This window comes from Prevotella sp. oral taxon 376, assembly GCF_003043945.1.
In the GTDB taxonomy this organism is placed as follows: Bacteria; Bacteroidota; Bacteroidia; order Bacteroidales; family Bacteroidaceae; genus Prevotella.
Genome location: NZ_PYXG01000002.1, coordinates 585,172 through 634,577, shown reverse-complemented (window position 1 = coordinate 634,577; position 49,406 = coordinate 585,172). Strand labels below are relative to the sequence as shown.

Annotated in this window: 41 protein-coding genes and 7 pseudogenes (1 of these 48 running past the window's edge); 23 read left to right on the top strand and 25 right to left on the bottom strand. The window is 49.1% G+C overall.

Annotated elements, in window-relative coordinates:
• From C7120_RS12300 to C7120_RS12280, 5 genes and pseudogenes are all read right to left on the bottom strand, one after another.
• Positions 1-922 (bottom strand): annotated as a pseudogene (locus C7120_RS12300) (relaxase/mobilization nuclease domain-containing protein); the annotation flags it as partial.
• Positions 906-1,338: pseudogene (locus tag C7120_RS12295) on the bottom strand (hypothetical protein). The pseudogenes C7120_RS12295 and C7120_RS12300, both read right to left, overlap by 17 nt.
• 351 nt (positions 1,339-1,689) lie before the next feature.
• Positions 1,690-2,151 (bottom strand): DUF3408 domain-containing protein, encoded by a 462-nt coding sequence (locus tag C7120_RS12290; protein ID WP_107620280.1) that lies wholly within the window; start codon positions 2,149-2,151, stop codon positions 1,690-1,692.
• Between the two features lie 9 nt (positions 2,152-2,160).
• Positions 2,161-3,116 (bottom strand): annotated as a pseudogene (locus tag C7120_RS12285) (toprim domain-containing protein).
• Between the two features lie 194 nt (positions 3,117-3,310).
• Positions 3,311-4,725, bottom strand: a pseudogene (locus C7120_RS12280) (VapE domain-containing protein).
• A gap of 473 nt (positions 4,726-5,198) precedes the next feature.
• On the opposite strand from C7120_RS12280, the pseudogene C7120_RS12270 reads away from it, so the two are divergent.
• The 6 genes and pseudogenes from C7120_RS12270 (at position 5,199) to C7120_RS13825 (ending at position 8,852) form a co-directional block, all read left to right on the top strand.
• A pseudogene (locus C7120_RS12270) lies at positions 5,199-5,482 on the top strand (helix-turn-helix domain-containing protein).
• Position 5,483: 1 nt separating this feature from the next.
• Positions 5,484-5,775: pseudogene (locus C7120_RS12265) on the top strand (helix-turn-helix domain-containing protein).
• 88 nt (positions 5,776-5,863) lie between these two features.
• Positions 5,864-6,283 (top strand): VOC family protein, encoded by a 420-nt coding sequence (locus C7120_RS12260; protein ID WP_107621916.1) that lies wholly within the window; start codon positions 5,864-5,866, stop codon positions 6,281-6,283.
• Between the two features lie 114 nt (positions 6,284-6,397).
• Positions 6,398-6,565, top strand: coding sequence for a helix-hairpin-helix domain-containing protein (locus tag C7120_RS14235; RefSeq protein WP_233247106.1), 168 nt, complete (start codon positions 6,398-6,400; stop codon positions 6,563-6,565).
• 344 nt (positions 6,566-6,909) lie between these two features.
• Positions 6,910-7,304 (top strand): annotated as a pseudogene (locus tag C7120_RS14380) (HU family DNA-binding protein).
• A 1,155-nt stretch (positions 7,305-8,459) separates the two neighbouring features.
• Entirely contained in the window at positions 8,460-8,852 is a 393-nt protein-coding gene (locus C7120_RS13825) for a hypothetical protein (protein ID WP_146154268.1), read from the top strand.
• Positions 8,853-9,094: 242 nt separating this feature from the next.
• On the opposite strand, the gene C7120_RS12225 is transcribed toward C7120_RS13825, so the two are convergent.
• The 6 genes from C7120_RS12225 to C7120_RS12200 all read right to left on the bottom strand — a co-directional run bounded on the left by C7120_RS12225 (position 9,095) and on the right by C7120_RS12200 (position 14,881).
• Entirely contained in the window at positions 9,095-9,712 is a 618-nt protein-coding gene (locus C7120_RS12225; protein ID WP_233247004.1) for a GNAT family N-acetyltransferase, read from the bottom strand.
• Positions 9,713-9,771: 59 nt separating this feature from the next.
• Positions 9,772-10,176, bottom strand: coding sequence for a hypothetical protein (locus C7120_RS14225; protein WP_107620287.1), 405 nt, complete (start codon positions 10,174-10,176; stop codon positions 9,772-9,774).
• Positions 10,173-11,417, bottom strand: coding sequence for a site-specific integrase (locus C7120_RS12215; protein ID WP_107620288.1), 1,245 nt, complete (start codon positions 11,415-11,417; stop codon positions 10,173-10,175). The genes C7120_RS14225 and C7120_RS12215 overlap by 4 nt, the downstream gene beginning before the upstream one ends.
• 56 nt (positions 11,418-11,473) lie before the next feature.
• Entirely contained in the window at positions 11,474-12,703 is a 1,230-nt protein-coding gene (locus C7120_RS12210; protein WP_107620289.1) for a site-specific integrase, read from the bottom strand.
• A gap of 449 nt (positions 12,704-13,152) precedes the next feature.
• Positions 13,153-13,782 carry a nitroreductase family protein gene (locus C7120_RS12205; RefSeq protein WP_107621913.1) on the bottom strand — a complete coding sequence of 210 codons (630 nt, stop codon included), beginning with the start codon at positions 13,780-13,782 and terminating at the stop codon, positions 13,153-13,155.
• Positions 13,783-13,795: 13 nt separating this feature from the next.
• Positions 13,796-14,881 carry a 4Fe-4S binding protein gene (locus tag C7120_RS12200; RefSeq protein ID WP_107621912.1) on the bottom strand — a complete coding sequence of 362 codons (1,086 nt, stop codon included), beginning with the start codon at positions 14,879-14,881 and terminating at the stop codon, positions 13,796-13,798.
• Between the two features lie 204 nt (positions 14,882-15,085).
• Here C7120_RS12200 and C7120_RS12195 point away from each other — a divergent pair, with 204 nt between their 5' ends.
• The 4 genes from C7120_RS12195 to C7120_RS12180 all read left to right on the top strand — a co-directional run bounded on the left by C7120_RS12195 (position 15,086) and on the right by C7120_RS12180 (position 19,620).
• Positions 15,086-15,571: a ferritin gene (locus tag C7120_RS12195; protein ID WP_107621911.1), complete on the top strand. Its 486-nt coding sequence runs from the start codon at positions 15,086-15,088 to the stop codon at positions 15,569-15,571.
• A gap of 89 nt (positions 15,572-15,660) precedes the next feature.
• Positions 15,661-16,161: a hypothetical protein gene (locus C7120_RS12190; RefSeq protein ID WP_233247104.1), complete on the top strand. Its 501-nt coding sequence runs from the start codon at positions 15,661-15,663 to the stop codon at positions 16,159-16,161.
• A 35-nt stretch (positions 16,162-16,196) separates the two neighbouring features.
• Positions 16,197-18,689 (top strand): DUF3160 domain-containing protein, encoded by a 2,493-nt coding sequence (locus C7120_RS12185; protein ID WP_107621909.1) that lies wholly within the window; start codon positions 16,197-16,199, stop codon positions 18,687-18,689.
• Positions 18,652-19,620: a CapA family protein gene (locus C7120_RS12180; protein ID WP_107621908.1), complete on the top strand. Its 969-nt coding sequence runs from the start codon at positions 18,652-18,654 to the stop codon at positions 19,618-19,620. The genes C7120_RS12185 and C7120_RS12180 overlap by 38 nt, the downstream gene beginning before the upstream one ends.
• A gap of 118 nt (positions 19,621-19,738) precedes the next feature.
• Here the strand turns inward: C7120_RS12180 and leuB are convergent, their stop codons facing one another.
• The 11 genes from leuB to C7120_RS12125 form a co-directional block, all read right to left on the bottom strand.
• A complete protein-coding gene (leuB, locus tag C7120_RS12175; RefSeq protein WP_107621907.1) occupies positions 19,739-20,803 on the bottom strand; it encodes a 3-isopropylmalate dehydrogenase in 1,065 nt (354 codons plus the stop codon).
• Positions 20,804-20,853: 50 nt separating this feature from the next.
• On the bottom strand, positions 20,854-22,428 hold the full coding sequence (locus C7120_RS12170) for an alpha-isopropylmalate synthase regulatory domain-containing protein (RefSeq protein WP_107621906.1): 1,575 nt from the start codon (positions 22,426-22,428) through the stop codon (positions 20,854-20,856).
• Positions 22,407-22,997: a 3-isopropylmalate dehydratase small subunit gene (gene leuD, locus C7120_RS12165; RefSeq protein ID WP_107621905.1), complete on the bottom strand. Its 591-nt coding sequence runs from the start codon at positions 22,995-22,997 to the stop codon at positions 22,407-22,409. Before leuD ends, C7120_RS12170 begins: the two co-directional genes overlap by 22 nt.
• Positions 22,994-24,385, bottom strand: a complete 1,392-nt coding sequence (gene leuC, locus C7120_RS12160; protein ID WP_107621904.1) for a 3-isopropylmalate dehydratase large subunit — start codon at positions 24,383-24,385, stop codon at positions 22,994-22,996. Before leuC ends, leuD begins: the two co-directional genes overlap by 4 nt.
• Positions 24,386-25,109: 724 nt before the next feature.
• Positions 25,110-27,356, bottom strand: coding sequence for a cytochrome c biogenesis protein CcsA (gene ccsA / locus C7120_RS12155; protein ID WP_107621903.1), 2,247 nt, complete (start codon positions 27,354-27,356; stop codon positions 25,110-25,112).
• Positions 27,357-27,425: 69 nt separating this feature from the next.
• Positions 27,426-29,174, bottom strand: coding sequence for a di-heme oxidoredictase family protein (locus C7120_RS12150; RefSeq protein WP_107621902.1), 1,749 nt, complete (start codon positions 29,172-29,174; stop codon positions 27,426-27,428).
• A gap of 109 nt (positions 29,175-29,283) precedes the next feature.
• Entirely contained in the window at positions 29,284-30,624 is a 1,341-nt protein-coding gene (locus C7120_RS12145) for an imelysin family protein (protein ID WP_107621901.1), read from the bottom strand.
• Between the two features lie 79 nt (positions 30,625-30,703).
• Positions 30,704-32,092 (bottom strand): OprO/OprP family phosphate-selective porin, encoded by a 1,389-nt coding sequence (locus tag C7120_RS12140; protein WP_233247108.1) that lies wholly within the window; start codon positions 32,090-32,092, stop codon positions 30,704-30,706.
• 526 nt (positions 32,093-32,618) lie between these two features.
• Positions 32,619-34,397, bottom strand: coding sequence for an SGNH/GDSL hydrolase family protein (locus tag C7120_RS12135; protein ID WP_107621900.1), 1,779 nt, complete (start codon positions 34,395-34,397; stop codon positions 32,619-32,621).
• 65 nt (positions 34,398-34,462) lie between these two features.
• A complete protein-coding gene (locus C7120_RS12130) occupies positions 34,463-35,209 on the bottom strand; it encodes a porin family protein (RefSeq protein ID WP_107621962.1) in 747 nt (248 codons plus the stop codon).
• A gap of 173 nt (positions 35,210-35,382) precedes the next feature.
• Positions 35,383-35,553 carry a DUF362 domain-containing protein gene (locus C7120_RS12125; protein WP_107621899.1) on the bottom strand — a complete coding sequence of 57 codons (171 nt, stop codon included), beginning with the start codon at positions 35,551-35,553 and terminating at the stop codon, positions 35,383-35,385.
• Positions 35,554-35,896: 343 nt separating this feature from the next.
• Here C7120_RS12125 and C7120_RS12120 point away from each other — a divergent pair, with 343 nt between their 5' ends.
• The 5 genes from C7120_RS12120 (at position 35,897) to C7120_RS12100 (ending at position 38,844) form a co-directional block, all read left to right on the top strand.
• Positions 35,897-36,739: a MotA/TolQ/ExbB proton channel family protein gene (locus C7120_RS12120; protein WP_369916883.1), complete on the top strand. Its 843-nt coding sequence runs from the start codon at positions 35,897-35,899 to the stop codon at positions 36,737-36,739.
• 2 nt (positions 36,740-36,741) lie between these two features.
• Positions 36,742-37,245 (top strand): hypothetical protein, encoded by a 504-nt coding sequence (locus C7120_RS12115; protein ID WP_233247103.1) that lies wholly within the window; start codon positions 36,742-36,744, stop codon positions 37,243-37,245.
• Positions 37,242-37,772: a biopolymer transporter ExbD gene (locus C7120_RS12110; protein WP_107621897.1), complete on the top strand. Its 531-nt coding sequence runs from the start codon at positions 37,242-37,244 to the stop codon at positions 37,770-37,772. Before C7120_RS12115 ends, C7120_RS12110 begins: the two co-directional genes overlap by 4 nt.
• Positions 37,769-38,224 (top strand): biopolymer transporter ExbD, encoded by a 456-nt coding sequence (locus tag C7120_RS12105; RefSeq protein ID WP_107621896.1) that lies wholly within the window; start codon positions 37,769-37,771, stop codon positions 38,222-38,224. The genes C7120_RS12110 and C7120_RS12105 overlap by 4 nt, the downstream gene beginning before the upstream one ends.
• Before the next feature lie 125 nt (positions 38,225-38,349).
• Positions 38,350-38,844 (top strand): Lrp/AsnC family transcriptional regulator, encoded by a 495-nt coding sequence (locus C7120_RS12100; RefSeq protein WP_107621895.1) that lies wholly within the window; start codon positions 38,350-38,352, stop codon positions 38,842-38,844.
• Positions 38,845-39,036: 192 nt separating this feature from the next.
• Here the strand turns inward: C7120_RS12100 and C7120_RS12095 are convergent, their stop codons facing one another.
• The 3 genes from C7120_RS12095 to C7120_RS12085 are packed head-to-tail and all read right to left on the bottom strand — an operon-like array spanning position 39,037 to position 41,602.
• On the bottom strand, positions 39,037-39,519 hold the full coding sequence (locus C7120_RS12095) for a dihydrofolate reductase (RefSeq protein ID WP_107621894.1): 483 nt from the start codon (positions 39,517-39,519) through the stop codon (positions 39,037-39,039).
• An 11-nt stretch (positions 39,520-39,530) separates the two neighbouring features.
• Positions 39,531-40,325: a thymidylate synthase gene (locus C7120_RS12090; protein WP_107621893.1), complete on the bottom strand. Its 795-nt coding sequence runs from the start codon at positions 40,323-40,325 to the stop codon at positions 39,531-39,533.
• Entirely contained in the window at positions 40,322-41,602 is a 1,281-nt protein-coding gene (locus tag C7120_RS12085; protein ID WP_107621892.1) for a hypothetical protein, read from the bottom strand. Before C7120_RS12085 ends, C7120_RS12090 begins: the two co-directional genes overlap by 4 nt.
• Before the next feature lie 108 nt (positions 41,603-41,710).
• On the opposite strand from C7120_RS12085, the gene C7120_RS12080 reads away from it, so the two are divergent.
• The 8 genes from C7120_RS12080 to C7120_RS12045 form a co-directional block, all read left to right on the top strand.
• Positions 41,711-42,370 carry a DUF6249 domain-containing protein gene (locus tag C7120_RS12080; RefSeq protein ID WP_146154267.1) on the top strand — a complete coding sequence of 220 codons (660 nt, stop codon included), beginning with the start codon at positions 41,711-41,713 and terminating at the stop codon, positions 42,368-42,370.
• Between the two features lie 9 nt (positions 42,371-42,379).
• Entirely contained in the window at positions 42,380-42,922 is a 543-nt protein-coding gene (locus tag C7120_RS12075) for an RNA polymerase sigma factor (protein ID WP_107621890.1), read from the top strand.
• A complete protein-coding gene (locus C7120_RS12070) occupies positions 42,909-43,250 on the top strand; it encodes a DUF5056 domain-containing protein (RefSeq protein WP_107621889.1) in 342 nt (113 codons plus the stop codon). The genes C7120_RS12075 and C7120_RS12070 overlap by 14 nt, the downstream gene beginning before the upstream one ends.
• A gap of 189 nt (positions 43,251-43,439) precedes the next feature.
• Complete coding sequence (locus C7120_RS12065; RefSeq protein WP_107621888.1) at positions 43,440-44,732, top strand: site-specific integrase; 1,293 nt, start codon at positions 43,440-43,442, stop codon at positions 44,730-44,732.
• A 12-nt stretch (positions 44,733-44,744) separates the two neighbouring features.
• Complete coding sequence (locus tag C7120_RS12060; RefSeq protein WP_107621887.1) at positions 44,745-46,025, top strand: YhcG family protein; 1,281 nt, start codon at positions 44,745-44,747, stop codon at positions 46,023-46,025.
• 78 nt (positions 46,026-46,103) lie between these two features.
• Positions 46,104-47,612, top strand: coding sequence for a DUF262 domain-containing protein (locus C7120_RS12055; protein WP_107621886.1), 1,509 nt, complete (start codon positions 46,104-46,106; stop codon positions 47,610-47,612).
• Positions 47,613-47,617: 5 nt separating this feature from the next.
• A complete protein-coding gene (locus tag C7120_RS12050; RefSeq protein ID WP_369916882.1) occupies positions 47,618-48,031 on the top strand; it encodes a DUF262 domain-containing protein in 414 nt (137 codons plus the stop codon).
• Positions 48,032-48,309: 278 nt separating this feature from the next.
• Positions 48,310-49,406, top strand: partial view of a site-specific integrase gene (locus tag C7120_RS12045; protein WP_004368363.1) — the 5' portion only. Its footprint extends 133 nt past the window's final position; the window shows 1,097 of its 1,230 coding nt (coding positions 1-1,097); its start codon is at positions 48,310-48,312; its stop codon lies off the right edge, out of view.

Sequence of the window (49,406 nt, the reverse complement as noted above, 5' to 3'; positions counted from 1 at the left end):
CTACATTTCCTACGGCTTGTGCAATAGGTGAAGTTTCGTTTGCTTTTGTAGGCGGTGTGTACGAACGGCTGGGAGGAACAAGTTGATAGGCTGTATCCGGTTGGGGTTTGCTCTTTTCCTGCTTGTGCGCCATTATTTGAGCTTTTGTCATATCTCCTTTGTTTCGGCTTATTGCCTGCTTCAAAGTTCTTTTGCAAAGAACGGTAGCCGAACTCCCTGCCGATTTCGGAAGCCTTGAAGCTTTGTCCATTGAAGGAGAACTTCAAACCATATACTTTGCCCTGCTTGTTCTTCATGCGCTCTATGGCGATGTCGTTCTTATTTAGGTCGTAAAGAAACATTGAATGCCCTGTGATGCCTGTTCCTTTATACTTTTCAAGCAAGGTGTAGCAAATCTTTTGTACCTGCTGCTTCGTTTGCTCTCTCGTAGGATTGGATTTTGCTTTCTGATGCATCCTTTCAGCCTTTACTTCCTTTGCAATGGTCAAGCCTTTCGAGCGACTATTTCCTCCGCCACTCTTGCTGCCCTGTTGCTTACAAAAGTGGTGTCATAGACCTCCCCATACAGGCTGATGCGGTTGGCAATGATATGGATATGCCTGTTATCGGTGTCCTTGTGCGTTACTGCTACCCATTGGTGGTTGTTAAGTCCCATTTGTTTGGCAAACAGATGGGCTATCCGCATGAGTTCAGATACGGGTAGTTTCTTCTCATCCTGAGGTGCTATACCGATTTCAATGCGGAGGAACTTGTTTCTGCAACGACTGTTATAATCGCTGACCACTTTCATTTCCTCATAGATTGCTTTCGGTTCTCTGCTGCAAAGATTGTGGAAGGCAAGCCGATTACCGAGCTTTCCCTCTCTGAAAATATAATCCAAAGCCGTGCTGCCATGCGCTATCGCCTTACATTTTCCTATCATCTCTCGACATATTTAAGACCTATATATATTTCGTCGTCCACACGAAAATGCGGGTCGTAAAATCGCTTAAATGCTTCTTTGGCACATAGCGAAAGGTTCTGTGTGATATGTACCCATCTCTCATCCTTGACTTTAATAAGGTTGGAAATCTGCCCATAGAACCTGCCCGTATGCTGGAGAATGGCAATGGCTTCTCTCTCATTGTCCGTCATCTTAGGAATGGCAACCACTTCTCCATTAAGGAGTATTTCACGGCAGTAGTCTGAGAACTTCCGTCTTGTGCTTTCCGCCTTTGACTTGATGCGCTGCTTTTCCTCTAAGGTGCATCTTACCTTGATGAACTCCGTCTTGTTCATCCTCGCTTCTTCTTTACCTCGTTGCTGCCATTTGGCAGTTCTGCTATCATATCTGTTCATATAAAAGTCCTCTTTTCTTTGTTTTCAATCTTGCTTAATTTCTGAACACTGACCGATGAGAACGGAGTGATTACGGTCTAATCTCCCCGACAATTAAACGAGGGGAGCAAGCGCAGTTTGTGGGTACAAACTGACGTCTTGCAATGTCAGCTAACGAAACGTTTACGCATAAAGCGTTTTGTCGTCCAAAAATGAATGCTATGCATTCAGAAGATTAACTGTGTTCGTGGCATTCCCACCATTCAATGTGTTCAGTAAAAATCTATTGTTGGTACTACCCTAAAACGGTCGAGGATTTTGAGTGAAAGGGACGTTCCTTTTTCTGAAAACCCTCGACCTTTTTCTTACGGCTTACAGTCTTCTCCATTTCTCTATGTCCTCATCATATTCCTCTAGATGTTGGCGGATAATGTTTTCTACGAAACTTGAAAGGTTGCTGCCCCTATCGCCTAATCTGCGTACAATGAAGTCCGCACGTTCCTGTGTCTCCCTGCTCAGATAGACCGCTTTTCTCTCACTTAGCTTTGTCGGAACAAGGAACGCTTGCTTGTATGCTTCGAATGTCTCCTTTCTCATCTTGGCACTGATGCGTCGTTGAATAGTTGCATGCTCTGTATGCAGTACAGGCTCGGATGGCGTGGCATGCTCTATGGTATGTTTTGTTTCTTGTTGTTTTTGCTCTTGAATATTTTTCATTCCCTCTGCCCGGAATTCAGCGACAGTTTGTTCACTTGAATTTTCAGCTTGGCTCATACCAAAAGTTTTTCCTATGAAACGATCTATTTCTTCCATATTTCTTCTTTCCTTTTTCATCACTCTATCTTATTTTAAGTTTGACTGTTTTATTTTGTTGCTTGTATTTGGAGTTTTCTCCAACTTTTTTGTTGCTCACGGACACGGCTGGCGTGAAAATCGTTGAGGTCTTTGAAGTCTCTATAATACACTGCCATATCTTCTACCTTAAAACCTGTGTTTACAAATTCCTGCACTGCCTTTCGCCCAGCATCGTCATTATCAAGAAAAGCACGAATGGAGGTTATACTTCTCTCGTTTAGGTAGCGAATACTTCTGGCCACATTGCTTACAGAGTTCATCACAAGGCATTGGTTGGTTACTTTCTCTTTCATTGAAAGAAAAGAGAGAAAGTCCATAAAACCCTCGAACAGACAAACGGCTGTTCCATGTCCTCAAATATCGAGTGATGCCCTTCGGGGCCGTTCCCTTGAACGTATTGTTGTCCCGAAGTTCATAGCCACCCGAAGAGTTGGCAAAGCCGATGGCTTCATATCTTCTTCCTCTTACCTCGTAACTGATACATTTGAGAAAGGTGTTGCCTTTTCCAAATTAATACAGCGTTCCTTTTTGAAATACTCCTGTAAGTGCGGCGACAAGGTGTCTGATAGGCATATCTGTCTCCTTGTACCGCTTGCCGTTACATTTTCTCTTTGATTTGGACTGATGGATATTCCTCTATTTGTAAACTGTAGCTGTGCGTTGTATTATCGGGAGCGTTTCTGTCCCAAACGGCAGATGGCTTCCCGAGAGCGTGCAGCCCTCCAAACGCATGCAAAGGTCGATGATGCTTCCACCCCTGCCTTCGGCATAGTCTATCCAAAGGTTCTTTTCCGTGTCCACCTTGAAACTCGGATGTGTTTCCTCCCTGAGCGGTGAGTGGTACATGGCATAGGTCGGTGTCTTGCGGACAGCTTGATGCCTTTACTTTCGAGATATTCCACGATGGAATATCGCTTGATAGCTGATAAATCTTCTTCTTTCATTGTTTTTGATGTTTTAATGGATTGAATGATAATTATTTATGCTTGTCTGTTTTATGGTTTTACCGTTTCCAAAGTTTTCCTCTCCAAACTTTTTCATCTTTCTTCTTACTACATACTATTTTGTGATTTAAGTGATTGATAATCAATATTATTTTGTAGTATCAGCCATACTACAAACCTACTACATGTGCCTACTACATTTGGCTACTACAACTATTGAGCAAAGGACATGGGAGTATTTTCCTTACCTTATACACATAGATAGGGCTACCGCCCTCCCGTCGCTTACTTACTTTTAAACCTGCCTTTCTTAGAGCCTCACCCATGTGCTTCAAGGATAAGGGATGGTCGTATAAAGTCCCAAGTAGGTATTATCTCGGTGGTGGTCATATAAGAGTATGAGGATTAGCCTCCGTTGGCTTTTCAAAACAACGTAACAAAAGTTCATTTCTGCAGTCTGTACTTGAAAGTCTTCACTCTCCCTATATACTCGGCTATCTCATCATCGTCAAACCAATAGCGGAAACCTGACTTTAACAGGGCTTTGGCTTCAGCATAGACATTATCCATTGAAATACGCTTGGCTTTCTCTATGTCTATGGAAAGAACTTCAAAAGGAAGAAACCGTCTGCTGCCTGTCGGGTCGGTAAGAAAGTCGTTGCCGTTCACTGATGCCACAAAGCTTGCCAAGTGGGGATGCTCCTCAACATATTTGTCATACGGCATACGGTACTTGACCATCGGACAGGTGATAAGGTTTTTCAGCTCATTCTCGTCCCGCTTATTGAGGGCTTTGAGCTGGTCATCTATATTTACGATAAGGTTCTGCCCGATTAGGTAAGTGTATCTTTCTCCTGCGGATATATCTTTCCTGTGTAACTATAACCATATAGTGCCGGGCGGACAGAGCAGGTCAAGGAACGTGGTCTTGAACTTTCCTGCTCGCCTTCAAACGAGGCAGGTATGGTTACGGCACTCGCGGTCGTCGATTGCGTTGCCGACCACCGCCACAAGCATTTGTAAGATACGGCAACCATTTGTTAGAATTACGGACAACAACACAGCTTGCCAAATCGGAATTGCTTTGGTGAAAAGAAGTAAGAACACTACTACCACTGTAACTACCACCATTGCTACAACCATCACCTATATCTATCAATGGTAACCCTTTTAAATACTCCTGCACAGGATTGATACGGGGAGAAAAGCTGCTTTCAATGATGGAATTAAAGGTTCTCGGCAGAAGTCGCTAGTTTTATCGCAATCAAGTTCCCTGCGAAGCGTATTGATTTCATAACGACCGACTTTTGTAAATATGCCGCTGTTCCTACTTCGGTATTCGGTTCTACCCAATACTGTATTGTATCTAAAATCGTAGTGTGTGGAGAGGTATTTCTATCTCTACGTTCTTGGATGAACTACCCCTTCGATGAGATTTCTCCTGCTGTCTGTATTGCCTGCATCTGTGTTCTTTTTCATTATCCCTTGAATTGGTTCCAAGAGTGAAGTTAGGGTGAGAATGTTAACTTCCAAGCATTCAGAGCCTTCTTGCATAATGTTGCGCTCGTCTGCTGCAAAATTCTTAGGGAATAGCAGGCAAGAAGAGCATTTATCGTCTCATTAAGCAAAAAACAGATGAAGGAAAGATCGGTTAGCTGAAATACGATGTCGTTGTTTGCTCTCAGATGTACTCTTTGCTTTGATTACCTTATTAGCCTCAGTTGTGCAGTGGCAAGAACATCAATCTGTCTCTTTTGTCCTTGTTATAGCGCCACAAGCTGCCACTTGAATGAAATGTGATGGAATAAGAAATATCCAATATTAATTTTGCATAAGACAAACTGCGCTCGACAAAGGATAAGTGAACTTTCCTCTGCACTCGCTTGGATTGTCTTTGCAATGAAAGAAAAAAGACGGGGCAGGAAAACGCAAATGTGAACCGATGAAACGGATTGCTCTTTTCCCGATTGTTCCCGATACTTCCCTGCTGTTCCCCACGGCTTTGAGAGCGTACGTACGCCATTACCTTTGCCAGCAGAAACAGGAAAGAACTGAAACAACAAACAATAACAAAATATGATTATGAACTATTACGTCATTACGGAAACCAATTGGGCAAAGCTTCGAGATGAAATCTTGAGCCTTGCGGAATGCTGCCACAAGGCATTCGGAGAGAAAAGCAAGCAAACGGACTGGCTGCACAACGGTGATGTGTGCCAGCTGCTGAATATCAGCAAACGCACCTTGCAGCATTATCGTGATACGGGCGTGCTGCCGTTTACGCAAATCGGACACAAGTGCTATTACAAGTGCGAGGATTGGAAGCACTGCTTCTTATGAAGTCGAACAAACCTAAAACAAAATGATATGATGGAAACAGCAAGAGACTTGAACATGGAGACGGACAGATGCAGCTGGTCGTCTCGGCCTTGAGAGGTGTAGGCAAACGGATTGTGGAAGTGGCGCAGACGCACAAGCCACTCTTTGCTGGCGAACTTTTCCTCACGGGCAAGGAAGTGTGCGAGCGTCTGTATATCAGTCCCCGCACTTTACAGACTACCGCGACAGGAGAATCATTCCCTACACGCAGTTTGCAGGGAAGATACTCTACCGACTCTCCGACATAAACCAACTATTGCAAAAGAACTATCGAAGATAAAGCCTTCGCAAGGGACGTTTCCTGCTGACTTATTCGTCTTTCTCGTTAAGAATGAGTAACTTTGTGGCAAATTCAATAATATACAACTATGAGACAGAAATTCACTTTGATTACATTGGGAGTAAAGGACTTTCAAAAGGCATTGGCTTTCTATGAGGGATTGGGCTGGAAGAAGTCGGAACAGAGCCAGGAAACTTACGCCTTGTTCCTTTTGGGTGGGATAGTCTTGGGGATATACCCACTGCAAGAATTGGAAAAAGATACGACGTTATACCATCAACAGACTGCCTTTTCGGGCATGACAATCAGTTATAACGCCATATCGGAAGAGGAAGTCAATGCCGTGATGCAGGAAGCACAAACGGCTCGGAGCAACCATTGTGAAACCTGCACAGAAAGTGTATTGGGAGGATACAGCGGCTATTTCAAGGATTTGGACGGCTTATGTGTTCGAGGTAGCCTACAACCTTTTTGGCAGATTGACAGAGACGGAAATCTTGTCTTGTAGTTTGTCAAGTGCAATGACCAAAGAGCAGACAATTAAGGAACTGACGGTGATTCCCGGAATAGGGAAATCGCTTGCAACCGATTGTGGAATATCGGGATAACCTCCGTTGCAGACTTGAAAGGCAAAGCCCCCGAAATACTCTTTGCTTTGTCCAACGACTATGCTGGAGTGGTGCAGGACCGTTGCGTACTGTATGCTTTCAGATGTGCCGTTTACTTCGCGCAGACACCGCCAGAGCATAGGGAAAAGGAAAAGCTGAACTGGTGGTTCTGGAAAGACTGAGCCGATCGTACTCCTAAGATTGACATGGTCTTGATCGTATCAAAGGATCTGTGTTTTAAATTTGTCTTGAATTGTTAAAGCACGAAGCCTATCAAGCCCGAATGTTGGCAACAACGGTATAGGGGCACGATTAACACCAGAAAATAATAATACACTTTTTTTGAAAGCGCAAGTAAGCACAGATAGAAATTAACGTGTGCAGGACAAGGATTATAAGTGAAATTAGGGAATAATCGGCATTCTCTTAGCAGAATGTTCAGATATTCTGCTGGCTTCATCGTAAAATTTAGTATCTTTGTGGCATTACTAACCCTTTAATTCTAAGCGATATGATAAAGTAGGTAATTCAAGCGAAGAAGAATCCGCTGAAGAAAGAAGAAGTGGAGTTTTATCCGCAGGCTGCACCGACCACGCCGGTAACGTTGGCGCAAATCGTAAAGCGGATAGAGAAACGCTCCACCGTGTCGAGTGCTGACGTGAAGGCTGTGTTGGACGCCTTACAATACGAAGTTATCGAGGCCTTGGAGAATGGCAACACCGTGCGACTGGGCGACATCGGTTCGTTCCGTCTCACTATCAAGGCGGAGGGCGCAGCAACGGCCGTCGAAGCCAAGGCAAAGGCGCGAAACTCATAAAGCAGGTGAACGTGCAGTTTACCAAGAGTACGGCCATGCGTGATTCTTTCGACATCCGAAGTCTCGACTTCGCCCCGCAGGAAGATATCGTAAACGCAAAATAGCATGATGGCAGCATCGTAATGCCTTAACGAAAAACGTGTTTCCGGCATACGAAAAGGATATTTTCCATATGTGTCGGGAACACCGTTTTCAAGGTTTAAAAATACAATTTTGCAACTCGCTGATAATCAATACTTAGCAAAAGGCAAAAATTGTCTTATAAGAGAATTTTGAGAATGTACTTCGTACTTCTAAGGGAATTAGGAAATTTGATATTAGCTAAGGCTATAAAGAAAAGAGTGATTATTATACAAAAAAGAAGAACATGGTAAATATAGTAAAAAAACAACGACAGAAATAATTCTTCCTGCTGAAAAAGTTGAATACTTACAAAGAGAACTAACTAATGTAAGAGAAGAACTTATAGGGAATAAATATATTGAAGAAGCAAGACTAGTTTTGAAGGCTGGTGGATTAAGAAGTGCTATTGGATGCTATTGGAATGCAGTAAGTGATGATCTAAGAAGAAAAATAATACATAGAAGTTTGGACTTGTTTAATAAGGAAATGAATAAATCTGCAAAGACTTACGAAGACTTCCAAAATAACATTACTGATTATGATTTAATAGAAGGTGCGTATAAAATAGGTGTTCTTAGTTGGGAAGCAAAAAAGTCATACATCAAGCAAGAGAAACCCGTAATATATTTGACGGACATCCAGACAGTTCGATCCAAACCTTTTTAAGGTTCTAAACATGATTGCAGATTGCAACAAATATGTGTTATCACAAGAGTTTCCGATTCCAATAATCAACGTAAACGATTATATCGTTAAAATGGATACGGATACTTATGACAAGCATGAATTAGCTGTTGAACAAGCTTTCATTGATTTACCAGAAGTTTATAAGAAAGAAATGTGTAACAAATTGTTTACATACTACATTGGGATACAATCTCAACGCGTTTTCGTTCTAACATTGAATTAAGTTTTCCTATTTTGTGGAAAGTAACGCCAAAAGAAATACGACAACAAATAGGACAACGTTTTGATAAAATGTACCTTGAAGGTGATGCAATGAAGAATAAGAAGGGGGTTGATTTATTTAGCTTAATTGACGGCTTAAGATACTTGTCTACGGCAACCAGAAAGTTAATCTATGCCCCCATATACAAAATCTAGAAAAGAACTTAGATAACTGGGCACAAGAAGCCTTGTCTGTAAGAGAACTTGAATCGTTTGGTTCTGTTATCCCAGACGAATATGTTGAAAGATTAGTAGCAGCTTTAACTCTGACATATGTAGGATATAAAGGTGCAAGTTATAGTTTCAGCAGAACTTCGTTTTATTCTGATGCGGCAGCACCAAGAATTTCAAGGATGTTTGAAAAATTTGACAACAAGTCAGCAGAAGAGTTTGTAAAAACAATAAAGACAAACTCAATCTTGAAATCAAGAATATGTCATGTCGGGCAACTTAGTAGACTTAGAACACTTGGCAATATTCTTCTAAACAAACCAGAAATCACTAGCGACACTAAAATCTTTCTTGAATTACTAGTTGATGAATCTAGAACAAAAGAATTATACAATGAAATAAATAAGTAGAAAGAACTCCTACCAATAAGAGCCTTCAATCAAATGGATTGGTGTGGGAGCATGATTTCGGTAACAGAAGCGACTTAGGTATTGGTATCAGAATCCTTCAAGACTATGGGATAAGGTAAAGGCTCTCTGATATGTGGCACTTGGACAGAGATGCCTCTCTTTCAAGTGCCATTCTTTATCGGATAAATTGATTTGCAGTTTTTTAAAACTGCTCTGTTGTATTGAGTTAGATAAACTCGGAATTACCTGTATCTCTTCATAATGTATTTCAGCCTTGGAGTCTCAATTACTTCATTGATTTCAAACCCAAGTTTCTCATAAATTCTCTTTGCTTTTTGGTTGAAATCAAAGACCGTTAGGGAAATACTTTTAATATTATCATCCTCAAGAATGAAATCTACAAATCTTTTTAGGGCCTCAGTCCCAAAGCCCAATCCTGTTTTTCGGGGATCTATTACAAATCTACCTATGTGTATGTTATCCTTACCAATTCGTACTTCTTGTATCATTCCGATAAATTCCCCTTGGTTGAATATCGAAAATACATTTCCCAAGTCCTTTATTTTATCATAGTCCAGCGGGTAAGAAATTTCGGAACCCATCCATTGCTCCTGAAACTCTTTTCCTTGTTCGTTGGACCATTCACATAAAAGCAAAGCATTGCCTTTATTGATTCCCTTTTCAATTCTAATATCCCTCATCTCGTTAAAAGTCTCGGTTGTATTTTGCAAAGATATATAAATTGCTTGAAATATAGAACAAGTACCACCTTGCTTTTCGCCGTAACTTTGCAAACTGTAGTTTGTTGTAGTAATAGCAATCTCTCCTTCCTGACTACACGCCAACCCTTTTTCTTTCACCGTATTACCTTTCCTTGTAGTTATGTAGTAAGATAATATCGGTGAAAGGGAAAAGTATATCAATTGATACTGGCATTGCCGTGTAGGTATATCTGCTCTATCACAAGTGCAGAGCGTTGCAGCTTTTGGCAAACGTATTTTCTGAACAAGTGCGCTTCCGTGCTGTCCAATTGATAAGACAAAGCGATGATGATTGAAAGCGGATAAAGCGGGGCATATCCTTTTAACAGTCCGTTCACGTAGACTTCCACCTCCCCTGCGGCCCTTTCTTCGGATTGTAGGGTATATGTTTTCAGAAGCAGTTGCAATCGATAATTGAGTTTCCTCCATGTTACACCGAAGAAATCTACCAATTCGCTCTCTGTCATTGCTATTTCGCCTTTGCCTTTGCGAATAATTTGCATACTGTCGCCCCACTCGAAATAACTGCGGTCTCTTTTTGTTTGATGGTGATTGACATTCATACGGTTTCCTCCCTCGTTTCTTTTGTCTGATGTTTCCTTATCAACCTGTCCATGTCCTCCGAAATCTTATTGTCTGTCACCTGTGCGTAGATTTGAGTGCTTGAGATAGAAGCGTGTCCCATCATCTTGGCAATGCTTTCGATAGGTATTCCTGCACTTAAACTCATCGTGCCGAACGTGTGCCTTGCCATGTGGTAGGACAACCGTTCTCTGATACCGCAAGCCTTGCCCACGATGCTCAGCTTTGCACTCATCACGCTACGGCTGCAAGCACAGTGAAAGATAAAGTCGTCACCTTTTTCTTTCACCGTCTGCATTTCTTTCGTGCTGGGTTGTTCTTCCTTACATTGATTGATGATGGCCTCCGCTATCGGGTGCAGTGGCACAATAAACTCTACCTTTGTCTTCTGCCGTTCCTTGCGGATATATTTCTGTCCGTCTGCTGCCGTTTGAATGTGTCCAAATTGCAAATGTTCCATATCAGCAATAGCCAAGCCCGTGAAACAGGCAAAGATAAACATGCGTCTTGCTTGTTCTGCTTCCTTATCAAGTACTCTCAATACCATGAGTTTGGCAACATCGCTCTTTTGCAAGAAGTGTATCTTCTGTTCCGTTTTCTCGTACTTGGCATTCTCAAAAGGATTGCAACGAATGAGCCTTTGACTGACCGCACGATACATCAGCCTACTCAACCAACAAAGGTAGCGGTTGATGGTTGCTGTTGCCAAGTCTCGTTTTTTCAGATAGAAACGGTATTCTTCAAACAAGTCTTCCGTTATAGTGGCTATGACTATATCCGTCATTCCCTTATCCTTTACAAACTCTGTAAGTAACTTGTCTGAATGGAGAAGATTCTGATAAGTCCCCTCTGCCCTTGATTTGCCCACGCACTCTTTAACGGATTGCAGTTCTGCTTTGCTAATGGCAAGAAGTGTTGTCGGCATGGTGGCTATCCCCTGCAAACGGTTCTTGAGCAGTTCCACGCTTACCACTCCGTCCTTTATCAATATCTCCTGATAGGTCTTTTCTACAAGTTCTTTGAACTCGCCAATTCTTTGATTGGTTCTCTTGTCGGTTGTCAGTCCTTTCCTGCTGTTCCACTCGGAGGATTTGCACTGCTCGCCTGTGGTAATGGCGGTACTTTTTCCGTCTATGGTGATACGGCAGAGAATGGTGGTCTTGCCGTCTGCCTTTGTTTTCTGTCTGTTGATATAGAATAGTGTCTTGAATGTACTTCTCATTGTCTTGTTGTTTTAATTTCTGAAATGAATGCATAAGAATATACAAAGTATAGAGATTAGATAGTCAAATGCATATCTTCGGTGAAAGAAAGGAAACGGTCGAATTCCTCAAAGAGTTTCTGTGGTGTTACCTTTGCATAACGTTCGGTCATACTTACGTTCGTATGTCCGAGCATCTTGCTGACTGTTTCAATAGGAACGCCCTGCTCTAAGGTGATAAGTGTGGCAAAGGTATGCCTTGCCGTGTGCGAGGTAAAGGGAAAAGAAATACCTGCCCGTAGTCGCAAGGCTTTGAGACAGGACTGATAAGTGGGATATTTGATGCAAGGCAGCAGTGTTTCCCTTTCATCGCTGTGCATTTTCTCAATTAAGCGAACTGCTTCCGGCAACAACTTGATACGACAAAGCACACCCGTCTTCTGTCGGTTGAACTTCAACCACAAACTACCTGCATCATCACGAACAAGATGCTTCTTGCTTAGCTCCATCAAATCACAATAAGCTGCACCGGTATAGCAAGCGAAGAGAAACACATCGCGAGCGGTTTCCATTTCCTCTTCCAACTCATCAAAGCAGATTGCCTTCAACTTGTCCAATGCTTCTTGGTCAAGAGCTTTAGGTGCTTTCTTGTCTCCTCGTTCTATATGTACTTTATCAAACAGAAGCGTATCAGCCAGCCTCTCACGATAAGCCAGCCTGCAGACAGTCTTCAAATCTGCTGCAGCTCTGAAAAATGTGCTTTGCTGATGCCCGAGTTCACTAAGACAGAATGCTTGCAATTCGTAGATGAAGTTTTCTGTCAACTGCGAGAATGCCAAATCCGAAACATGATACTTCTTCTGTATAAACTCCTGCAATCGTTTTCGAGTGGAATGATAGGCAGACATAGAGTCCCTCTTGATGTCTATACCGATATGGCTTTCTTTCTCCTTAATGAGCATATCCAATCTCTCGATGAGCATACATCGTGCCTGCACACAGCCTTGAAACTGTTCCTTTACATCGGTTGCATCAAATGGCTGTCCTTTGGCAATCAACGACTGATAGGCAGATTGAATGGAAAGCAGAAGATTTTCCAACCAGCCGTTAACCTCCACCGCCTCATGGCTCTTGCCGTCCATCCTGCTCTCACGTGAATTCCACAAGTCGGGGTTGCAGGAAAGTTTACAACTAAACTGGGCAATGGAACGCCCAATGGTAATACGTCCCATAATCGGAGCTTTCCCCGATTTGTCAAGCCCGCTCTTTTTAAGGTAGAGCAGCACCTTCATTTTCTCTGTTTTCATACGCTTTAATATTTGTGGGCAAAATTACCCGAATTAAAGCGTTCCTCACTTACGCAGAAAACTGCCGACCGAAGCAACAGCCACACGAACGAAAATAATTCAGTTACCGAATACTGCACCATCGTTACCTACATCAAAATAGGGTAACACTCTGGTAACTGAACTTCTGCCTAAATCTGCATATTTCTGCCCTTTACAAACAGAGCAGTATTATGCCAATTCGTGTATTTCCTCCTCATTATCAGTTAGTTTACATCAATTTCGATATTTCTTCATTTTCATTGATTAGTTACAAGCCGCTTGTAACTTGGTTACACACGGCTTGTAACTTGATTACACACGGCTTGTAACATTCCTTTTTGCCGTTTTCCGCAATGGAAGGCGTGATAAACGGCGTGCCGTCTGTCGGCAACCAAGGCGAGCGGCAGCTTCCTATGGGATGCCTTCTTTCAGTTCTCGTAGAAGTCGTAGGACACATTATCCTCGCTGAACTTCTGTTTCACGGCGGGCATCTCGTCCGGATAGCCGATGACGATAACCGATAGCGGGATGATGGTTTCCGGCAATTCCAGTACCTCGGAAAGCTTGCTCATTCGCTCTTTAATGGGGTAGACGCCTGTCCAGACGGCTCCCAGGCCGAACCCGTGGGCGGCAAGCAGGATGTTCTCGGTAGCTGCCGAGCAGTCCTGCACCCACATTTCGGCCGCCTCGCCCTCAAAAGTCTTGCTCTTGTCGCCGCATACCACGATGGCAAGCGGGGCTTGCGCGACCATGCCGCCGTTAGGGTTGGCGGCAGCCACATGGGCCAGGACCTCCTTGTCGGTGCACACCACGAAGTGCCAGGGCTGCCTGTTGCCTGCCGTGGGAGCGGCCATGCCCGCACGGAGCAGCTTCTCGAGAGTGTCCTCATCGATTTTCTTGTCCTGATACTTGCGTACGCTGACGCGTGTCAGAATGTTGGTGTAGACAGCTTCGGAGGGCTCGGCCGCCTTGGGCTCCGTGGTCTTCAGGAGCATGAGTTGTATGGCCAGGTAGACCAGTGCGGCAGCGAGAGCCAGTATCAATATCCTTGTTTTCATGTCTTGAGTCTCCTTATTTTGAACTTTGACTTAACTTGAACAATGTGCCGGTGGGGCATACGAACCGGCAGTAGGGGCGCGTTATGATGGTCGAGAGCAGCACGAAGCCTATGGCAATGGCTATGACAAGCCATGAGGCAGAAGTGAAGATGAAGGCAGAGAAAGGCTCATAGTCAATCCAGTCGAACCACACGCCTGTCCAGAGGCAGAACATCAGCCCGGCCCAGAGCAGCTGCCGGAAGGCATCGAGGCGCTTCACGGCCTGCGGGCTCATCTTGATCTTGTATCTCACGCACTTGCCCGAGAGTTCCTGCAAGGAGCCGAAGGGGCACACATGGGTGCAGTAATATGACTTCTTTCCGAACAGCGGATAGACGAAGGCGGTGATGAGCATGATGGCGGGCACCGTCAGCGTGAGGAGGTTCATGCCGTTAGACATATAGCCGATGATGGAAGAATAGTTGAGGAAGAGGCCGCACCAGAATCCCAGAACCAAGATGTTGAGCACCTGTTGGACAAGGCGGTATTTCCTGTTCTTGATGAACAGCGGCAGGATAGCTGCCATCAGGGCGACGACGAGGCCGCCTATGGCCTTGGTCGAGAGGTCGAGCTTGGCGAGCAGGGAATCCTCCTGCTCGGTCTTCAGGGCAAACTGGAGCCCCTGCCTTACATTTCCGATGATGGCCTTGGAGGAGAAGGTGGCTCCCGAGACGGCGTCCACTCTCAGGCCTTGCGCCTGCTGCAAGGTCTTGCCGTTCCACTTGCCGAGGAGTCTTCCGGCCATCTCGAAGAACTCCGGAGTCTCCTCGTTGTCCAGCGCCTTGACGCTGACGACCCTGTCGTCCTTGATCTTTATTTCCAGAGGCACCGTCCCGGCATAGCCCATGATGTCCCTTCCCAGAAGGGTGGTGTTGATGACCGTGGTGCCGTCTGCAAGTGTCCGCATCGTCTCCACCTTGCTGACCCTGGCGGTGTCGGCGGCCGCTTCCACCTTGTGGCCGAGCCACTTGCCGTCGCGCCGGATGGAGACGGCAAGAATCATCAGAACGCATGCCGCAAGGCTGAGCAACTGCCTGAATTTGTCTGATCTGTTAGTCATATTCTGACGAGTCATGGATTTTGTGCAAAAATACGAAAAAAAAGTGGATCGGCCGACTTTTTTTACTAATCTTTATGCTATCTTTGCATCTTGGGCAGGAATGGTATACTTCTTGCAGGTGTGGTGATGGATAGTCATGTGATTCACTTATAATAAAGATACTCGCAGAAGGTTTTTTCTGTAATAACAAACAATTTTCAGATTATGGATATCAACAAGAAAATGCAGGATGCGTTCAATGCGCAGATTGCCGCAGAGCTTTATTCTTCGAACCTTTATCTCCAGATGGCATTCTGGTTTCGCAAAGAGGGATGGAAAGGTTTTGCCAACTGGATGTTCAGGCAGAGCGACGAGGAGAAAGGACACGCTCTCGACATGGCAAATTTCGTGCTGAACCGTGGCGGCGAGGTTAAATTGAGGGCCATTGACGCTGTTCCAACGGAGTTCGAGGGCCCGAAACAGATCTTCGAATATACCATGGAGCACGAGAAGAAGGTTTCCGACCTGATTGCCAAACTGGCAGACTTGGCTGGCGACGAGCACGATCATGCCTCTTCTAACTTCATGGACAAGTATGTAGATGAGCAGGTTGAGGAGGAAGCCAGCGTGCGCGATATCCTGAATCTCTTCCGTCATCGCGACGGACATACGGTGGCCAACATCGACGATATTGTCGGAGGAAAAGAATAACCCCCAACTCCATGAGGAGCTTTGGCAAGATAAAATTCCCGGGAAGAGGTTTTTCTTCCCGGGAATTTTTGTATATTTGCGGTTGAATAATGTCCAAACACGCGATGAGATGTTGCCTCCTGCTCCTTTTCATGGGGCTTCCGGCTGCTGCGCAGGCGCAGGGCTTCTTCCTCCAGCGGCAGAGCGACAGTCTGTCGTGGCTCTGCCTGGAGCAGGAAGGGGTTGTCAGCCGATGGAAGCTTCCTTATCCCGTATACCGGCTGCAGGTGGGCGATGTGAATGGAGACGGCCTCGATGAGGCGATGGTGGGCGTGTTTAAGTCCACCCGCTATTATCCGCCGGGACGCCGCCTGTTCATCTTCAAGAATGTGAGGGGCAAGATCCGTCCGATGTGGATGGGGTCTAAGTTGGGCGGCATACTGGAAGATTTCCGCTTCGTGGGCGGTCGTGTGCGCAGCCTCGAGACCACTACCGACGGGCTCTATGTAGTCGCGGAATATGAGTGGGACGACTTCGGGCTGCACTTCGTGCGGTTTCTCGCCACGGGAATAACTCGTCCTGAGGCCGTAGAACGATTGGAAGAGCCTTAGTTCAGCTGACATTAAAACGAAAAACAAGAAATGATATGAAACTGAAACTGATGATTGTCATGATGCTGTTGCCTGCAGTAAGCATGGCTCAGGAACGCCCGGAGGCAAAACGGCAGGGCATTATGCTCCCGGGAAAAGGGCATATTCGTGTGGAGAACCTGAACAAGAAGCTCGACTTGAAGATGGATATTTCGAATCTGTCGGTCAGCGAACTGCGGGTGTTGCGCAACGCCCCTGCCGCCCGGCAGGGATATAACTTCAAGGACGCGACGCTCAATGCCCTTTTCTCCTCTACCACTTGGTATACCGATACGATGCTGAATCGTTGGAATAATGCGGAGTCTGCCTATCAAGAAGCTTTGGAAAAGATGCACAAGTCGTGGACGGACGAGCTCACGGAGCGGGAGCGCAAGACGATTGACGAGCAGGTGAGGAAGCGCTCGGAAGTCCATTATACGCCGGCCGAGCGGGCTTTCATGGAGCGCCTTCAGGCTCGGGAGGACGAACTGAGGAAACTGAACTTCAAGGCGAAGGCGGGTTGCGTGGTGAACATAGACAACCTCGTCAATCCCTATCAGCTGGACTCCATCGAGCCGCCGCTTATGGACATGCTGGGCCGTCAGGGCTTCGCCATTGTGCCGGCGCAGCATAACCAGCTATTCCATGTCTACGAGAAGAACGACTACAGCGACTTCCCCAGCTTCGTAACGACAGATCTGTTCCTGCAACTCTTCCATTTCTATTTCGATGCCAGCCTGCGCGAGGTGGAGGAACAGAGGCTGCTGGGCACGATGACGGAGCTCTGCCATGGACTCTATCACCATTTTACGGGTCGTCTGGCGGCGCTGCAAGCTCCCAGGGACAGGCAGATGAGGGATAATGCGGAATGGTGTCAGGCTTATTTCGCAATAGCCCTGCGGCTGCTGACGGGCACTCTTCCCTCCGTGAACCCGACTTATGAGGACATGGCGAAGGAAGAGGTGGCCAAGGTGCTGGCGGCGGAGAGCTGGCAGTCTCCTTTCCTCGGACCGGACTATACCGGGATGGATGGAGTGCTTTTCCCCTACAGTCTCTTCCGTCCTCGCGGCCACTATACCCGGAGCGAGCCGTCTGGCCGTTACTTCCGGGCCATGATGTGGCTGCAAAGCGTGCCTCTGGGCACGGACTATCTGGAGCAGCTGCAGCGGGCGGTGCTCATGGCCGAGGCGCTCAATCAGCCCGATTTGTATGCGAAATACCAGTCTGTGGCAGAGCCGCTGACCTATCTTATGGGGGCTCCCGACAATGTAACGATCCTGCAGGTGGGTGAGGAATGCCGTCGGATGGGCGGCAAGCTTGGCAGTAAAAAATCGTTGCGGACATTGCGCCGGAGCGTTGAGGAGATAGCGAAGAGGCAGACGCGCATCAAGCCGCTCTTTGCTCATACAAGCAAATATAAAATCAATTTCATGCCGCAACGCTACCAGCCCGACGGTGAGGCCATGCTGAAACTGGTGGACGCGAAGAACTTCCCCAGTCGCAGGGAGGCACCTATGGGTCTTGACATCATGGCTGCCATGGGCTCGGAAACTGCCAAGGAGATACAGCGGCAGTTGCCGGAAGCCACGACATGGGAGGGCTTCTCTGCCGGCATGGACACGGCGCGCATCGTCATGCAGCGCATTCATGCAGACTCGACCATAGCCAATCACTGGATGCGGGTGCTGCAGCTTTTGAGCGATTCCACGGCCGGGGCACCCTATTTCATGCGCACTCCGCAGTGGGGGAAGAAGTCTCTGAACGCCATGCTTGCCTCTTGGGCGGAACTGAAACACGACGCCATCCTCTACGCCAAGCAACCTATAGAAGCCGAATGTGGGGGCGGCGGACCTGAGCCGCCTGTCTTGAAGGGGTATGTAGAGCCGAATCTTGCGTTCTGGCAGGAGGCTATAAGGCTTGTCGATGAGACCATGGAACTCTTCGGTAAATATAACCTCGTAACGCCGAAGCTGTCTACCACCACCGAGCGCATTCGCGAGTTGGCCGAGTTCTGTCTGGCCATTACTCAGAAAGAGTTGGCAGGCAAAGAGCCTACCGACGAGGAATATAACCAGATAGAGATAATGGGCTCTACGATAGAGAACATCTCCTTGGAACTGGTTAGCAGCAAGGACGAGATGTTGCAGGGCTGGGACAATGTGTCTGGCACGGATAAAAAGGTTGCCGTGGTGGCCGATGTGTTTACCGCCAACGGCGACAATGTGCCGGAGGAGCATCATCGTGTGCTCTATGAGGGCACGGGACCTGCCTATGAAATCTATGTCGTGGTGGAGATGGGAGGGTTTCTTTACCTCTCGCGAGGTGCCGTGCTTTCGTATCGAGAATTCTGCAGGGGTGTCGACGAGCCGCGCATGACCGACGAGGAATGGCAGGAAACCCTAAAGGCTCGCCCTCATGCGGGAGAACCGGAGTGGATGCGGGAGATCATAGCCCCAGTGAAGGGAATGCCGAATGACAACGAGGAGGTGTTTTATAGTTCGGGCTGTTAGTCTGCTTTGCTTGTGGGGTGTCCATACGGGAGCCCTTGCCGGCGACACTCTTCGCATTGTCCTTACGGGTGATGTGCTGCTTGATCGCGGCGTGCGGCAGCGCATCGAGCAAAGTGGAGGCATGGATTGTCTTTTCTCAAAGGGGATAGATTCCCTTTTCGGGCGGGCGGACATCGTGGTGGGAAACTTGGAATGCCCGGCCACCCGCATACAGGCACCGGTCTTCAAGCGCTTTGTCTTCCGCGCTGAACCTGACTGGCTGCAGGGCTTGCGACGGCATGGGTTCACGCATCTGAACCTGGCCAACAATCATTCTATCGACCAAGGACGGGCGGGCTTGTTGGATACGCGTGATAACATTGTGAGGTTTGGTATGGTGCCTATTGGTGCCGGGGCCACCCAGAAAGAAGCCGCGGCCCCAATTCTGCTGGCAGATGGGAAGCGCAGAGTATGGATGCTCGCATCCTTGCGGCTACCTTTGGAAAGCACTCCTTACCTTCCCGCTCTTCCGAGTGTCTCACAAGAGCCTTTCGATTCGTTGCTTTCCCGTGTAGCTCAGATTCGTCAGAAGGATTCCGCAGCCTATATTATCGTGAGTCTGCATTGGGGTTGGGAGCATCACGAGCGGGTCTTGCCTCGCCAATATGAGCAAGCTCATTTGCTCATTGATGCGGGTGCCGACATCCTGGTATGCCATCATCCCCATGTCTTGCAGCCCGTGGAAAACTATCAGGGGCATATGATTTACTATAGCATAGGCAACTTTATCTTCGATCAGCGCAGACCGCAAAACACCCTGGCATGTGTCGTGCAGATCGAGATTACAGACCAGGGGGCAGCCGTGAAAAGTCTGCCCGTCAGGATAGAGAACTGTCGGGTTCGGCTGATGCATGCCCAGGAGTGCGACTTGCTGAAAGGGCGCCTTCGTTAACATGCCGTATCTGCAGCCATTGCGTCTGGCGATTTCCTGAATCTGGGCGGATAATTGACGATTCTATAAATGGCGGCTCCTTGCAGGGTATCCATTCAGAAATCCAGTTCAAGAAGGATTATGCTTTGGTCGCGATATAGTTGGCAATCCATTCGCCGACTTCCGTCGTGCCGTAACGGGCACCTCCTTCCACCTGTATCTCGGGTGTGCGGATGTTTGCGTCCAGGCTTGCGGCAACAGCCTCGCGGACAAGTGCGCCTTCTGTTCCTAAATGGAAGTGCTCAAGCAACATAGCGGCCGAAAGTATCTGGGCAATCGGATTGGCGAGGTTTTGTCCTGCGGCCTGCGGCCATGAGCCGTGTACGGGTTCGAAGAGTGGGGTGTGCTCGCCCAGCGAAGCCGATGGTTGGAGTCCCATACTTCCCGTGATGCAGCTCGTCTCGTCGGTCAGGATATCGCCGAAAGTATTCTCCGTGACGATGACATCAAAGAAGCGAGGCTCCGTGAGGACGCGCATGGAGGCATTGTCGATGAACATATAGTCGGTGGCCACCTCCGGATAGCGCGGCTCCATCTCCTTTGCGATCTGCCTCCAGAGACGACTTGACGCCAAGACATTGGCTTTGTCGACCACGGTGAGATGCTTCTTGCGCTTGCATGCATATTCAAACCCGACCTTCAGGATGCGTTCTATCTCCGGCCGGCTATAGAAATTGGTGTCGTAGGCCTTGTCGTTGTCCTGATATTTCTCGCCGAAATACATGCCTCCTGTCAGCTCGCGGATGACGACGAAGTCGGCTCCCCTGATCAATTCCTCACGCAAAGGTGAATGCTGGAGCATGCATTCGAAGGTCTGTACGGGACGAATGTTTGCAAACAGACCCAGCTTCTTGCGCATGGCAAGTAGTCCCGTCTCCGGCCGAAGCTTGGCTGTAGGATCGTTATCATACTTCGGATCTCCTACGGCGGCAAAGAGCACGGCGTCGGCAGCCATGCAGATCTGGAAGGTGGAGTCGGGGAAAGGGTCGCCGGCAACCTCTATTCCATGGGCTCCGCAGGGCGCTTCGTTGTATTCGAACTCATGTCCGAACCTCTTGGCGATGGCGTCCAGCGTGGCAAGGCCTTGTCCCATCACCTCCGGTCCGATGCCGTCGCCGGGCAGTATGGCAATTTTCAGTCTCATATCGCAGTTTGTTTTGGGTTATACTCTTTTGTTGTCAAGACCCCATCCGGTCAGTCGTCTTCCTTCTCTTTCTCAATGATGTTGAGCATCTTGAAGGTGGCTTTGATGGCCGCCTCCGTCTGGTCGGCATCCAGTCCGCGTGTGCGGAGCGGCTTGTTGCCGTTGTGCCAGGTGATGATTGTCTGCACCAAGGCATCGGTGCGGCCGCCGGGAGGGATGGTAACGGCATAGTTTGCCAGGAGGGGGAATGTGCGGTTGAGCTTCTCCTTGTATATTTTACGCAGTGCCTTTACGAACGCATCATACTGCCCGTCGCCGGTAGCCTCGGCGGCATAGACCATCCTGTTGATCTCCACCTTTATGCTGGCCATGGGCTTCAGGCCATAGGTGGTGCTGACCATGTAGCTGAGCAGCTTTACCTTTTCATCGCTTACATCGTGCTTGAGCACATCGCTCACGATGTAGGGGAGGTCGTCTTGGGTAACGATTTCCTTGCGGTCGCCGAGCTCGGTGATTCTTTCCGTAACCTTGCGTGTCTGCTCGGGTGTGAGTTCCAATCCCAGTTCCTTCAGGTTCTGGGCAATGTTGGCCTGTCCGCTGGTCTTGCCAAGGGCATACGCACGCTTTCTCCCGAACCGTTCCGGGGCGAGGTCGTTGCAATATAGATTGTCTTTGTTGTCGCCGTCGGCATGCACTCCCGCTACTTGCGTAAACACATTTTCCCCTACGATAGGCTGGTTAGGGGCCACGGCAATGCCGCTGTAGCCTTCCACGAGTCGGCTGATGGCATTGAGTTTCCCCTCCTTGATATTCGTGCGGGCACCGAAGTGATCTTTCAGGATGGCCTGCACGCTTGACAGAGGGGCGTTGCCGCAGCGCTCGCCAAGCCCGTTCACGGTAACATGAAGTCCCTTGCAGCCGCTTAATACGGCTGCGAGAGAGTTGGATACGGCGAGGTCATAGTCGTTGTGGGCATGGAAGTCAAAGTGCTTGTCGGGATAGCGCTTCACCATTTTATGGATGTATTCCACGCATTGCAGCGGATTCATGATGCCCAGGGTGTCGGGAAGCAGGAAGCGCCTGATAGGCGCGTCTCTGAATTTATCCATCATCTGATAGACATATTCGGGAGATTCTTTCATGCCGCCGCTCCAGTCTTCGAGGTAGAGATTTATGCTCATCTGCCGCCGGTCGGCATAGTCGATCACCCGGCTGATGTCGTCCAGATGTTCTTCGGGCGACTTATGGAGCTGCTGCGTGCAGTGCTTGAGGCTTCCTTTGGCGAGCAGATTGATCACCTTGCCGCCGCAATCCTTTATCCAGTCGATGGAGAGATGGCCGTCGACAAAGCCCAGCACCTCGATACGGTCAATCATCCCGTCGCGCTCGGCGCTGCGGCAGACCATCCTGACGGCTTCCTTCTCTCCTTCCGAAACCCGGGCGGAGCCTATCTCTATGCGGTCTACATTGACATCGCGGAGCAGCATGCGAGCTATCACGAGCTTCTCGTGCGGCTGGAAAGAGACCCCGTTGGTCTGTTCGCCGTCGCGCAGGGTTGAGTCCATGATCTCGATTGTTGGCCGAGTGGCTTGGTAGTGGCTGGCTATTTGTTCAACTGTTCCCATGCTTCTATTTTTTCCTTGTTCTCGAGAATGTAGTCTATGTCGTCGAGTCCGTTCATCAGGCAGTGCTTCTTGTAGGCGTTGATTTCGAACCGCTCGCCGTGGCCTGTTGCCAGGTTGCTGACCGTCTGGCGGGGCAGGTCTATCCTTACCTGCGTCCGGGGGTCCTTGTCGATGCAGTCGAAAAGCTCTTTGAGAAACTCCTCGCTGACGACGACCGGCAACACGAAGTTGTTGAGCTCGTTGTTCTTATGGATGTCGGCGAAGAACGAGCTGATGACCACACGGAATCCATATCCGGCAATGGCCCATGCCGCATGCTCGCGCGAAGAGCCGCAGCCGAAGTTCTTGCCCGCCACGAGGATGCTTCCACCGTAAGAGGGGTCGTTCAGGACGAAGTCTTTCCTTTCCGCCCCATTCTCGTCGTAGCGCCAGTCGTGGAAGAGGTGGTCGCCGAAGCCTCTCTTGTCGGTGGCCTTCAGGAATCGTGCCGGGATGATCTGGTCGGTGTCTATGTTCTCCAACGGGAGAGGGACGCAGGTGCTGGTTATGATGTCGAATTTCTGTTTCATAGTGTTCGTGGGTCTGTGATCTTGCCTGTTATTGCTGCCGCGGCCGCAACGAGCGGCGAGGCGAGGATGGTGCGTGCCCCCGGCCCCTGCCGGCCTTCAAAGTTGCGGTTGCTCGTGGCGACACAGTATTTGCCCGCCGGCACCTTGTCGTCGTTCATGGCCAGGCATGCCGAGCAGCCGGGCTGTCGGATTTCGAACCCCGCCGCTTGCAGTATGCGGTCTAATCCCTCGTCGCGAATCTGCCGTTCCACGGCCCAGGAGCCGGGCACGAGCCATGCCGTGACGCCCGCGGCCTTGTGTTTCCCCCGCACGGTGGAGGCAAAGGCGCGGAAGTCTTCTATGCGTCCGTTGGTACAGGCACCGAGAAACACATAGTCTACAGGCAGCCCGAGCAGTTGTCGGCCGGGCTCCAAGCCCATGTAGTCGAGTGATTTCCGAAACGCGGCCTGCCCTCTTTCGCCGATGTCCCCGATGTGTGGAATGCTCTCGCTGATCCCTATGCCCATGCCGGGATTGGTTCCGTAGGTGATGCGTGGCTCGATGTCGGCGGCGTCGAACTCCACCTCCTTGTCGAACACGGCATCGTCGTCGCTCCTCAAGGTGCTCCAGTAGGCCACGGCACGCGCCCATTCTTCTCCCTTCGGGGCATGTTCGCGGTTTCGCAGATACTCGAAGGTGGTCTCGTCGGGAGCCACGAGTCCTCCCCGTGCCCCCATCTCGATGGAGAGGTTGCAGAGCGTGAGCCGCCCCTCCATGGAGAGCTCCCTGACTGCCTGCCCCGCGTATTCCACGAAGTAGCCGGTAGCTCCTGCCGTGGTGAGCCTTGCTATGAGGAAGAGCGCGAGGTCCTTGGCGGTAACGCCCTGACCGAGGCTGCCGTGAATGCTGACGCGCATCGACTTGGGTTTCTGCTGGAGAATGCATTGCGAGGCCATTACCATTTCCACCTCGCTGGTGCCTATGCCGAAGGCTATCGCCCCCACGGCACCGTGCGTGCTGGTGTGGGAGTCGCCGCAGACAATGGTCATGCCCGGCAGGGAGAGTCCCTTTTCCGGGCCCACGACATGCACGATGCCGTTGTCCTTGGTGTTCATCTTGTATTCTGTCAGTCCGAAGTCGGCGCAGTTTCTGTCGAGGGCATCCACCTGTTTCCTGCCCACGGGGTCGGCAATGGGCTTGTCTTGGTCGTGAGTGGGGAGGTTGTGGTCGGGCATGCAGATGATCTGCCCGGGGCGCATGCACTTTAGGCCGCGTTCCCGGAGGCCGTCAAACGCCTGCGGGGTAGTTACCTCGTGGCAGTAGAGACGGTCGATGTAGAGTTGCGTCGGGCCGTCGTCGATGGTCTGCACCACATGCTTGTCCCAAATCTTGTCAAATAAAGTATTCATTCCGTAATTGCTTGGTCCTTATCTAAAAACAAAAAGCCTTTCTGGCTTTCGTGGAGCAGGAAGGGCTCGGCCGTGTCGGCCTCTGCCCGACTTACAGGCCTATTCTGCCGCCCCTCGCCGCTCGGGCGAAGCCGGACTGTGGCAGTCCTCATCGCCATTCCTTGCGTTTTAGTCTGCCATCCCTCCTTGTCTCGCTTGCAAATTTAAACATTTCTGGGGATACAGGCAAGTAATCCGTAACTTTTTTATTGGTTCTTTACTGATTCTGTAATCAGTTTCGTCATGGTTGCGTGATGCGTTTTGCATCCATTGGCATAAAGTTTTGGAAGAATGGAATAAATTATGACATTGTTGCTTGTGAAATTGTATAAGTATTCATTTTGTCCATAGAGGCGAGACGGGCGGCAGGGGTGAAATGTGAGGCGGGGAGACATTCGTGCGCTTATAACCCGTTTAAAAGCGGCATTTAGTTTTCGTTAACATTTTAAAATTCCTTTTTTCGGCCAAAATATGCAATCCGGCATAGCCGGAGACCGTCTTTTGCCTGCCTTTTAACCGTCTTCAGGCGGGCAAAAGGCCGTTAAGAGGCGGGTAAAAGGCCGTTATCTGCGTCGACGGGGACTGTTTTCTGCATATTATACAGTATCTGCGCAAATATGCAGAAATGTCAAACTTTGAAATTTATCTACATTCCTGCGCTTCCCCATATTGGCTTTACGAAGGGTCAGGCATAGCTGTGCATTCCGCCCAGAATATAGTTTACGCCGAAATAAGTTATGATAATGCTCATGAAAGCGAGGATCATATAGAGATGGTAGGCCTGTGTCCTCTGCAATCGGGACAGACTTTTGGCGTGGAGAGGCACGGCGTAAATCATCAGCGTGATGAGTGCCCAGGTCTCCTTGGGGTCCCAGCTCCAGTAGCTTCCCCAACTGATGTTGGCCCAGACGGCTCCGATGAAGATGCCAAATGCCAGCGTCGCGACGCCGGGATAGAGAAATATCTTGCTCAGCACAAGGAGTGCCTGTTGCTGCTGCATGAATCTTTCACGGTCGTGGTGGGTGATACGGAGGGCGAAGGCCGTGATGCCACAGATGAAGGTTAACGAGAGCAAGGCGTAGCTCATCATGATGATGCTGACATGCACGCTCAATAACGGGGAGTTGAGCACGGGCATCATCTGGCCGATGGCGGGGTTCATCTGGTTGATGTGGCTGACCAGCAGGAAGAATCCCGAGAGCAGGAAGCCGAACACGAGCACAATATGGGCCTTGCCATAGCTTATGAGGGACAGGAGTAGGGTGAACCAGGCTATGGTGAGCATGGTCTCATATCCGTTTGACATGGGAATGTTCCCACTGATTATCCAGCGGAGAGCGAGTGTCAGGGTAAGGGCAAGGAAAGACAGCGTCAGCATGCCGTATAATATGGGGCTGCTTCTTCTCGGGGGAAGAAACCGAGACAGCTTGTTGCCCGTCATCCGGCAGATGGCGATGAATAGCGCGAGGAAACCTAAGGTGAGATTTGCCATGAATAGGATTGTGGGAAACGGCACCTTATTGTATAAGCGCTCGGCTTTTACCTGATTCTCGTCGGGAAGTCTGTTTGCCGCGTTTCTTATCTGGAAATTCAGGATATGACCGACCAGCGTGTTCACATTCCTGTTGTTTCCCACGAGTGCCTCTTGATAGATGTTCCCGAGGCAGTTCTGCATGAAGAGGCGGTCTTTCGGCGGCACGGTTTCCGGATATTTCCGGTTTGGGGCAAACCATTCGGTCTTGCCTCGGGTCGTCTGCGGGAATATCCTGAGTGGCGTGCCGACCCGCAGCTCCATGATGAGCTGCACCTTCTCGTCGAGCTCGGCGGCTTGCTTGTGCAGCCCGTCTTGGAGATCGTCGCGGTAATACTCCTCCACATATTGGCGCAATCGGTAGTTTCCGCCTATGAAGAGGTCGTTCAGGGAAATGTAGTCGGGCAGTTGGAGGAGATCCTTCAGCTTGCCGCCCTTCACCCTGATGATGGCTTCTCCACTCCATTCATCTCCCCAGAAGATGAAGCCCGTCAGAACCTGTTCGGGCGAGCATCCCCTATAGGAGCTCTTGCCAGAAAGCTTTCTGGTGAAGTCGTAGGCATAGGTCTGCAGTTGACAGACGCGCCCATTGTACAGCATGTAGATCTGGCCGAAATGAGAGGCGGTCTCTTTGGGGAATGTGGTCGTGGCGGAAGACGGTAAACAGTAGCCTGTAGCGAGGCCGACGAGGAGCGCGAGCACGCCTTTCTTGAGGAGCTCACTCCGCAAAAGGCGGCGGAAAGTGCCCTTGGGGTCGAGTAGGAGCCAGATGAGCGAGAAAAAGAGAAGGGCATATCCGAGATAGGTTACGGGAATGCCGAGGGGATCACTGTTGATGGCGAGGACGCTGCCCTTGCCGTCTTCGTCGTATGAACTTTGATAGATCCTAACTCCCTTGTACGAAAAGATGTTGTTCATAGATACCAGTCCCTCTGTCTGGTCGTTGCCTTCTATGGCAGTGATTTCTGATATGTAATCGGCCGCGGCATCCGTTCCTTCGTGATATCGGACGCTGAACTTGTTCAGTCTGAGATGGAATGGCAGCTTCTTTGCGTTCCTGTCCATCATGCTCTCGCCGCTCTCAAAATACTCGTTGGTGGTTTCGCCCATTCGCAGATGCATGGCCCCCTTGAAGGATGTAAGGCGAGTGAGCAGGGCTCCGGCCAGGATGATGACCAACGAGAGATGCAACAGCAGGAGATTCCATTTGCGCATCCTTTGTCTGGCGATATATATGACGGCGCAGGCCGTCAGGGCGGCCCACAGCAGGGAGAACCACCATGTCCCGTAGAAGTGGGTGGACACAAATCCCGTTCCTTCGTATTTCTCGACGATGGTGGCGGTGCCCATGGCCAGGATAACGAGGATATAGAGTGCGGCGAGAAGCTTCTTTAGCGACATATGTGCAGATATCATGTGGAAGCAGGGGCACGGCCACCGACCGCGCCCCTGCTGAAAGGACCTTCAGGGTTAGATGGAGCGCAGGAACTTGACTACTGCGTCGCGATCAGACTTCGGCAGATTGTAGAATTTCTTGGCCGCCCACAGGGCATCGGAGTTCTCGCTGTAGGCATGCCACATGATGGCCTCGATCTCGTTTCGGGCACGGCAGTCATGCAAACGGTCTTCCGCGCCTGTGTTGACATAACTCAGTCCGCGGCCCCAGAGTGGGGTGGTGCGGCACCAACTGCCATGGATGCCATTCTTCATATACAGCCTGTGCTGCAGCATATCAGTGTAGGGATAGATGGTCTGATAGGCATAGGTGGGCAGGCTGAGTGCCTTCGTCGTGAGGATGGACGGCGACCACATGTCGTCGGGACCGGTCTGCCACTTGGCTCGATGGCATGATGCGCAGCCAATCTGGTTGAAGACAGCCTTGCCGCGCTGTACTGTCGCGTCGTTCAAATCTCGTGCGCGGGGAACGGCCAGACCGCGATGCCACACCATATACTGCCAGAAATTCTCGTCTGTCATTTCCGGTGAGAAGTTGTGGTAGGCATTGTTGAACTGGTCGGTCTTTGGGTCGAGCAGGGTCTTTACTGCTGCCGCGATGCCCGCGTCGGTACCGTCATTATAATAAGGTGAGGCCGGATTGGCCTTGATTTTCGCTATGACATCGGGGTTCTCGCTCATGGCCGTAGCCCAAGCCGTGGTCGTGTAGAGATAGTGGCGATCGCTCCGACTCACATTGGGGATGTTCCACATGGCGTTGGCACCGGCCCCGTCCTGCAGTGAGGCACGCGTCATGGCGTAAGTGAAACGCTTCACCCGCATCGTTCCGTCAGCAAGTTTATACCAGGCCCCGTTGGCTTTGCCGAGCGTGGGGTCGCCGGCCCAGTCATTGGCCTCCGCATTCCAGAAACCCGGGTTCAGCACATCGCTCACTTTCTGGCCGCGGGCCTTGGCCTGTGCGGCCTGCCTCTGATACTCGGCCTTGATCGAATCTTGCGGGATGGCGTCAAGCAGACCGGTGCCATAGAGGCCGATGGTGGACTCCAGGCGCACCGCATAGTTCGTCGGGATGGGGTTTGTATTGAATGCGGTGGGCAGTATCGTAACCGTCGGATAGATTAACTCATACTTCTCGCCGTCGGGAAACTGTGTGGCACTGATGCCTGACGGCATGTTTCCCGTCAAGGCCGTCCATGTCATGTTGATGCCATCCTCTTCCACAGGAGGCAGGAACGGCGACACGGCACGGGTCTGCGGCATACCGGTAACCTCGCTGATATACGGGCCGTCGTCGCTGTTGGCGCCGTCTACAGGATGATAGATCACGAGCAGATAGCCATTGCCGCGGTCGTCGGCGTTATAGCGTGTGGTGCGTTTTCCATGTCCGTAGCCGGGATGGCAGTCGATACAGGCCTGGCGGACATAGGCAGGGCCGAGTCCTTCAAGGTCTGGAGTCGTGCTCTTTTCCAAGAAATCATGTTCGAAGAAAATCTCTCCGCGCTTGAAGGCAGATGTGAGGTCGGCCTTGGTGATGGCCGGTGTCTCGTCCTCATAGGCAGAAGCCGTAGTGTTGTCGGTCGTCCCGCGGTCGCCTCCGGGATACCATTCTGATATGTCGAAGCCGGCAACGGCTTTCCCCACATAACTGTAATCGTCTTCTCCATTGGTGCTGATGCCTCCTTTCACATCATCGTCATGGCAAGAGACAAGTGCGAAGGTAGCGACAATTCCTATCAGCAAAGGTCTTAAATTGTTAAATCTCATTCTGCGTATAGTTTTTGGATTATAATTCATTCAATGTTTTTTCTGCGACAAAAGTTGCACTAACCGTAAACGGCATAGTGCAACTTGTAATGTTGGTTGCTATCGTTTCTTACTTAGTTCCTTTTAGCACCCGATTAGAAACTTGGTTAAGCTCACTGTCTAACTCGCCGACAGCATTGATGGCTGCACCAACGGTGGCTGCACCGGGGCTCTTGACGAAAGGCGTGCCACTTGTCTTGCAAGCGTTCAAAGCAGCCAAGGCGCTGGTTAATTTGGCCTGAAGGCTTGTTGCCGCATCAGGATAATACTTGGCAAGGAATGCCATGATGGAGGTGCTGGCATAGCTGCCTGTGTTAGCGCCAATATTTCCATACAGAGAATTCTGGATGCTCATGATGTTGTCATAGAAGTCAGCGAATGAGTTGTAGCTATACGGCGACTCGATATAATTAGGATCGTCGTCCTTCTTGCCCTGACCATTCGCTGAGCGATAGGCCTGTCCCATCTTCTGATCTGCCACCTCCGAGCAAATGTTTGAACAGCCGGCGACGAAGATAGTCTCAAGAACTTTCTTGACAGAAGCCGTTGCCAGAGAACTCTGAGCTGTGCCGGCAGCGAGAAGATCGGCGCCATAGCTCAGCTTTGTGGCGGTTGTCGTGCCATAGTCAGCCCCGAAACTACCATTGTTTTGACACTCCGTGACGCGAGCGACATGTGCCGCCGCCGCGGTATTTCCACGCCAAGCAACTTCCAACTGGAATGTCTTGTCACGGAGATCGCCGGCAACAACCTTTGCATAGAGTATCTCTGCCTGGGCCGTAATACCGTCACTCTCGGAAATAAAGCCTTCGTAAACTTCTTTCTGATTGTTGTTGAAGACGGAGGCGGGACGGGGATTTCCGTCGCGGAAGAATATGAATTCAACGCCGTGGAAGCCAAGCTGACCGTCTTCCGACAAAGTCTTGCGGGCATAGGCGATGGCTTCGTTCTCGTTCATGTTCTTGAAATTATCCAACACATCCTTTCTTACCAGAATGTTTTTCAATGTCGGCAGGTCGAGTGGCCATGAATCAATGTGTGGGTCAATGTTGAAGTCAGAGGCTGCGCCGTATAGGAAAGCTTCTGACTCCTCCCAATATTTACGGGCAGTCTTATAAGTGTTGCAGATGGTTTTAACTTCTTCATCTGTAACATTCTGATTGCTTTGCAATTTTGCGTTGAAAGCAGATATCTGAGAGAACAAGGTCTCGCACTCGTTGGCCAGATTGGTATAGGTCGGGTATACTACAGCTTCCAGATAGGTATTTGTAAGAGCTTTGATGGCAGTATTTTGCTCAGCCTGGAGATTAATAGGGGCTGGGTCGTCGTTGCTGCTGCCGCAAGAGGTGAACCCGGTAGTAAGGGCACTTGCTGCAACGAAAAGCAGGGCATACTTGAAAGACTTTTTCATAACTTGCTTTGATTTTTATAGATATTACTTATTTTATGTTTAATGATTACTATCATCATTTTTATGTGCGCGTCTTGCCTTAGTGCAGGCGGGCTTTCAGCTCATCGACTTCTTGCTGTAGACGGTTCAACTTCTCGAGCTGCTCTTCGTTGAGGCTCGTGTTGCACCTGTGCTTGCGTGCCGTGGAGAGCTGGAAGAAACCTTCATAGGCAATGCCGACATTGATGCTTGGCTCATCGTTGTAAGGAGTTGCTAAGTCTCTTCTTGAATAGTCGGCCTTAATAGCGATTTGGGGAATAGGGAAATAGTTGACGCCAGCCGTCCATACATTGCGGCGAGTATAGCCGTAATGATTCTGCGTAGCCTCCGGGATGCAGGAGTTATAATGGTCATAGCGGGCAAATACATATAGCTTTTGATTCCTCACCCTCAACCTCTCGATCTGTGAGAACACATCATAGCCGGCCTCGACACCGATAGAAAGCGCGTTCTTGCCGACCACGGTTACATCATAAGGTGATGTTTTCGGCATGTTGGCCTTGGCGTTGTTCAACAGGGGAGTATCGGAAATATATCCATAATCTGCCTGTCCACGAACAATCCAGTTCCATTTGTCCAGCGTGAAATCAAAACTTCCGATATAGGTATAGGCCTTGCACTTATTGTAACTCTTGCCCTCGCCTTCCATCTCGTTAGGGTATTGGTTGTGCATGGACTGTCCTCCATAACCGCTAACGGCCAACCGGAGGCCTGGCATAGCATAATAATCTATGCGGGCGGCAAAGCCATATTTGTTCGCGGGCTTGAATTCGTATGCGCTTCCAGCCCCTTTGTGAATCCATCCGTCGCGGCTGAATTGAAGCGCGTTTAGGCCTGCGAGGAACTCCAACTCATACTTGAATTTGCCATAGAAGCCCCAAAAGCTGATACCTGTATCATGCCATGTGGAAGGAAGAATCGTATTCTCGCCTTCGGGACGATAGATGGTGAAGAAGTTCAAGGGTTCATGATGCGCGTTATTGAGACCCACCGGGACGATGATATGGCCTAACTTCAGGTTAGCCCAATTGGCGAAACGCTTGTTGATCCAGAACTGTTCGAGCTCAACCTCGCCGCCTTTCTCAACCTCCATCTCGTATTCACCGCCCTCGTCGGCTTCTATTTCAGTGGCGGCACCGGTACCCGTATGCTCAAACTCTATCTCTGTTCCTAATGTCCAGCCTTTGCCGAAGTCGTATCCGAGATAGATAACCGCGTGCGGAATGTCAAAGCGCCCATTGCCCGCATAGCTCTTATACTGGCCGGGATTGCGATAACGATACATGTTGTCGCTATAGAAATTGCGGCTGAAAGCCACTTCCCCGTACCCGCCGATTGTAAGTCTGCTGCCTGTCTTCGCTTGGTTTAGCACGCTGTCGGCTGCGCTTTCTTGTGCTTCAGAGATAGCTGGCATGGTTACAAGTGCCATGGCGCAAAGGGCTAAACCAATTAAATTACTTTTCATTCTATTCAGTTCTTGTTAAAGTCTATTTGTTATTTTTATGAGATTGTTTTGTCGTAATTCTCTCTTTTATGACGCAAAGATATATCGATTTTTTAGTTTGGACAATACCTTAAAATAGGTAAATATATGTTTGAAATTGTATGTTTTCTGGTTTTCTACGGGCTTTTGTTTTAAGAAACCTTATAGCGTAAATACCTAAAAATGGTGATGGCAAGCCATAGGAGCCTATAGGAATATAAGCAGAAATAATGAGGAAAAGTCAGTGCAATGTCCCCCACATTTACAGGAGGCGGTTTATCGTTTTTCTTTTAACGGTTGAAAGGCGGGCAAAAGGCCGTTAAAAGGAAGGCTTCTAACGGTTAAAAGGCGAGTAAAAGGCCGTCTTTTGCAACCTTGTTTTTAAGTGCCTGATAATCAGGATGTGGCAATCCCTCAACTTGCCAGCAACAAGCAAGTTGAGGGATTGTGCATAAGGGCTGTTCCTCTTCCGCTATTTCAAGTGTTTCTTCAGTTGTTTTCCGATGAGGGTATATCCCTTTTCATTGGGATGCAGTCCGTCATTGCAGAAGAACTGAGGGTCTATCTTCCCGCTTCCGTCCGGCAGGAGGAGGCTCTTGTTGAAGTCGAGCAGGTCGGTGTGATCGTCGCAGACGAGCTTCGCCTCGAGCAGTTGGTTGATTCGGGCCACCTTCTCCTCTCGGTTTCGGGCAGGATATATTTTAATAATGTGTAACTTGGCCTGTGGCTGTCGCTCACGGATGAGCGCGGCGAGGTCGACGATTCCTTGCGCGATGTCTTCCGGTTTGTCGGCATAGTTGTTAATGCCGATGAGCAGGCAGATGTGCCTGGGCGAGCATCCTTCGAGCTCTCCGTGGTATATCCGCCAGAAGACATTCTCTATGCGGTCCCATCCGAACCCCATGTTGGTTACGCGGCGTTTTCCGAAAGTCTTGCTCCATGCCGCTCCGCCGTTGTTCACGCCCATCTGGGGATTGCCTCCCCAGAAGTGGGTGATCGAATTGCCGATGAGCAATATCTCAGGGTCGGTGGTGTGGTTGAGGGCGATGACGGCATTGTGCCGTGCCATCCACTCGTAGCATCCGTCGCGGCGTTGCGTAACGGGAGGATATCGTCGGTTCCATTCGTCTTCCCGCAGCATTTCCCGGAGCTTCTTCTCGTAGGCGTCGGCATAGACTCGGTTGCCGAGGTCGTTGGGATGCGAGCCTTCCATCATGTCGTTGTCCTGCATGTCTATTTCGCTGTGTGGCAGATAGTAAAGCCCTTTCACGCCTTCGGCCTGCAACTGTTGGTAGGCCTCATGCAGGTAGCCGTCGCCCTTGCGGTACATGGCCTCGATATCGGGCCGGAACACTTTGTCGGCCATGCCGTGGGCTTCGACGAGCAGGATGGGAGCCTCGCTCTTGCTGCGCAGCTTGTAGACGCCTCGCTTTGTGCGGTTGATGATGGTGTCGCGTTCCAGCTTGAAGCTGTTGGGCATCGGGTCGATGACGAAGGCCCGGGCGTCTATTTCCGACATGGCGTCGAAAAGCGGAGTCTCGATTCGCGCCGAGCCGGAGAACCCGAGGTTGACGACGGGGTAGCCGAGCTCCCTCTGCACAAGGTTGGTAATCATCAGTCCCGGGCGCGAGGGGGATGCTCCCTGGATGATGCTGGATCCATAGACGACGACAGGACGCTCCGCGCTCTCATGCAGGAATTGGAATTGAGCTCCCTTGTCGACACCTATTTCTACATATTTCAGCCCGTTGTAAGAGGGCAGGTAGAGCACATATTCTATGCCGCGACTCTTGGAAGAAGGGGGCGAGAGCCGTTCCCAGCGCATGGAAATGGTGTCGATGTTGCTGCTTTTCCATTTCCAGCTCATGTGGGTTCCTATCCAGTGATAGTCGCCGTCGGCGGTCTTTCCGTAGAGGTCCACTCCTGAATGGTTGAGCGGAGCCATGTTGCGGTTGCCGTCGGCGTTGAAGGCAAGGCCGTATCTGACCGTGATGTTCTTGGAGTTACTCACGAAGCGCACGGACAGGCCAGCACATTGTCTCTGCAAGCTCCATACACTCTTGGGCATGATAGCTTCAAACCGGTCGGGCATGCGGTTGAAGGAATGGTTGCCGATCTCGGCATTCCACGCCCTTCCGCCAATGTAGGGGACGGCCGTGTCCATAGGGTTGTGCCACTCAGTCTGTGCGATTGCCGACAGGCTGAGGCACCACAGCATGAATAAAAAGGAGTAGATTCTATTTGTTTTCATATGGGTTAAATTATTGGTTTATTCTTTTCTGGTATTTTCAGGCTTCTTTTTGGAAAGTGTCGTCCTTACTCGAAATAGAAGGTCAGGACGATCATCTTCGAATGAGCCTTGTCTATTGAATTTGCGTAGGGGCGCATATTGGCATCCTTCAGCTTGGCGGCATGGTTCCTGTCGAGGCTGTTTGTCAGGCCGAAGAGAAACTTCAGCTCCGGACGCAGCTTGAAGAAAGGCAGGTAAAAGTCGCATCCCACCCCGATCTCCGCAAAGACATCCAATTTCTTCAGCTTGATGTAGTCTTCGTCGCCACCGCTCAGGTTGAGCATCGGATTCAGTCCTGCCATGAGGTAAGGACGGTGGTTGTTGCTGCGCGGAGCGGCAAAAATCAGGTCTAAGGCCGATGATACATATACGGTCTTCAGGTCTTGCTGCTGTGTGATAGGGTGCCCGGTGCCGTCAGTTTCCTTGTGATTGTGAAAGGTGAGGTGGCGATTTCCGAAATAGAGAGCCGGTGCCACACGGAACTGAAAGTTCTCGTGTAGGCGGAATTCGGCTAATACGCCTACATTCAAGCCTGCATCCCACCGGTTCTGGTCTGTGGTGATGAGGGCTTGGGTCTCGCTCCCGTCTTCGTTTACGATGTTCTGTAGGCCGATGTTGTTAAACTCAAGGTCTTGCACATGGGTACCTACGAGAATCCCGAAGTGCACGGGTCTGAGGTCGGTATACGGCCTGTTCTGCACCATGCGTTCCTGGGCGGCAAGCGTCAAGGTACCCGTGAGCAGGATAAGGAGGATTATGAAATGTCGCTTCATATTTCTTTTCTTCGTGTTAGGCATGTTCTCTACCGGAAAAACAGGTAGGGTCCTCAATCCTAAACGATATTCCTACAGGTTTATTGCATGCTTAAGCAAAAAGGCTGGCAGAGAAGAGAACTTCATCCGCCAGCCGTTTTACTCTGAATCTCCCACAAGGAGAAGCCTGTCCCTTATTCAGGAAGAGAGATTGCCTCGTTAGGGCAGACACTGGCACATGTGCCGCATTCCGTGCACGCATCAGCGTCGATGTGATAGATATTGCCTTCAGAAATAGCGCCTACCGGGCACTCATCAATACATGTACCGCAAGCGATGCAGTCATTACCAATTACATAAGCCATAATAAATCTTGTTTTTAAATAAATTATAATGTTATTCTAAATGCTCCTTTGTCTTTCGGATAATGATACCTACTATTGACGATGCAAATTTACGATATAATTTCCAGAATACCTTGAAATGGTGAGAATATTTTCGCAATTTATAAATTGTCTAATTTATAGGCGGCAGTCTACGAGAAGCCCGCTACTTCCTGAGCGGCGCATCTGCCGCCGATTCGTTTTTTAGAAATATTATACAAATCTGCTTGGAGTTTCAATTGAAATAGTTTATTTTTGCACTCTCGGGCGAGGTGGAATGTCTTACAGGGAAGCCTCTGCCAGGGAAAGAATATAATAATAGGATATGAAGAAACTAATAAATATGCTGTCTTTCAAGCCAGTCCTCATTGCCGCCGTGCTTTTGTTTGCCTTTCGGGTACAGGCACAGGGAGATTCCGCGGCCGGCGCAGACAGGGTTGTTCAGGCAATGGGGATTGATTCCACACTTTCGCAACAACTGGAAGCTGTTGCCGCGGAGGATGTTGACACGGCTATGATTGGTGCCGGAACGGCAGGCTTTCATCAAGCCTTGAAAAAAAAGTTTATTGAGGGCAATGCCGGCTTCATGTCGCTGGTGGCCTTGGCCTTGGTTCTGGGCCTGGCTTTCTGTATCGAGCGCATCATTTATCTCAGCCTTTCGGAAATCAATGCCAAGAAGTTTGTGGCTGATTTGGAGGACAAGATTGTCGCCGATGACATTGAGGGGGCGAAGAGCCAGTGTCGGGAAACGAGAGGTCCGGTGGCGAGCATTTGTTATCAGGGGCTGCTCCGGATTGACGAGTCGATAGAGACCATCGAGCGCAGCATAGTCTCCTATGGCTCCGTCCAGTCTGCCAACCTGGAGAAAGGATGCTCGTGGATTACACTTTTCATCGCCGTTGCGCCGTCCCTTGGCTTTCTCGGAACCGTCATAGGCATGGTGATGGCCTTCGACCAGATTCAGACGGCAGAGGATATTAGCCCCACCATCGTGGCCTCGGGAATGAAAGTAGCGCTGATAACAACGATTTTCGGTATCATCGTAGCTCTCATTTTACAGGTGTTCTACAACTATATCCTCTCAAAGATCGACCATCTCACGGCACAGATGGAGGAGTCGGCCATATCACTGCTTGACGCCATTCAGCAGAAAAAACTTGGGAAATGAAAATGGGTAGATTACACGATTGCTCGACGGAAAAGATTTCCTCTCGCGTGCTCTATGTCCTGACAGGGCTCGTGGTCGTGGTCTTTGCTTTGTTCTATCTTGTGGGATTCTATATGCCTTACTTGCCCGAACCGTCGTTCAATGCTCCGATTTTTACCGACGGTGTTATTTTCCTGATGGCAGTTTTGCTGCTGACCGCCGTCAGTGTGGCGGTGGTCTCCATAACGAAGACCGTTCGCAAGACCGGTAAGGGCGAGGCTGTCAGCAACGGCATACCCGTGCGCAAGATATCCATAGCCATCATCAGCGTTACGATTGTCCTGCTTGCTTTGACTTTTTTGTCAGGTCCTACAGGGGGATTATTAATTAACGGGAATAATTTCACAGACACCTTGTGGCTGAAAATGGCCGATATGTTCATCAATACCTCCTTGATCCTCATCGTGATAGCCGTCGTTTCCGTGCTGTATGGTGCCACGCGCTATTACAGAAAGGAGCGCCGATGAATTTCCGCAGGCGCAAGCATGAGGTCCCCGGGTTGAATACCACTTCTACGGCAGACATCTCGTTCATGTTGCTGATATTCTTCCTTGTTACCACATCGATGGATGTGGAGAAGGGAATCGTACGCCAACTTCCGCCAGCCGACAACCAAGAGGAGCAGGTGGAGACAGATGTAGAGAAAGGCACATTGCTCAGTTTCCGTATCACCAACGCCGATTCGCTCTTGTTAGACGGAAAGCCCGTCTCGTCAGCTGAGGCGATCCGGCGCGTGGAGAGCTTCGTCGGCCGGCTGGGAAAGCGGCACCTCATTTCCATTGACACCTCGCCCAAGGCTTCCTATGATGCCTATTTCCATTTGCAGAACCTGCTCATCAAGGCCTATCGGGAGGTCAGGGACAAGGCTTCACGAAGAAAATATGGCCGCCCATATGCCGAGTTAAGTCCCGCGAAGCGAGACATCATCAAGACCGACTGGCCGCAACGCGTGGCCGAAGCCTATAACGGCATGGGGAAAGGAGGTTTTGAATGAGCATGTTCCGACGCGTCGATCGTCAAGTGCCCTCTTTGAATACGGCCTCCTTGCCCGACCTTATCTTCACGGTGCTGTTTTTCTTTATGATCGTAACCCACATGCGCACCGAGACCGTGAGGGTGCGGTTTCGCCAGCCTCAGGGTACGGAGCTTACCCGGCTGGTTAAGAAATCGGTGGCTACACACATTTATATAGGCACTCCACAGGGAGCCGCCAGTGGCACGGTCATCCAGATGAACGACAAATATGTGCGGGTGGACGAGATTGAGCGATACATGAGACTCGTGGTCTCCCATCTCTCGCCCGAGGAAAGAGAGCAGATGACGGTGTCGCTGAAGGCCGACCGGGCCACGAAGATGGGCATTATCACGGAGGTGAAACTGGCTCTTCGCCGTGCCGGCGCCTTGAAGATCAGTTACTCTGCCGATGAGGAGAAAGTAGCCCATTGAAGACCTTGTCTTTCATGGATGGCGACTTGTTTTTTCAAAGAAAGCGGTAATTTTGTACGAAAAAACTATGAAAAGTTGCAATTGTAAATTATAAGCATTAACTTTGCAAGTAAAATAGTAATCATATGGCAAGTCATAAATTAGATTCTTTAGACAGGAAAATACTTGAAATGGTGGCAGAAGATGCCCGTGTTCCGTTCCTTGAAGTAGCCCGTGTATGCAATGTAAGCGGCGCGGCAATCCATCAGCGCATTGCCAAGCTGAGGGCGATGGGCGTATTGAAAGGCTCCCAGTTCATTATCAATCCGGAAGCGATAGGTTATGAGACCTGCGCGTACATTGGTCTTTATCTTAAGGATCCGGAGTCGTTTGACGATGTAGTCGAGAAGCTGCGCGATATTCCTGAAGTTACGGAATGCCATTATACGACGGGCGGCTTCGATATGTTTATCAAGATATATGCCCGCAACAACCATCATCTGTTGAACACCATCCACGACCGCCTGCAGCCTCTGGGCCTTTCGCGCAGTGAGACCATCGTCTCCTTCAACGCCGTTATCGACCGTCAGCTGCCGATTCCCGAGGCGGAACGGGAAGAGGAAGAATACACGGAAGAATAGTGTCTTAATCCTTGAAATGAATAAATATCTCCCAAGGGCATCATGCTTTTGGGAGTTCGTATCCAATCCTTGCTTGTCCGTTGTCAGCCTCCCGCAGGGCTATAAACCGGCAGGAGGTTGACGAAATCGCCGATTTTGTCCCACGATTTCGCCGATTTCGTCGCACAATCTCGCCGAGATAGTCAGCCGGCTCTATGCTTTCACATAATCCACGAAGGCGTAGGCGTGGGCATGGCGGTCGTCGGCGGGATGCTCCTCGCGCGCCACTTCTTTCCATCCTTCATACTCCGGGAAGAAGGCATCGGCGTTTTCCGGGGTGTCATCCACCTCTGTCAGGCAGAGCCGGTCGGCCTTGTCGAGCGCTTGTCTGTAGACGCTTGCCCCACCTATTATATATATATCCTCGTCGGGTCGGCAATGGCGCAGCGCCTCGTCGAGCGATCTGTAGCAGTCGCAGCCCGCAAACTCTTGCCCGTTTCGGCTCAAGACCACATTGCGGCGGTTAGGCAGGGCGCCCTTGGGGAGGCTCTCAAAGGTCTTCCGCCCCATGATAATGGTGTGTCCGGAGGTAAGGCTCTTGAAGCGTTTCAGGTCGTTGGGCAGCCAGTAGAGCAGTTTGTTCTGATAGCCGATGGCGTGGTTCCGTGCTACGGCGGCGATAATGTTGATCCTCATGGGTATTGTTTTTACACCGACACCTTGGCTGCGATGTGTGGCCATGGATGATAGTCGGTAAGTTCGAAATCCTCGTATTTGAAGTCGAATATGCTTTTTACATCGGGGTTTATCCGCATTTTGGGCAGCTGCCGGGGCTCTCGGGTGAGCTGGAGCCTGGCCTGCTCCAGATGGTTCAGATAGAGATGGGTGTCGCCGGTGGTATGGATAAACTCGCCGGGCTTGAGCCCCGTTACCTGCGCCATCATCATCAGCAGCAGCGCATAGCTGGCAATGTTGAAGGGCACGCCGAGGAAAGTGTCGGCCGAGCGCTGGTAAAGTTGCAGGCTGAGCTTGCCTTCGGCTACATAGAACTGGAACAGGCAGTGGCAGGGCGACAAGGCCATTTGGGGCAGGTCGGCCACATTCCATGCGTTTACGATGATGCGCCGGCTCTCGGGATGATGCCTGATGAGGTCTACGCACTGGCTGATCTGGTCGGTAACACTACCGTCGGCTCCCTCCCATGCCCTCCATTGCTTGCCGTAGACAGGGCCTAAGTCGCCGTTCTCATCGGCCCACTCGTCCCAGATCGATACGCCGTGCTCTTTCAGGAACCTGATGTTGGTGTCGCCCTGGAGGAACCATAGCAGCTCGTATATGATGGATTTCAGGTGCAGTTTCTTGGTAGTGAGCAGCGGGAATCCGTCTTCGAGGTTGAATCTCATCTGGTGTCCGAAGATGCTCTGGGTGCCGGTGCCGGTGCGGTCGGTCTTTACGGCACCCTCCGTGAGGATGCGGTTTAGGAGGTTCAGGTATTGTTTCATTGTCTGTTGGGTTTCTGTTTCATGATGAGTATTTCGGGTTTTTCCGGTATATGGGTGCTCTTGATGCGCCATTCCTGCGGGTAGAGGTTGTTGGCCCGGTTTCCGATGTTCTTCTCGAATCCTATCGGCTGTCCCTGGTAAGTCAGCAACACTATTCCCCGGGGCGTGCCGGCAGGCAGGGCGACGGCCTCGTGCCGCAGATAGCCTATGGCTTCTTCCCACGACACTTCCACATGGGGATAGGCCTCTTTGTCAGTTCTGATGGAGAGCGCCTTTGATATGTCGGGAATCTGGATATTGCCTTTTGTCTCATCGGGCTTGATGCCATGGCTCAGGATGTTCAGCGCCTTGAGGTCGTGCTTGTTCTTGCCGCCTTCCCGGGGGCAGTCTCCGGCTTTTCTCAGGACGGCGAGAAAGAGTCCCTCTCCCCGTGAGTGGCCCGGCAGGAAACGGCAGACGGGATTGTTGCCGACAAGCGGTCCCGTGATGTTCCATTCCGGCCGGGTGTCTATTTCGATGAAATCCGCCCCGAGCTCTGTGGCTATCCATGCGGCGTTTTCCTCATTCTCGTGGGCGTTGAAGGTGCAGGTGGAGTAGATGAGTATGCCTCCGGGCTTCAGCCGGGGCCAGATGTCCGCCACGATTTCCCGTTGCAGGCGTCGGCATCTGTCAACATTCCGCATGCTCCACTCCGCTATTGCGCCCTCGTCTTTGCGAAACATGCCCTCTCCGGAGCAGGGCACATCGGCCAGGATAATGTCGAAAAGCAGTCCTGACCGTCGGTAGTCGCGGGCATAGTTGTTGGTAACGACGACATCCGGATGGCCGAACTTCAGGATGTTCTCATTCAGAATCTGGGCTCGCTGCCGTATCGGCTCATTGGAAAACAGGCTGCTGCCTTCGGGAAGGGCGGCCCGGGCCACGGTGGACTTGCCTCCCGGGGCGGCGCAGAGGTCGAGCATCACCACGGGCCGGGCCACGGTTTGGCGCAGCACATGATGCAGAAACATGGAGGAGGCCTCCTGGACATAGTAGAGGCCTGCATGGAAGAGAGGGTCGAAAGTGAAGTTGGGGCGTTGCTTGAGGTAGAATCCGCCTTCGCACCAGGGCACGGGCGTGTCGGCCATAGTAACTTCTACCGTGTCGGGATCTGCCTTGAAGGGGTTCAGGCGGAGGCTTGCCGGGGGCTCGTCGGCGAGCCCCTCGATGAGTCGCTGATACCGCTCGTCGCCCATCAGATTGCGTGTGTAGGCCGTGAATTCTTCTGGCAGATTCATTGTCATATAACTATTTTCCTTGCAAAAGTAAAAAAAAAATAGTTACTTTGCAACTAAATCTGCCACAGATGCGTCTAAAGGACAGAAAAAAAACAAAAAGCGAAGAATATGAAACAGACCTTGATAGCACTCGCACTGATGCTTACTCTCAGTGCAACACAGATGGACGCGGCTCCTAAGCACCGGCATCATGCGCCGGTTACGGTGGTGAATAAGGACACGGTGAGGCAGGATGGGGGCGTCGAGGCGTTCTCTGATACGACCTCAGTCCCCGTTGACGAGACTCAGGACTCTATCATTGAAGAAAGCCGGAGCCGGCATTACGGCATGGATATAGACATTGATGGCGACGACTTCGGCATCCCCGGATTGAAGGGAGTGCTGACCACGGGGGGCGGCATCGCGCTTGCCATTCTCATAGTCGTGGTAGTATTCCTGTTTCTGTTGCTACCGTTTATCGTAATCCTGCTGGTGTTACGCTATCTGATCAAGCGCCATAACGACCGTGTGGCGCTGGCGGAGAAAGCCATGGAGTCAGGGCAGGCAGTCCCGGAAGCGATGAAACCGGTCGACAAACAGAGCAACGACTACCTCTACAGGCGTGGTATCCGAAACATCGCCATTGGTGTCGGCTTGTTTATCATGTTCTATATCTGGGGCTCTTCCACGCTTGCCGGGGTGGGTGCGCTGATAGGCTGCTACGGCTTAGGCCAGCTGGCCATCTCCAGATCGTCGAAGAAACAAGACAATAAGGACAACGAATTCTAAGCGCACGAGGTGAAGAATCTGGAAGATATCTCTCTGGTTACACAGGCGGCGGTATTCCACAATCGCGGAGCTTTCGACAAGCTGGTTGTGAAATATCAGTCGCCCGTGCGCCGTTTCTTCCTCTCCCAGACACTGGGCGATGAGCAGTTGAGCGACGACCTGGCGCAGGATACCTTCATAAAGGCGTATATGAATCTCTCGAAATTTCGCGGTGCGTCGAGCTTCTCGACATGGCTCTACCGCATTGCATATAATGTTTTCTACGATTACACGCGTAGCAATAAGCCGACGAGCAACCTTGAAACGCCTATCGTGGCAAGGAAAAACTCTGAAACCGGCGACAGCAACCTGAAGATGGATTTGCAGCAAGCCCTTTCGATCTTAGGCGGAAACGAGCGCACTTGCATAGTCCTGCAATTGATGGAGGGGCAGCCGATAGAACGGATAGCGGCCATCACAGGGCTGGCGGAGGGCACGGTGAAGTCGCATCTCTCGCGTGGAAAGCAGAAACTGGCAACCTATTTAAGACAAAACGGTTATGATGGAAAATGATGACAGGCTCGTGACTCAGTTCTTCGAGGAGCATAAAGTGGAGATAGAAGACAATGGGTTCTCGCGCGGAGTGATGGATAAGTTGCCTGACGGGGCGCGTCGTGCCAGCCGGATATGGACGCTTGTCTGCACGGTTATGGGCATATCCATGTTCTTTCTGCTGGATTGTTTCGACAGTCTGCGCATGATTCTGGGCAATATCTTCGGCGATTTTATCGGGCTCATCTCGTCTATTCACCTGCCGGGACTTACCCCGCTCACCCTTTACCTTGCCATATTGACGATTATGGCCGTATCTCTCCACAATCTCATAACGGCAGAGAGGTAGATAAAAGCCTGCCGCAGGCGGAGAGAGAGGCTCTTTCTCTTGAACTATTACAAGCTATCAAATCGCATCAATCTATTGTTATATAGTCGTTTACGTAAAGTGTTAATAAAATGAGATTTCACGGAAAATCTTTGGTTATATCATTTTTAGGGTGTAACTTTGGGTGCATAAATCAATACACCCGAAGGTATGAATATCAAACGGAACATCATCTTCACGTTGGAGAGCAGGAAGAAGGACGGAGTTCTTATCACAGAGAACGTGCCTATTCGTATGCGCGTTAATTTTGCATCCAAGCGGATTGAGTTCACCACTGGCTATCGCATTGATTCAGCCAAGTGGGATGCAGATAAGCAGCGTGTGAAGAATGGTTGTAGCAACAAACTGAAACAATCGGCTTCTGAAATCAATGCTTCGCTCTTGGAGTATTACATGGAAATACAGTCAATCTTTAAGAGATTTGAAGTGGAGGACGTCATGCCGACACCTGAACAGATTAAGGAGACCTTCAATGCTTTGCACAAACCTGTGAGCGAAGAACCTAAGCCAAAGAAAGAAGCGTTGCCTTGTGATTTCTTTCAGGTGTTTGATGATTTTGTCGAGGATTGTGGACGTCAGAACAATTGGACGGACTCCACGTTTGAGAAATTTGCAGCCGTGAAAAATCATTTGACCAACTTTCATGAAGGACTTACCTTTGAGTTCTTCGACGAGCGAGGTTTGAATGATTACATTAGTTATCTGCGTGATGTAAAGGAGATGCGCAATACAACCATTGGCAAGCAACTGAGTTTCTTGAAATGGTTTTTGCGCTGGGCTTTCAAGAAAGGTGTGCATCAAAACAACGCCTACGATAGTTATAAGCCTAAACTCAAGAGTACCCAAAAGAAAATCATCTTTCTCACTTGGGACGAACTCAACCGTCTCCGAGAGTTCAAAATCCCTTTCAACAAGCAGGCTCTCGAACGTGTGCGTGATGTATTCCTCTTCCAATGCTTCACAGGCTTGCGCTATTCGGATGTGTTCAATCTCCGCAGAAGCGATATTAAAGGCGACCATATTGAAGTTACAACGGTCAAGACTTCCGATAGTTTGATTATAGAACTGAACAATCACAGTAAAGCAATCCTTGATAAATACAAAGATGTGGCATTTGAAGATGACAAGGTGCTGCCTGTTATTACCAATCAGAAAATGAATGACTACCTCAAAGAATTGGCAGAAATGGCTGGAATTGACGAGCCTATTCGCCAAACGTATTACAAAGGTAATGAGCGTATTGACGAAGTTACACCTAAATATGCCCTGCTTGGCACACATGCAGGTCGCCGCACCTTTATCTGCAATGCGCTTGCATTGGGTATTCCTCCCCAAGTTGTGATGAAGTGGACAGGACACAGTGATTACAAGGCGATGAAGCCCTACATTGATATTGCGGACGACATCAAGGCAAATGCCATGAGTAAATTCAATCAATTATAACTCCAAGACAATATGAGCAAAGATAAAATACAGAAAGCCGATAAGCAAGATTTATCTCTCGTTGTGCGTGCTATTGGCTCTGATTTAGAGCAGACTCAAGTGCGCGTGATTGCTTCGGCTAATGCTGATATGCTCTTCCATTATTGGAAAGTGGGGCATTTTATTCTCTACCTCCAAAAGAAAGAAGGTTGGGGAAGCAAAGTCATTGACAATCTATCCAAGGCTATACGCTCACAATATCCTGACAAGAAAGGGTATTCCACTCGTAATCTTATCTATATGTGCCAGTTTGCAAAGGCTTATCCTATGGAGGTTCTAACGGAAATGGGTAAGGTTGAAGAGTTGCTTAATAGCCCTTCGGTTGATAATGTATTACAACTAACGAGCAAACTAAATCAATTTACGCAAGAGCCTCTTGCGCAAATACAAGCCACAGATATTCAAGGAAATATAATTACGCAACAGCCTGTTGCGCAATTAGGAGAGATTTCTGAAATGCTGTCGGCTATCTATCACAGCGACATTAGTAAGATAGAGGATATCTTCAAGCAATCTGCCATTGTTCGCACCAACTGGGCAAGCCATGTAATTCTGCTTAACAGCAAGTTGCCTTTAGGTGAACGCTTTTGGTATATTACACAGGCAGTTGCCAATGGTTGGAGCAGTAATGTTCTGCAAATGCAGATTGAAACCAACCTTTTTGCTCGGCAGATTACCGCAAAGAAAGTGAGTAACTTCTCGGCACGATTACCCAAACCGCAAAGCGACCTTGCTAACTATCTGATGAAAGACCCTTACATCTTTGATATGATGGGACAAACAGATAAAATGGCAGAACGAGACGTTGAACGGCAATTGGTTTCTCATATCACTAAATATCTTTTGGAGATGGGCAGTGGCTTTGCGTTTGTAGCGCAGCAGAAGCATTTTGAAGTGGGCGATTCTGATTTCTATGCCGACCTTATTCTCTACAACATCCAGTTGCACGCATACGTGGTTATCGAACTTAAAGCGACACCATTCAAGCCCGAATATATGGGACAACTCAACTTCTACATCAATGTAGTGGACGATACCCTTCGTGGAGAGCACGACAACAAAACCATCGGCTTGCTCCTCTGCAATGGTGGCGATAAAGTTGTGGCACAATATGCACTCTCGGGTTACGACCAGCCAATAGGTGTGAGTGATTACCAACTCTCAAAAGCTATTCCCGAGAATCTGAAATCGGCTCTGCCTACGGTAGAGGAAGTTGAAGAGGAATTGAGTAAGATTGTAGATAAAAACATATAAAATGATATTTCAATTGTTATAAAAGTCTCTTTCTATGACTCGGATTACGATGTGTAAACACATATAACAAATACTCAGATGAATAGTTTAACATTATCAATAACTACTATAGGCGATTTGCTACTTCGCAAAGCCATAACGAATTGCGAGGAACCCATCAAGAATGTAGAACTATGTGTGCCTCTTTATCAGCGTCCATACAAATGGACAGCTCGGAATGCCATACAATTGCTTGATGATATTATCGATGCCAAGAATAGTAATAAGGAAAGATACAGGGTTGGTACGCTTATCCTTCACAAAACAAAGGAAAAGGGACAATATGATATTGTTGATGGACAGCAACGCATCATTACTTTCTCTCTTCTTCTGACGGCATTAGGAGAAAATAGTATCGAGTTTTTGAAACAAAAGATATATGACAATATATACAATGACCATAATATCGCCAACAACTATAATGCACTTTTCCGTAGGGTTGGATTAAAGTCGGAAGACAATGATTCGGCAGTTGAACATCAACGGGAGATGGAGCATCTTAAGGATTATATTGAGAACAGGTGTGAGTTGATTGTTGTGATAACTACCGATGTATCTGAAGCTTTTCAGTTTTTTGACTCTCAAAATGCACGGGGTAAAGCTCTTTATCCTCATGATTTGTTGAAAGCATACCATCTACGCGAGATGAATAACATCAGCGAGGATGAAACAGAAAGAATAGTAAAGGATTGGGAACAGGTTTCACAAAGAGATTTAGCTGATTTCTTTGGTAATTACCTATATCGTATCAAAGAATGGGTAGCAGGCAACAAAGCTAATATCTTGAATGAGCATAACATCCATATGTTCAAAGGTGTTACTCGTTCAGCAAGAACGCCTTATGCCCAATTCTACAAGAGTGCCTATTGCTATGCAGATATGGTCAATTCTTCTGCAATGCCTTTTGTCTCAGGTACTCGGAATGTAAATGCGTTCCAATTAGACACACCGATAATTGCCGGTAAGCCGTTTTTTGAATATACAAAGCACTATTATAATATACTAAAAGATATTCAGAATAACAATAAGTATGAGGGATTCTATATCAATGACAATATAATAGTTAAAACATTAGACCGGCACTTCAAAAAAGGAATAGGTAATGGTATAACACGTCTGATGTTTGACACCTCTATTCTGCTTTACGTTGACAGATTCTGCCCAGAGATATATCCGACAAAAGAAGATATAGACTTGTTTGAACAATTTGTCATATACGCATTCATTTGGGCTTATTCCTTGAGAGCACAATATACTAATCTTGGTTGGCTTTCTGCACAAAACTACATTATGGGGTGGAGTGAAAAGATCAATACATTTAATATGTATAAACTGATTGCTAAGCAAGATACACCGACTTCATTACTGAGTGCTTTGGCAGACAAGCTTAACCCGCTTTCAAATGATGACATTAAAGATGGTTGGGCGCAGGAATGCTACGAGTATAATGGCGATGGTGAAACATTGAAGAATCTAAAGGACGAGAAAGATGGTGTGTATGAAAACTATCTGTATTTCTTCCAAACAAATGGTTTCTATAAAAATTGAAGACAATGAAAGATTTGAATAATATTCTTGAAGAGTGCTCTATTCATGACATCTATTTCTCAAAAAGAGGGGCTTCTATATTATACAAGATACCTATCTATCAGCGTAATTATGCCTGGGGACGTGAAGAAATATACGCCTTGATAAAGGATGTATATGATTCGTTGGAAAAGCCTGTTTATTATATAGGTACTCTTGTCACATACAAGCGAGATGATAATATTTATGAAGTTATTGACGGACAACAGCGATTGACAACAATCTACATTATCCTAAAGGCATTGGGTATAAAGGATATTCCAAATACTCTTACTTATTCTGCAAGAAAAATTTCGGCAGCGACAATAAAAAAAATGCCTGCGTTTGGTGATGAAAACGATATGGAACTATCAGCGGAAAGGGCATTAGAGAGAGGATGAGAGGTAAGTAAATGGAAATGAGGGTGATTTGCGCCATATCTCGGTGGTTTACATTAAGGGATAAAGTGCAGAAGATGTGGATTTATGCAGAAGTTCCGTTACCAAATCGTTAGTCCATTTCTCTAATGGTAACGAAGAGGTAAGAGAAGGTAACTGACAGAAGAGTATTCGGCAACTCACCGTTCCTTTATTTCGGTGCTTATGCTTTGTATCACAATGTTTTGCGTAGCTGAAAACGCTTCGATAACGGGTAACTTTGCCCATAAAAACAGAAGCGTATGCAAACAGACAAATTCAAGGTTTTGCTCTACCTGAAAAAGAGCGGATTGGACAAGTCGGGGCAAGCTCCGATCATGGGGCGGATAACCTACGAGCGAACTATAGCCCAATTTAGTTGTAAGCTCTCGTGCGATCCCAAGTTGTGGAACGCTCGTGAGAGCAGATTGAATGGCAAGAGTCGTGAAGCAGTGGCAACGAATGGCAAGTTGGAACGCTTGCTTCTCTCGGTACAGTCAGCTTATCGAGTCCTTTGCGAGCGAGGAAAAGTCTTTACGGCAACTGATATCAAAGAGCTGTTCCAAGGAAGTATGCAAACTCAAATCACCATTTTGGAACGATACAACCGAATGGTTGAAGATATGGCACAAAAGGTAGGCATCGAAATAAAGGCAACTACTTTGAAGAGTTACTACACTACTCGTAAGCACCTGCAAGCCTTTATCAGCGAGAAGTACCACACGACAGATATTCTTTTTGGTCAACTTGAAGAAGATTTCTTGGAGTGCTTGCAACATTACTCTGTTGGAAAGCTGGGACATTCGCAAGGTTATTATCGTAAGATGGCTTTGACGGTGAAGAAAGTCTGCCGATTGGCATATCGTGAGGGCTTGACAGAGCGACAACTATTCGCCCACGTAGAGATAGAACGAGGTGAGAATAAACAACCTCGTGCTTTGGACAGAGCTTCATTAGATAAATTGCAAGCCTTGACTTTTGAGCCTTATGAAGTGGAGTTGGAGACCGCTCGTAATCTCTTTCTCTTTTCTTGCTTTACGGGTGTAGCCTACTGTGATATGGTCGCGCTTAATCGAGAACACCTCTTTACGGACGATGAGGGGGGACTATGGCTGAAGTTCCGCAGACAAAAGACCGAGAACCTTTGCCGTGTGAAGCTCTTGCCTGAAGCGGTGCATTTGATAGCGCAGTATCAATCTGACGAACGAACCACGCTCTTTGCTCCCATTCCTTATTCGGTTTACCTTGTTCAGCTTAAAGCCCTGCAACTTCGAGCAGGTATATCTATTCCCCTCTCGGCACACGTTGGAAGGCACACCTTTGCCACGCTGATAACATTGGAGCGAGGTGTTCCCATCGA

What these genes read in the sequence shown, in the direction of transcription:
- C7120_RS12095 (WP_107621894.1), bottom strand. Translation starts at nt 39,519, where the DNA reads ATGAGGATCAACATTATCGCCGCCGTAGCACGGAACCACGCCATCGGC.
- C7120_RS12125 (WP_107621899.1), bottom strand. Translation starts at nt 35,553, where the DNA reads ATGGCTTATGTAATTGGTAATGACTGCATCGCTTGCGGTACATGTATT.
- C7120_RS12070 (WP_107621889.1), top strand. Translation starts at nt 42,909, where the DNA reads ATGATGGAAAATGATGACAGGCTCGTGACTCAGTTCTTCGAGGAGCAT.
- C7120_RS12080 (WP_146154267.1), top strand. Translation starts at nt 41,711, where the DNA reads ATGAAACAGACCTTGATAGCACTCGCACTGATGCTTACTCTCAGTGCA.
- C7120_RS12090 (WP_107621893.1), bottom strand. Translation starts at nt 40,325, where the DNA reads ATGAAACAATACCTGAACCTCCTAAACCGCATCCTCACGGAGGGTGCC.
- C7120_RS12195 (WP_107621911.1), top strand. Translation starts at nt 15,086, where the DNA reads ATGGATATCAACAAGAAAATGCAGGATGCGTTCAATGCGCAGATTGCC.
- C7120_RS12260 (WP_107621916.1), top strand. Translation starts at nt 5,864, where the DNA reads ATGAGACAGAAATTCACTTTGATTACATTGGGAGTAAAGGACTTTCAA.
- C7120_RS12120 (WP_369916883.1), top strand. Translation starts at nt 35,897, where the DNA reads ATGAAGAAACTAATAAATATGCTGTCTTTCAAGCCAGTCCTCATTGCC.
- C7120_RS12185 (WP_107621909.1), top strand. Translation starts at nt 16,197, where the DNA reads ATGAAACTGAAACTGATGATTGTCATGATGCTGTTGCCTGCAGTAAGC.
- C7120_RS12085 (WP_107621892.1), bottom strand. Translation starts at nt 41,602, where the DNA reads ATGAATCTGCCAGAAGAATTCACGGCCTACACACGCAATCTGATGGGC.
- C7120_RS12180 (WP_107621908.1), top strand. Translation starts at nt 18,652, where the DNA reads ATGACAACGAGGAGGTGTTTTATAGTTCGGGCTGTTAGTCTGCTTTGC.
- C7120_RS12050 (WP_369916882.1), top strand. Translation starts at nt 47,618, where the DNA reads ATGAAAGATTTGAATAATATTCTTGAAGAGTGCTCTATTCATGACATC.
- C7120_RS14225 (WP_107620287.1), bottom strand. Translation starts at nt 10,176, where the DNA reads ATGAATGTCAATCACCATCAAACAAAAAGAGACCGCAGTTATTTCGAG.
- C7120_RS12135 (WP_107621900.1), bottom strand. Translation starts at nt 34,397, where the DNA reads ATGAAAACAAATAGAATCTACTCCTTTTTATTCATGCTGTGGTGCCTC.
- C7120_RS12210 (WP_107620289.1), bottom strand. Translation starts at nt 12,703, where the DNA reads ATGAAAACAGAGAAAATGAAGGTGCTGCTCTACCTTAAAAAGAGCGGG.
- ccsA (WP_107621903.1), bottom strand. Translation starts at nt 27,356, where the DNA reads ATGTCGCTAAAGAAGCTTCTCGCCGCACTCTATATCCTCGTTATCCTG.
- C7120_RS12065 (WP_107621888.1), top strand. Translation starts at nt 43,440, where the DNA reads ATGAATATCAAACGGAACATCATCTTCACGTTGGAGAGCAGGAAGAAG.
- C7120_RS12115 (WP_233247103.1), top strand. Translation starts at nt 36,742, where the DNA reads ATGGGTAGATTACACGATTGCTCGACGGAAAAGATTTCCTCTCGCGTG.
- C7120_RS12055 (WP_107621886.1), top strand. Translation starts at nt 46,104, where the DNA reads ATGAATAGTTTAACATTATCAATAACTACTATAGGCGATTTGCTACTT.
- C7120_RS12200 (WP_107621912.1), bottom strand. Translation starts at nt 14,881, where the DNA reads ATGACTAACAGATCAGACAAATTCAGGCAGTTGCTCAGCCTTGCGGCA.
- C7120_RS12140 (WP_233247108.1), bottom strand. Translation starts at nt 32,092, where the DNA reads ATGGCACTTGTAACCATGCCAGCTATCTCTGAAGCACAAGAAAGCGCA.
- C7120_RS12215 (WP_107620288.1), bottom strand. Translation starts at nt 11,417, where the DNA reads ATGAGAAGTACATTCAAGACACTATTCTATATCAACAGACAGAAAACA.
- C7120_RS12130 (WP_107621962.1), bottom strand. Translation starts at nt 35,209, where the DNA reads ATGAAGCGACATTTCATAATCCTCCTTATCCTGCTCACGGGTACCTTG.
- C7120_RS12060 (WP_107621887.1), top strand. Translation starts at nt 44,745, where the DNA reads ATGAGCAAAGATAAAATACAGAAAGCCGATAAGCAAGATTTATCTCTC.
- leuD (WP_107621905.1), bottom strand. Translation starts at nt 22,997, where the DNA reads ATGAAACAGAAATTCGACATCATAACCAGCACCTGCGTCCCTCTCCCG.
- C7120_RS12105 (WP_107621896.1), top strand. Translation starts at nt 37,769, where the DNA reads ATGAGCATGTTCCGACGCGTCGATCGTCAAGTGCCCTCTTTGAATACG.
- C7120_RS12110 (WP_107621897.1), top strand. Translation starts at nt 37,242, where the DNA reads ATGAATTTCCGCAGGCGCAAGCATGAGGTCCCCGGGTTGAATACCACT.
- C7120_RS12190 (WP_233247104.1), top strand. Translation starts at nt 15,661, where the DNA reads ATGTCCAAACACGCGATGAGATGTTGCCTCCTGCTCCTTTTCATGGGG.
- leuC (WP_107621904.1), bottom strand. Translation starts at nt 24,385, where the DNA reads ATGAATACTTTATTTGACAAGATTTGGGACAAGCATGTGGTGCAGACC.
- C7120_RS12145 (WP_107621901.1), bottom strand. Translation starts at nt 30,624, where the DNA reads ATGAAAAAGTCTTTCAAGTATGCCCTGCTTTTCGTTGCAGCAAGTGCC.
- C7120_RS12205 (WP_107621913.1), bottom strand. Translation starts at nt 13,782, where the DNA reads ATGAAAACAAGGATATTGATACTGGCTCTCGCTGCCGCACTGGTCTAC.
- C7120_RS12100 (WP_107621895.1), top strand. Translation starts at nt 38,350, where the DNA reads ATGGCAAGTCATAAATTAGATTCTTTAGACAGGAAAATACTTGAAATG.
- C7120_RS12150 (WP_107621902.1), bottom strand. Translation starts at nt 29,174, where the DNA reads ATGAGATTTAACAATTTAAGACCTTTGCTGATAGGAATTGTCGCTACC.
- leuB (WP_107621907.1), bottom strand. Translation starts at nt 20,803, where the DNA reads ATGAGACTGAAAATTGCCATACTGCCCGGCGACGGCATCGGACCGGAG.
- C7120_RS12290 (WP_107620280.1), bottom strand. Translation starts at nt 2,151, where the DNA reads ATGAAAAAGGAAAGAAGAAATATGGAAGAAATAGATCGTTTCATAGGA.
- C7120_RS12170 (WP_107621906.1), bottom strand. Translation starts at nt 22,428, where the DNA reads ATGGGAACAGTTGAACAAATAGCCAGCCACTACCAAGCCACTCGGCCA.